The following is a 46,257-nucleotide window of genomic DNA, read 5'->3' as shown; positions in this document are numbered from 1 at the left end:
CCTCCCGCATCCACCCCATGACCGGCGGCCCTGGCGTGCCCACACCACAGGCGACCTTTCCGCACCGGCTGCGCCTGTCCTCTCCAGACGGCGCTTAGCGGAGGCCCCGGCCCACCCGTTCACTACGCCGCCCAGCAACACCGACCGACACCGCCCCGGACCAGAACCGCAAAACCCACCCCGCCCCGGCGCGCCACCCCCCACCCCGGCCACGCCCTGCGTCGATCCGTCCGCATCCACCCCCACGACGGGTGAGCCAGCCTGCCCCATGACAATGCGATGCCGACACGACAGCGCGATACCAGTGCAATGGCCAACGCCGCCGCCTGGTGAACACAGCGCATTCCCTTTCAGACCGCAACGCCAGAGCACGCCAACACCGCATGGAAGACGGCTCTTCCTGCTTCCCCTTCGAACCCTTTGCCCCCCTTCGCGCCACGCAGCAGTGGATTTCGCACCTTACGGAGAGGGGTGGTGGGGTGGCGCGACCCGGGGCGGGGCAGGCGGAGCCTGCCCCCATCACCTGCCTAGGGGTCGCAGAGGCTCCAAAGTCAAGGGTGGACGAAGTCCATCGCGAAGCGACGCCGAAGGCGCCCTTGACTTTGGAGGGGCGGCCCCGTACGCAAGCGCCACCCCACCACCCGAACACCCCTCTCGCCGATCTCCCGGGCACCCCTCTCGCCGATCTCCCGGACACCCATCTTGCAGATCTCCCGAACACCCCCGCCGCTCTCCCGAAGACCACCCAGACACCCTGATCTCCGATAAACCCACACCCTGAAGACCACCCCACACCCTGAAGACCACCCCACCGCCATTCCCTGCCGAATACGCCTACACGACCCCACCTAAATCGACCCCACCCCAATCGCCCCCACCCAATCGCCCCCGCCCCTCCCCCACCCTCACGCCGCTAAATATCAACATCACCTGGCGCGCAAAGCCGCCGCCCCCGGCAGCACTCAGAATCACAACCACGACCGACCGATCAGCCACAACCACCCAGCCGAGGATCACCCACCCGCCCGGCTAAGCAGGAAAGGCGTAGAGATGGTCGACTGGGCCGTGCTTGTTGCCGGTGTCGTCGGCGGGGGCCTCGTCCTTGGCCAGGACGCAGACGACCCGGGCCGCGGCGGCGGCGTTGGAGAGCGGGACGTCCTCGCCCGCGAAGTCCTTGACGGCGGCGGTCCAGCGGGGCGCGCCACTGGCCGCGTCCACGCTGGAGACGCGGCCGTTCGTCGTGAAGGTGAGGGCGCCGTCGGCCAGGGCGAGGGGACGGTTGCCGCCGGAGGCCCAGTGGGGGACGGGGACGGTCCAGGCCGCGTTGCCTGCGGCGATCGCGGACACACCGCCGGTTCCGGCGGCGTAGACGAAGGGGCCGACGGCACCACGCGCGTCAGGCCGCCGGCGGCCGTGCCGGACCAGCGGACCTTGCCGTCGCGTGCCAATACGGCCCACAGACCGCTCGGTGAGTGGACGTAGACGGCGCCGCCGTCGGAGGTAATCGAGCATTGCGCCTGGAAGAGTCCGGCGGCACCGGTGGATCCGCCGGTGCCGCCGGACACGTGCCAGCGGGTCCTGCCGGTCTTGACGTCGAGTCCTGCGAGGTCCATCCGGCCGTCGACCGCGCAGACGATGCCGTCGGCGATCGCGGGGCCGCCGGGGAAACCGGCGCCGTCTCCGCGGACGCGCCATCGTTCCTTGCCGGTGGCGGCGTCCAGGCAGTGAAGGTGGTCGGTGCTGGAGACGGCGACGTGGCCGCCGGACGCGGCGGGCGGGGAGAGCCATCCGCCGGGAGAGAAACTCCAGCGAAGCCTGCCGGTGCCGGGGTCGAGCGCCTGGAGGGTGCCTTTGCCGTCGGGCTCGTTGCGGACGGTGTAGAGGGTGTCCTCCATGACGAGCGGTGCGGTGCGCCCGTACATCGGGGACGCGTTGTAGTGGCCATACGGAGATTGCCACAGCTGGCGGCCCGCAACGTCGAACGTGTAGAGCCTGCCTTCGAAGGATGCGTAGAACGTCGTGGCGGATGCGGCCATCGAGTACGGGAACAGGTCGGCGTTCTCCGAGCCCGGAGTGATGTGTCCGCGCGGTGGTGAACGTGTGCTTCCACAGCGGTTTCCGGCCGGTCGTCTTGGTGCCGAGGTCCGGGCCCTGGCCGCAGCCGGAGGCGAGCGCGGCGGCGCCGCCAGAGCGAGGCCCCGCAGGACCGTGCGGCGCGGCACCGTTCCGTCCGTCATCTGTCTACCCGCCCTCGAACGACCGGCGAATGGTCGCGGATGCCGGTACAGGTTCGGTACAAGGCGCCGTGTTGCAGGATGGATGGCATGCGTGCGCGACCGATCACGCCCGAACGGGCGGTCGAGGAGGTGTGCGGCCGGATCGCGGGGGCACCGCGCGAGATGTGGCGGCGGGTGGCGGTGGACGGGGCGCCGGCGGCGGAGCCGTGGGTGCTCGCGGACGCGCTGGTGGGACCGTTGCGCGCGGCGGGACGTGACGTGGTGCGGGTGTCGGCGCGCGATTTCCTGCGGCCGGCGTCGCTGCGGTTCGAGTTCGGCCGCGAGGATCCGGACGTCTACTACGACCAGTGGCTCGACGTGGGCGGGCTCGTGCGGGAGGTGCTGGGGCCTCTGGAGCCGGGCGGGTCCGGGAAGGTGCTGCCGAGCCTGTGGGACAGCGAGCTCGACCGTGCCACACGCGCGCGGTACACGGCTGTGCAGCCCGGCGGTGTCGTGCTGCTGGACGGTGCGCTGCTGCTGGGCCGGAGCCTTCCGCTCGACATGGTCGTCCATCTGACGCTGTCGCCGGGCGCGCTGGCGCGCCGCACCCCGGACGAGGACGCTTGGACGCTGCCCGCGTTCGACCGTTACGAGCGCGAGGTGGAGCCGCTGCGGGCCGCCGACGTCGTCCTGAAGATGGACGACCCGCGCCACCCCGCGCTCGTGGAGTCCGTCTAGGCGCGCCATTCCTCGTTGTAGTCGGGGTGGTGGGCGTAGGCGAGCGCGATGAGGCGGAGGGTCTGTTCGCGGACGGCCTGGGCGGCCCGCTGTTCGGGGGTGGCCCGGCCCTGGGCGATGATCCAGGCGTGTTTCTCGTGGTCGTCGACGAGCTGCCGCCGGGCGGCGACCTCCTGGAGGGCGCGGGACGGGTCGTGGCGGGCGATGTGCTCGGCGTAGGCCTCGGTCTCCGCCGACGCGACGACGGCGGGCTCGCCGTCGGCGTCGAGGTGGACGGCGCCGGAGGGGCCGGCCGTCCAGGACGCGCCGGAGCAGGCGCGGGCGACCTGTTCGTCCTTGGCGAGGCGGGCGCGCAGAAACTCCACCAGATCCATGCGCCCATCCTGCCTCGCGGGGCCGACATCGGCGCCCGGATACACTCACGGCGGGGAGGATCCATGTCATTGACGACATCCCACGGCGAGCCGGGCACGGTACGGACCGGGCTGCGCGCGCGCCGTGAGGGAGGGCCGCTGCGGGTGGTCGAGAGCGAGCTCGTCGACTACGCCGAGGCGATCGAGACCATGGAGCGGATGGTGCGGGACCGGCAGGCCGGGACCGCCGACGACACGCTCTGGATCCTGTCGCATCCGCGCACGTACACGGTGGGGCGGCGGACGCCGCCGGAGGAGCGGCCCGACCCGGCGCTCGGCATCCCGGTGGTGGAGGTGCGGCGCGGCGGGAAGCTCACCTACCATTCGCCGGAGCAGATCGTCGGGTACCCCATCCTGAAGCTCGCCGATCCGCGGGACGTGGTGGGCCTGCTGCGCGACATCGAGGTCCTGCTGGTCGGGGTGCTCGGCGAGCTGGGCATCGAGGCGGAGCGGCGCGACACCCCGCCGGGCAGCCCGCTGCTGACGGGGGTGTGGACGGCGGAGGGCCGCAAGATCGTCTCGCTGGGGATGCACATCTCGCGGGGCGTCAGCGCGCACGGGTTCTCGATGGACGTCGACGCCGACCCGGCGCCGTGGACGTGGGCGGTGCCGTGCGGGATGCCGGACGTGGAGATGACGTCGGTGTGCCGGGAGCGGGAGCGGCGCGGGCTGGCGCCGGTCACGCAGGCGGAGGTGCGGCGGCTGATCGCGGACGCCTGGCGGCGCGAAGCCTGACCACGGCTTGAGCACGTGCTGAGCTGCGGGCCGAGGGCCCGAAGGGCGGGCCGTCGCCGGCCCGCCCCAGAGCGGGCTACGTGGCGGAGCAGTTGCCCTGGACGGGCTTTCCGGCGAAGCGGTCGGCGAGGAAGCCCATCATGTCCCCCTCGCTCTCGAGCAGGCCGGTCGCGTGCTCGGCGATCGGGTAGCTCTTGTAGGTGACGTTGGCGCCCCTGGCGCACCAGTCGTGGTCGAGGGTCTCGGCCTGCTTCGCCGGGATGATCTCGTCCAGCAGCGCCTGCCCCTGGAAGACGGGGACGCTCGGCGCGGTGGAGCCGAGCTTGTTCTCGTCCAGCCGGGCCCGCCACTGCGGGGTGTCCAGCGGGTTGCTCGTGGTGTAGTCGCCGATCTTCTTGAAGGCGGTCTGGAGCACCGTGAGCGGGCCGTCGACGCTGACCAGGCACATGTCCTTGGCCTTCGCGAGCAGCGCGCGCCCGTTGTCGTTGAGGTAGCCGTCGAGCTTCAACTCGGGGTAGGCGGCGTCGTAGCCGACGGCGGCCATGAACATCAGCGCGACGAACGGGCCGCCGTCGAGGCTCGCGGCGACGGCGCGCAGGTCGGCGGGGACGCCGCCGGCGGCGACGCCCTTGAGGTCGAGGTCCGGCGCGTAGGACGCCGCGAGCTCGGCGGCCCATCCGGCGGACGTCCCGCCCTGCGAGTAGCCCTTGATCGCGACGGGGGCGCCGGCGAGCCCGGCGTCCGGGAGGCGTTCGGCGGCGCGGGCCATGTTGAGCACGGCCATGCCCTGGGAGCGGCCGACCTCGTAGGTGTGCTGGCCGGGGGTGCCGAGGCCCTCCATGTCGGTGACGGCGACGGCCCAGCCCTGGTTGAGGGCGTCGATGACGAACAGTTCCTCGTAGTCGAGGCCCTGGGTGAGGGTGTAGGACGGGGCGCAGGAGTCGCCGAGCCCGCGCGTCCCGACGGCGTAGGAGATGAGCGGGCGCTTGCCGGTGCCCTTCCACGGCTTGTCCGGGACGAGGACGGTGCCGGACACGGCGGTCGGGGCGCCTGCGGCGGTCTGCGACCGGTACAGCACCTGCCAGGACTTCACTCCGCCGTAGGGCGAGTGCCCGATCGGGTCGACGGTGAACAGCGACGGGCGGGAGCGGATGACGTCGCCGGGCTGCCCGGCGGGCAGCGGCGACGGCGGCCGGTAGAACGGGTCCTGGCCGGGAGGCTGGGCGGGAGGCGCGGTGTCCTGCGGCGCGGCGGCGGCGGTCCCCTGCAGGGCGGCCGCCGTCATGGCGACGCCGAGGCAGGACGCCAGCACGGCGCGCACGGCCCGGCGAACACTGCTGTGCATGACGGTGAACCCTTCGTGTCGTCCCCCGTGCCGTCCGGGTGACGGCGAGCCGACCCTAGGGTAATTGGACACTTATTCCAATGCGCGCCGGGACGCATCCTCGGGCGCGCTCTTGTCAACCGCCCCACAAGACCAGCGCGGCCGACCGCGCCCCGGAGCCGGGACCAGCGCCGGAGCCGGTCCGCCCCGCGGCGCGGCCCGCGCGGTTCCCCCGTCCGCGCGGCGGCGCCGTCAGGACGTCTTGGCGCCGACCCCGCAGAGGAAGTAGCCGCCGGCGGCGCCGATCGTGCCGGTGCCGGGGTCGGGGCGCCATTCGTCCAGCCGGACCAGTCCGGGCTCCAGCAGCGTCCAGCCGTCGAAGAAGCGCAGCTGCTCCTCGCGGCTGCGGTGCGTCATGCCCGTGTTGGCGTTGCCGTAGACCTGGGTCGAGTTCTCCGTGACCGCGTCGTCGCCGGTGATGTGCGAGATCACGACGTGGCTGCCGGGCGGCAGCGCGTCGCGCAGCGCCGCGACGGACCCGTACGGGTCCTCCTCGTCGCTCAGGCAGTGCAGGACGGCCAGCAGCATCAGCCCGACCGGCTCGCCGAAGTCGATCGTCTCCCGCAGCACCGGGTCGGCGAGGATGCCCTCGACGTTCCGCAGGTCGTGCTCCAGGACGATCGTCCGGTCGTCGGTGGCGGTGAGGGCGCGCCCGTGCGCGACCACGACCGGGTCGACGTCGAGGTAGGCGACCCGCGCGTCCGGCACGAGCGCCCGGACGACCTCGTGGACGTTGCCCTGCGTCGGCAATCCCGTCCCGACGTCGAGGAACTGCCGGACGCCCGACGCGGCGAGGTGCCGGGCGGCGCGCCGCAGGAAGGCCCGGTTGTGCCGGGCGAGGACGGGGGTGAACGGCGCGCGGGCGAGGATCTGCTCGGCCGCCTCCCGGTCGGCCGCGTAGTTGTCCTTGCCGCCGAGGTAATAGTCGTACATGCGCGCCACGTTCGGCACATGCATGTCCATTTCGCGGGGCGCCCAGCCGTCGTCCACCTCGTGCCTCTCCTCCGGCTCCGGAGCGGGCCTTCAGCCTAGCCCGCCACCGTGAGCCGAATTCACGTTTTCTCGGACGACCTCGCACGACGCGGCCGGCCGTCCGGAAACGGCCGCCGGCGGGCACGCGGGCCGAGACGGCGGCGCCCGGCAGAGGCGCCCGGCGGCCGGTGCTCGCGGGGCGGGCGCCGACTCCCTAGAGTCGCCGGTGTGACGGAGACCGGGATCGCGGAACTGCAGGACGTCCTGTGGAAGGCCGCCGCGAAACTGCGCGGGTCCATGGACTCCTCCCAGTACCGGGATTTCGTGCTCGGGCTCGTCTTCCTCAAGTACGCCTCGTCGGCGTTCGCGTCCGTGCCGGAATCGGCCCGGTGGCCCGCCGTCGTCTCCGGTCCCGGGCCGATCGGCGCGCGGATCGACGCGGCGATGGCGGCGGTGATGCGGGCCGAGCCGTCGCTGGACGGCGCGCTCCCGCTGATCTTCGGCGGGGAGAACGTCGACCAGCGGCGCCTCGCGGACCTGGCGGCGGTCATCGGCGACGCCCCCTTCACCGGCCGGGACGGACGCGATGACAGCCCCGGCCAAGGCGGCGGAGACGGCGGGGCGGGTGCGCGGGATCTGCTGGGCGAGGTCTACGAGTACTTCCTGGAGACGTTCGCCCGCGCGGAGGGCCGCCGGGGCGGCGAGTTCTACACGCCGAAGAGCGTCGTGAAACTGCTGGTCGAGATGCTCGAACCGTACAAGGGGCGGGTGTACGACCCGTGCTGCGGTTCGGGCGGGATGTTCGTGCAGGCGGAGAAGTTCGTGCTGAGCCGGCGGGGCCGCAGCGGGGACATCGCGGTGCACGGGCAGGAGGCCAACGCCCGGACGTGGCGGCTGGCCCGGATGAACCTCGCCATTCACGGGATCGAAGGGGACCTGTCCGCCCGGCACGCCGACACCTTCTTCGAGGACGCGCATCCCGGCCTTCTCGCCGACCACGTGCTGGCCAATCCGCCGTTCAACATGTCGGACTGGTATCGCGATCCCGCGGACCCGCGGTGGCGGTTCGGCGTGCCGCCCGCGGGCAACGCCAATTTCGCGTGGATGCAGCACATCATCGCCAAACTCGGCCCGCGGGGCGGCGCCGGGGTGGTGATGGCGAACGGCTCGATGTCGTCGCGGCAGTCGGCCGAGAGCGGGATACGCGCCGCGATGGTCGAGGCCGACCTGGTCTCGTGCGTCGTCGCACTGCCGCCGCAGTTGTTCCGCACGACGCCGATCCCGGCGTGCCTCTGGTTCTTCTCCAAGGACAAGGGCCCCGACGGCGGCCGCGACGACCGGAGAGGGCAGGTGCTCTTCGTCGACGCCCGTTCCATGGGGACGCTGCTCGACCGCACCGAACGCGTCCTGACCGGCGACGACATCGCCAGGATCGCCGGGACGTACCATTCCTGGCGCGGCGGTCCGAGCGCACGCGGACCGTACGCGGACGAGCCCGGTTTCTGCCGTTCGGCGACGCTGGACGAGATCCGTGACCACGGTCACGTCCTCACTCCCGGGCGTTATTCCGGTGCGGCGGAAACGGCGGACGACGGGACCGAGCCGGTGCGGGACCGGGTCGAGCGGCTGGCCAAGGAACTGCTCGCCCGGCTGGACGAGTCCGCGCGGCTCGACGAGGTCGTCCGCGCGCGGCTGGGACGGCTGGACGGCTAGGAAGCTGAGGACGCTGAGAAATGGCCAGGCTCGGCGAGGTCGTCGCCTTCACGAACGGCAGGGCGCGACCGCCCGCCGGCCACCCGCCCTCCGGCACCGCGTCCGCCGGCCCCTCGTCCGCCGGCCCCTCGTCCGCTAGCGCTGCCTTTCCGATGTACGGGGCCAACGGCGTCATCGGCACCGCGGACGGGTTCAACGCCGAGCGGGACAGCACCATCGTCGGGCGCGTGGGCTCGTATTGCGGCATCGTCCATTACGCCCGCGAGCGGTGCTGGGTCACCGACAACGCCATCATCGCGACGGCGCGGGAGGGCGTGAATCCGCGCTACGTCTATTACCTCCTCAAGGGCCTGGGCCTGAACCACCACCGCATCGGATCCGGGCAGCCGCTCCTCACCCACGCCATTCTGAACGGGCTCGCGGTCAGGGACGTGCCGCGCGAGGGGCAGGACGCCGTCGCGGAGATCCTCGGGGCGCTCGACGACAAGATCGCCGCCAACGAGGGGATCGCCGCCGCCGCGGACGACCTGGTCAGGGCCCGGTACACCGAGCTCGCCGCGTCCGCGCCCGGCTCGGTCCGGCTGGACGAGCTCGGCCGCCCGGTCACGGTGAACGTCCCCGCGGCGGACATCCGGCCCGGCGAGAACTACATCGGGCTGGAGCACATCGCGAAACGGCACATGTGGCTCTCCGGATGGGCGGACGCGTCCGCCGTCCTGAGCGTGAAGAAGCGGTTCCGGGCGGGCGACGTGCTCTTCGCGAAACTGCGGCCCTATTTCCACAAGGTCGGCCTGGCGTTCGTGGACGGCGTCGCGTCGACCGACGTGCACGTCGTCCGCCCGGTGGACGGCCGCCACCGCGGCTGGCTGCTGGCGGCGCTGTCCAGCGACGAGGTGGTGGCGCACGCCTCGGCGCTCAGCGACGGCACCCGGATGCCGCGGGTGAAATGGGCCGACCTGGCCCGCCGCGAGGTGCCGTGGCCGGGCGAGCCCCGCGCCCGCGAGTTCGGCGCGTTCGCGGACGCGATCGCCGCACGGGTCGAGGCCGCCGCGGCCGAGAGCGCCGCGCTCGCCGCGCTGCGGGACGCGCTGCTCCCCGAACTGCTGACCGGAAGGATCGAGGCCACCCCATGACCGACGACCGCGGATACCTGCTGGACAACCGGCGCACCGAGGCCGGGACCCGGTTCGAGGCGATCTCCGAGCTGTGCGACCCGTGGACCTTCCGGCACCTCGACGAGCTGGGTGCCGGGCCGGGGATGCGGTGCTGGGAGGTCGGCGCGGGCGGGCCGTCCGTTCCCGCCTGGCTCGGCGCGCGCGCAGGCGAGCAAGGGCGGGTCCTGGCGACCGACATCGACGTGTCCTGGGCGCGTCCGGCGGCGGGCGGCCCGGTGGAGGTGCGCCGCCACGACCTCGTCGAGGACGCGCCGCCCGCCGAGACGTTCGACCTGGTGCACGCCCGGCTCGTCCTGGTCCACCTGGCCGACCGCGAGCGGGCGCTGCGGACGCTGGTCGACGCGCTGCGTCCGGGCGGCGCGCTGCTCATCGAGGACGCGGACCCGGCGCTTCAGCCGCTCGCCTGCCCCGACGAGCGCGGCCCCGAGGAGCGCCTCGCGAACAAGGTCCGCAACGGCTTCCGCGCGCTGCTCGCCGGGCGCGGCGCCGATCTCGCCTACGGCCGCACGCTGCCCCGGCTGCTGCGCGAGGCGGGGCTCGCCGACGTCCGCGCCGACGCCTTCTTCCCCGTCACGTCCCCGGCCTGCGGCGTCCTGGAGGCGGCGACGATCAGGCAGCTCCGCGACCAGCTCATCGCCGCGGGCCACGCCACCGCGGAGGAGATCGACCGGCTCCTCGACGCCGTGGACGCCGGGCGGCTCGACATCACCATCGCGCCGCTGATCTCCGCCTGGGGCCGCAAACCCTGACCCCGCGTCCGGGCACCGCGTCGCCGCGTCGGGATTCCCCGAAAAAGAGAAATCCTTTTGCGCGGAAATGGCGGAGTTCTCTAGCCTGGAGGCCGACAGCGTGTAGCTCAGCAGCAGAGCATCGGGCTTCAGACCCGAAGGGCGCGGGGGCGGAACCCGCCACGCTGGCTATGAACAAGGACGTACAGGCGAATCCCGGCTACGCCGCGGGACAGCTGTCGAAGGCCTTCGCGACCGCGCTGAACCACGAGAGCGAGGCGACGCGCGAGCGGGCGGAAAAGCGGCTGGAGCGCTGGCGCCGCGTCCTCTCCGGAATGGCGGACGGGTCCCTCTCCATCGGCTCCCGGACACCCGTCAAGGGACTTCCCGCATGGGTGACGCCCGAGGTCGTCAGGGGGCGGATTCGCCACCGGGACGGCCGCCGCGGGCGGCCCCCTCCTCCCCTGCGAGCAGGACGCGGCGCGCCGCGCCGGCATCGCGGGCGACCGGCGCTCGCTGTTCCTGCACCACCTGACCGACGAGGGCCTCGACGAGCTGTACGCGCTCCTGGACAGCGGCGAGTACGACGTCGTCCTTCCGGAAGAGGGCGCGCTCCTCACCGTCGCCTGGCTGCTGCGTGCGGGCGACCGCGCGGGCGCGCTGGACGTCCTCGACGCCATCGGCCCGTTCGCCGGCCGGCTCCGTTTCTCGCCGCGTCCCGGAATCCCGCTGGGCGACGCCTCGCTCGTGCACCGGCAGACCGTCGGCCAGGTCCGCGAGCGCATCGAGGCGAAGCCGAAGAACAAGGCCGTCGCCGCGATGAACGAAGCGCTCGTCGTGTGGAACCCGTTCGCGGACGAACTGCTGGAGCATTGGCTCGAGACCGTCGAGGACGGCCGCGTCTTCGCGGTGATGCCGCACGGCTGGGGCGAGCGCGGCGCCGAACTCCTGGCGCGGTACCGGCGGCTGGCACGGAACCACACCCTCTGCGGAAAGCACCGCAACCCCAAGGAGAACCTCGCCATTCTCCGGTCGTCCCTGGAGAGCCTTTTCGCGGGCAAGGGCGTGTCGCGGCTGCTGCAGCACGCCGTCGACTCGATGGTCGCCAAGCGCGGCGTCCCCGGTTCCCCGGAGCACGCGGCGCTCCGCGAGCGGCAGGCGGCCGACGGCGCGCGTCCGGCACACCACACGGTCGCGCAGATCGTGCTGGCGCGCCTCGCGGACGCCCGCCAGGACTCCGGGGTGCCGTCCATCGACCCGTTCGTGGCGCCCATCACGGAGGACGAGTCGCGCCGTACCGGCGTCGCGGCGGGCGCGGAACTGCCGGAGTGGCTGCGCGACATCGTCAAGCGCGCGCTCCGCGCACCGGTGCCGACGCTCATCGAGCGCGGGATCGTCCCGTCGGCGGAGGTGCTGGCGGAGCTCACTCCGCAGCTCGTGGGCGCCACCACCGCGTCCTCCTATCCGGACCCGGCGCTTCGCCGCCTGATGGCGGCGCAGTACACGGCGTTCCGCAACAGGCGCAGCCTGCTCCTGCTGAACCTGGAAAGCCAGGTGCGCTTGGAGGAGCTGCCCTGGGTGCGCGCCGTGCAGCGCTATCGCCGCGCGGACGGGACCGGTGAGCGCGAGGCGCGCGCCGTCCTCGTCCAGCTCGGTGAACTGGCGCTCCAGGGCTTCCCCGGGACCGTCCTGCCCAACCCGCTGCTCAGCGAGCTGGGTGCCCTCGCCAAGCGCGCGGGCCTGCGGGTGCCGTTCGTCGAGGAACTGGCGGCCGACATCTTCATGGGCACGTTCTCCACCAAGTACCTCCGGGCCGCGCAGATAGCGGCGGACGTGCTCGAAGGCACCCTGTACGAGCGCTACTACGGGATCGACTATGCGGCCGTACGCGCGATGCAGGGCGGACGGAACACGTCCGACGCCTTCGACACGCTGTGCCGGACCCGCGCGGGCGACCTCACGGGACGCTCGTGGGTCGCCGACAACGGCAAGGTCATCGAGCAGGCGCAGATCCTCACCACCCACAACCTCGCCGTGCTCGTCCATCCCATCGGGGTGAGCCCGTCGCCCGGCTGGGACGACCTGGCGCGCCGCGCGTTCGGCGTCGCCTGCCGCCTCGTCCGGCAGGTGCACGGCAACCCGCGTCCCCTGGGCACGGTCAAGGACGCCGCGTACGCGTGGCGGCAGGCGGTCTTCTTCCTCGCCCTGTGCGGGCTCAAGGAGCAGGTCTCCGCCATCGCGTGGATGCAGGACGAGCTGGACCGGCAGCCGCCGCACACCGCCGCCCGCCTCGACCCGGCCCTGGCGGGGCTCCGGCACGTCCTCGCGGGCGGCCGCCTCGACGACGGGACGGCCCCCGCCGCACGCCGCTTCACCGGCTGGGCGACGGGCCGCCACTGGCTGCTCAAGACCGGCTGACCTGCACTTTCACCGGTTCCTCTGGTTTGTCGGTGCCCGGTGCAAGGCTTTCACCGCCTGCCCGGTCCGGGCGGGGGAACCTTGCGCGGACCATGATCGTCCGCGCCGAGCGTGGACGCCGCCGTGGGAGTCTGCGGCGGCACCGGCGCCGTCCGCCGCTCCCGCCGCGTCCGGCCCGGTCGCGGACGTGCTCGCCGCGCACCCGGCGACCTGCGACGCCGCGGCCGCACTGCTCGGCCACCCGGTGGAGTGGGACGAGCCGGCCCCCACCGGCGCCGGTGGGGGCCATGGTGAGGTGCGCGGCCTCCTGGACCGCCATCCGCAGGCCGCCGAGGCGGTCGCCGGGCTGCTCACGCCGGTGGGCGCCGCGTCCTGCTGAGCCGACCGGCGGCGGGACGGGCACGGCGGCCCGTCCCGCCGCCGCGGGTCCTGACCCGGTCTCCGCACCGGCCGTGACGTGGCGGATCTTGGACGGACGGTGACGGCCCGCAGCGTGCCGCAGGGCCCTTGCACGCGCGCAAGCGACGGTGACTGACTCCTGCTCCGTGCGTAAGAATGTCTGTCGTGTGAGCCGCGTCATGGCGCTCGAAGGCCGTGGCCGCTCGCGCGCTCCACGTCCACAGCCGACTCCACACCAGGCCGAGAGCACATGTTCGCTTACAGCCCGACACGGAGACGTGAGACCGCCGCTGCCATGAACGCAACCGACGCGGGGACGCCCGCGCTTCTTCCGGCCCTCTCCCCCGCCCCCTCGCTGGAGCTCGGCAGCACCGCCGCCCGCAACGGCACGGCCGCCGGCCGGCTGCTCGGCGAGATCGACCTCGCCGCGACTCCCGCCGCCGTCCGGATCGCCCGCGGCTACGTCCGGGAGCTGGTCGGGCAGTACTTCGGCGTGAGCCGGGCCGAGCTCGCCGACCTCGAACTGCTGACCAGCGAGGCCATGACGGAGTCGGTCCTGCGCCCGCGGTCGCGCCGGGACGGCACCCTGACTGTGACCGTGGTGCACCTGGACCGGTTCGTCCGGGTGGAGATCACCGAGGGCGGCGTCCCGCCGGGGCCGCCCCGGCCGCCGGACGACCAGCTTCCCGGCGGCGGCCGGGGCCGGGTGCTGATGCAGGCGCTCGCCGCCGACCAGGGAGCCCACCGCAACCGCAACGGGACGACCACGACCTGGTTCGGGGTGCCCGTAGGGGAGCGGTGGAGGCGCCCATGATCCCGGGACCGGTGCCGAGCCTGAGCCGGTGGGAGGAGGAGTCCTCCACCGGCGGGCCGGTCGGCGCCGCGTCCGCCTTCCTGCGCGCCCCCAGCGTCGCCCGGATGTACGACTACTTCCTCGGCGGCAAGGACAACTACGCCGTCGACCGGGAGATGGCGGAACGGGCCCTGGACCGGGCACCGGTCGTCGCGCGGCTCGCCCAGGTGAACAGGGGCTTCCTGGAGCACGCCGCCGCGCGGCTCGCCGAGTCCGGGCTGCGCCAGTTCGTGGACGTGGGCTGCGGCCTGCCGGCGCGGCGCAACGTCGGCGACATCGTCCGCCGCGTCGACCCGTCCTGCCGGATCGCCTACATCGACAACGACCCGCTCGTCCTCGTGCACGCGCGGGCGCTGCTGGCGGGCGAGCGCGGCACCGGCGCGTTCGGCGGGGACGTCCGGGTCCCGGCGGCGCTGCTCGGCCATCCGGGGCTGCGGCGGCTGATCGACTTCGGCCGGCCGGTCGCGCTGCTGCTCCTCGGCGTGCTGGACTTCGTGACGGACGCCGAGGATCCGCGCGGGATCGTCCGGACGCTGCTCGGCGGCCTGCCCGCCGGCAGCCACATGGTCATCACGCACACCGAGCGGACGCCGCAGCTGGAGTCGCTGGCGGAGACGGCCCGCCGCGCCGGGCTGGCGTTCACGCCGCGGGACCGCGCGGAGATCGCGGAGATCTGCGCGCCGCTGGAGCCGGCCGGCCCGTACCCGGCGGCGCTGCCGCTCGCGGACACCGCCGACCTGGACGGTCCGCTGCCGCTCGCCGGCTTCGTCGGGCGCAAGCCGGGCTGACCTCCGCGATGCTCTCCACCCTCGATCACAAGGCGGCCGCATATCCCCGCGAACCGGTCCCGCCGCCGCGCGTTTCGCTACGATCGGAGCGTCGGCGACCGGCGGCTCTGGGGCGAGTGATGACAGCGGACGGCGAGCCGAGGTCCCTCTCGGAGATCACCCGGGACATGGGCCTGAACATGTCGGACGTGGCCGCGTTCTCGGGGCTCGACGAGAGCACGGTCTTCCGGCTCTGGGACAACGCGGAATGGCTCGACCGGGTCAGCGGGCGGTCCCTGCAGAGCCTGATGGCGTCCATTCCGGGAATCGCGGAGTACTCCCGGGCGCACGCGATCCGCAAACGGCTGGACGGGCTCGTCTCCGACCTCGGCGCGGAGGGCCTGGCCGTCGATCTGGACGCGCTCGACGGGTCCCCCGTCCCGCAGCAGCTGCTGCTGAACGCGCTGGAGGCGGGGCTGCGGATCGTCCGAGGCGAGGCGAACCAGCGGACGTCGTCGTTCATCGCGCGGTTCTGGGGCCGGGAGCCCGACACGGCGCTGGAGGCGCTCTATTCCACCGAGCGCGGGCACGGCCTGTTGATCGACCCCGCCAAGCTCTTCGAGTCGTCGGTCGAGCTCGCGCCCAGGCTGAACCGCAAGACCTACTCCTTCCATTCGATCCTCGCTCTGAACATCCTCACCCACCAGGTCAGCAAGGTGACCGGTGAGATGGAGGCCGACCTCGGGTTCGAGGTGCCGGGCCGGCAGACCGCGTTCATGATGCGCGGCGTGGTGATGGGCTCGCTGATCAGTTCGAACGACCTCGACCTGGCCGAGCGGTACCGCAGGGAACTGGACGCGACGCCGGTGTACGCGGCGCTGGAGGAATGGTCGTTCCCGACCTATATGAGGGACGGCCGGATCAGCTCCGACTTCACCCTGCCCAGTTCCCTTTCGCTGCGGAACACGGCGAACGAGGTGCTGCGGGAGATCGCCGACTACAACGACGCCTACGTGTACTACCTGGCGTCGACGTACATTCCGCTGGCACTGAGACGCGACCCGGCCTTCGGCGGGCGGCTCGCCGAGCTGACGCGGGCACTGGAACTGCGCGGCGCCGACTGCGAGGACCGGAGGATCAGAGAGACGTGCAACACCCTGGTGCGGCGGCTGAAAGAGCTGCCATAGCGGGTGCTGCGTTCTCGGGGGTGCCGCGCGGCGCATGAGCCGCGCATTGCAGGTCGTTGAGGTGAAAGGCCCGCGAGCGGGCCGGGGAATGGGGAGCCGGTGGAAGAGACGGCGGAAGCCATCGCAAATCTCACCAGGGAGCGGTGGGAGGCCAACGCGGACTACTGGGTGAAGGTGATCAGGGAGGGCCGCGACCGGTACCGCACCGAGCTCACCGACGCCGCCATGCTGGACGCGATCGGGCCGTGCAAGGGGCTGCGGGTGCTGGACGCCGGCTGCGGGGAGGGCTACATCGCGCGGACGCTGGCCGCCGAGGGCGCCGACGTCGTCGGCGTGGACGCCTGCCAGGGGTTGATCGACGCGGCCCGGGACGTGGCCGGCACGGCGGTGCCGGCGACCGGGATCGGGGGCTCGCTGTCGTTCACCCGGGCCAGCGTCGACGCGCTGCCCGTGGAGGACGACGGGTTCGACCTGGTCGTCTGCAACCACCTGTTCAGCCATCTGCAGGACCCGTCGCGCGCGATCGCGGAGTTCGGCCGGGTGCTGAAGAGCGGCGGGCGGCTGGTGTCGCTGACCCTGCACCCGTGCTTCTACGTGGAGAACTCCGAGCACGGCGCGAGGCAGAGCGTGCCGGCCGCGCAGTACTTCGCGTCCCGCGGGGTCGACCAGCGGTTCCTGGTGGACGGGCTGGAGTCGCCGTCGATGATCACATCGTGGCTCCGTCCGCTGGAGTTCTACTCTGGAACGCTCCGAGACAACGGGTTCGTGATCGCCGACCTCCGCGAGCCGCATCCGACCCCGGAGCAGCTGCGCGACGACCCGTGGTGGCGCGAGGGCTTCCCGACGGCCCTGTTCATGCTCTTGATCGCCGAACGCCGCTGACCTCCCCTGTTGCGCTGCGGCGGGTCGTCGTCAGGGGGCGCTCGTGACGTCAACACGCCGCAGCTCAACGTGAGGTGGGGGGCGGGGGCGGCGCATAGGGTCGGGACATGGAATCCGGTGAGGGCGGGGTGCCGGCGGCGCTCGCGGGGCATCCCGACAGGCTCCGGTGGAACGCCAAGTACGAGAGCGCGCCCGAGCCGTCGTTCGCGCCGCACCCGCTGGCCGTGCGGGCGCTGGCCGAGGCGCCTCCGGACGGGCCCGTCCTGGACCTGGCGTGCGGGACGGCCGGGTCGGCGCTGCTCGCCGCCGAGGAGGGACGGCGCGTCACGGCGGTGGACGTCTCCGAGGTGGCGCTCGACCGGCTCGGCGCGGAGGCGCGCCGCCGCGGCCTGGACGGGCTGATCACGCTCGTCCAGGACGATCTCGGGGCGTTCCGGCCCGCGCCGGCGACGTACGCGCTCGTCCTGTGCACGGGCTTCTGGGACCGCGCCGTGTTCCTGCGGGCCGCCGGGGCCGTCGTCCCGGGCGGGCTGCTGGCCTGGGAGGCGTTCACGGCGGAGGCCCGGCGGGTCCGCGACGCGCTGCCGGCCGAGTGGTGCCTCGGCGACTGCGAGCCCGCTTCCCTGCTGGACGGGGGCTTCGCGGTCCTGGAGCAGGACGACCTGCCGGACGGCCAGAAGCGGCGTTTGCTCGCCCGCGGTCCCGCGGCAGTATCCTGACGAGTCCCTGTGTCCTGCGGAGACCGTCCTCATGGGCGGGCCCCCGGGCAGGAACGCTCTTCCACGGCGAGTGACCGGTAGATTGCAGGTCGGCCTCCTTTGCGCGGTTTTCACGCTGTTCTTAGGCCGGTGCTGGAAGGGTGGTCACTTTCGTGATGTCGTCGACCCCGGAGCGAGTGAGGAACCATGGCCGAGGATGACAAGCCGGCGGTCAAGGCGAAGATCCCTAACGCCAAGAACATCCGCAGCCCGGAGTTCACCCCGCACGGGATCAGCGCCGGGCGCGGCAGCGGGCTGAACCGGCCGTCCGCGCTGACCGCGGCCCAGGCCCGCAAGCGGCGGATCGCGACGATCGCCGGCATCGTGGTGGCCGTGCTCGCCATCGCGGGCGGCGTCACCTACTACGTGACGCGGCCCGGGCCGAAGATCGAGGTGTCCGGCAAGTTCGGGGCCGAGTCGAAGGTGAAGATCCCGACGAAGCTCGCGCCGAACAAGTCGCTGAAGACCCGGACGCTGATCAAGGGCAGCGGCCCGGCGATCGCCGACGGCGACACGATGTTCGTGCAGTACTCCTTCTACCAGTGGGCGAAGCAGACCGACTCCGACGACTCCAAGAAGAAGAGCACGAGCAAGAAGATCGGCTCTTCCTACGAGCAGCAGACGCAGGGGTCGGGCGGGCCGCAGGCGCTCACCGTCGGCAAGAGCGGCGTCAAGGGCCTCGACAAGGGCCTGCTCGGCAAGACGGGCGGCAGCCGGGTCCTGGTGGAGGTCCCGCCGTCGATGGGCTTCGGCGACCAGGGCTCGCAGCTCGGCCTCGGCAAGAACGACTCGGTCGTCTTCGTCGTGGACGTCGCGGCCGTCGTGAAGAAGAACGCCGGCCCGCAGGGCGCCCCGCAGAAGCTGGACGACAAGAAGCTGCCGAAGGTCGAGGACCAGGGCGCCGGCAAGGCCCCGAAGGTGACGGTCCCGAAGGTGGACGCGCCGTCCAAGCTGCAGGTCAAGACGCTCGTCCAGGGCACCGGCCCGGCGCTGGCCAAGGGCGACGACGCGGTCGTCAACTACCAGGGGCAGATCTGGAAGGACGGCAAGGTCTTCGACTCCAGCTGGAAGAACGGCCAGCCGGCGATGTTCCCGATCGGCACCGGCGGCACCGTTCCCGGCTTCGACAAGGGCCTGACCGGCGCGAAGGTCGGCAGCCGGGTGCTGCTGGTCCTGCCGCCGGCCGAGGGCTACGGCAAGAACGGCAACGCGCAGGCCGGGATCAAGGGCACCGACACCCTGGTGTTCGTGGTGGACATCCTCGCCAAGGTGCAGAAGTGAGCGCCCGCGCCGCGTGACGGCGCGCAGGCGGAGACGAGCGGCGGGCGCCCCCGGTGGGGGTCCCCGCCGCTCGCGTTGGCGGGGGCGAGGGTTCCCGGGGGGCGTGCGAGATCCGTCACGACAACCCCGAGGGCGCTTTGACCGTCCTCTTATCGGGAAGCCAAGGATGTGCATTGGGCGGCCCATCGCATGGATCCCCTCAGGTATCGTCGGTAACGCAATAATCACGGGGGGCTTGTGAGCAGCACGGAAAAAGGTCAGGAAGAGGGCGCACCGGGCACTGCGGACGATCTCCGCGAGGACGGTGCGAAGGCCGCTCCGGCGGGCGGATCAGACGATTCCGCGCCGCGCCCGGAGTCGGCGGGCGCGCCCGCCGATGTCGACGGCCAGGCCCGTGACCAGGAACGGGACGGGGCGGCCGGGCGCGCGGCGCAGGCCCCCGCGGCCCGGACGGCGACGCTCACCGTGGACTCCGGAGAAACCACCCCAGACCTGAAAAACTCCCCGAACACCGACATATCTCAGAATCGCGACAAGGAGCCCGCAGAGGGCCCTGTGGAGAGCGCCGGGGAGAGCCCTGCGGAGAGCGCGGCGCCCGCCGCGACCGCGCAATCCCCCGCCGCCGGGCCGGGCGCTCCGGCCACCGAAAAGGGCACGTCCCCCGATAACGACCGCCCCGGGCGGGACGATCCGGACGGCTCCGGAAGCGCTGGTGTGAGCGGCTCCCCGGCCGGAGATACCAAGACCATGTCGGCTGCGTCGTCGAGGCAAGGAGGCCCGCCGGGGCGCGGCCCCGGCGGCGGTTCGGGCGGCGGCGGTGGCGGCAAGGGACCGAAGAAGCCGCGCAGCCGTCGCGTCCGCTACCTGCGGCGCATCCTGTTCACGCTGCTCGGCATCCTCGGGTTCCTCGTCGCGGCGTTCGCGATCGCCTACATCTTCACGCCGGTCCCCTCGCCGCAGCAGCAGGCGCTCGCGCAGGGGCCCGCCTTCTACTACTCCGACGGCAAGACCCTGATCGCCAAGACCGGCATGAACCGGGACGCGGTGAAGTTCGACCAGATCCCGAAGAGCACCCGCGACGCGGTCATCGCGGCCGAGAACCGCAGCTTCTACCAGGACCCGGGCGTGTCGATCCAGGGCACCGCGCGGGCGTTCTGGTCCACCGCGACCGGCGAGCAGCTGCAGGGCGGCTCCACCATCACCCAGCAGATGGTCCGCAACTACTACGGCGGCATCGGCAAGGAGCGCTCGGTCACCCGCAAGCTCAAGGAGATCATGGTCTCCTTGAAGGTGGGCCGGGAGAAGTCCAAGGACTGGATCCTCGAGCAGTACCTCAACACCATCTACTTCGGCCGCGACGCCTACGGTGTGCAGGCCGCCGCGCACGCCTACTACAACAAGGACGTCAAGGACCTCACGCCCGCCGAGTCGGCGTACCTGGCGGCCGCGATCCAGCAGCCGAGCAACTTCGCCGACCCGACCGGCCAGCACCGCGTCTACGCCGAGCAGCGCTGGCACGCCGTGGTGAACAACATGGTCCGGGACGGGGCGCTGTCCCCCGCCGACGCCGCGTCGATGACGTTCCCGGCACCCGGCAAGGAGAAGATCACCGACGTCCTCAAGGGCCAGAAGGGCTACATGGTCAACCTGGCCAAGAAGGAGCTGGAGGAGCGGCGCGGCTACACCGAGGACGAGATCAACCGCAGCGGCCTGAAGATCACCACGACGTTCGACAAGCGGCTGATGGACGCGGCGAAGCAGGCCGTGGAGAACAACGTCCCGGCCGGGACGAGCAAGAAGATCCGGACCGGGCTGGTGTCGGTCGACCCGAACACCGGGCAGGTGCTGGCCTTCTACGGCGGCCGCGACTACCTGACGGAGGCGGCGAGCAGCGCGTTCTACGACACCGCGCAGGCCGGGTCGGGCTTCAAGCCGATCGCGCTGGCCGCCGCGCTGGAGGACGGCAAGAGCCTGTCCGACACCTATGACGGCAGCTCCCCGCAGTACTTCGGCGGCCACTCCATCAAGAACGACAGCGGCGAGAGCTTCGGGAACATCAACCTCGTCACCGCGACCGAGCACTCGGTCAACACCGCCTACGTCAACCTCGGCCAGGACATCGGCAACGACAAGATCGCCGCGATGGCCGAGAAGCTCGGCATCTCGGCGTCGCAGATGACGCCGGACCAGCGCGCCGCGGCGTCGTTCCCGCTCGGCATCGTGTCGCTGCACCCGGTGCAGCAGGCCGGGGTGTACGCGACGTTCGCCGACGAGGGCGTGTACCGGCAGCCGTACGTGGTGAAGTCGGTGACCGACAACGAGGGCCAGGCCCGCAAGTTCTCCGAGAAGGGCGAGCGGGCGTTCGGCACCCAGGTCGCGCGGGACGCCACGTACGCGATGCAGCAGGTCGTCCAGGGCGGCACCGGCACCGGCGCGCAGCTGCCCGACGGCCGCGACGTCGCCGGCAAGACCGGCACCACCGACGAGGGCCGGGCGATCTGGTTCAACGGGTTCGTCCCGCAGATGGCGACGAGCGTGGCGATGTTCCGCGAGGACAACAAGGCGCTGAACATCCCCGGGTACGGCTCCTACGGCGGGCAGCTGCCCACCCAGATCTGGCGCTCGTACATGACCGACGCGGTCGACATCAAGGGCTACGACCCGAAGACGTTCGGGTCGCCGTCGGAGACGCCGGGCAGCGGCTGGGGCGTCCCGTCGCCGGGCGGCGGCGCGCCGAGCACCGAGGGGCCGCGCACCGACGGCCCGACGCACCGTCCCTCCGGCGGGACGGGCGGGCCGCGCCAGCCGAAGCCGCCGACGGACCTGCCGACCATCATCCCGACGCTGCCCGGCGGCGGTGACGGCGGCGGGAACGGCGGTGGAGGCACCGACGGCGGCGGCAACGGCGGCGGCACCGACGGCGGTGGAGGGAACGACGGCGGCGGCGGTACCGGCGACGGCACCGGCGGCCAGATGTTCAACTGAGCGCGAGGGGCCCGGCGGTCGCACCGCCGGGCCTCTGCGCGTCCGCCCCACCCCGTGCCGCTAGGCGCATGCCTTTCCGATACGGGCCGGTGTGTCGTTCATCACGGCGCTGAGCTGCGAGGCGTCCCCGGTGCCGACGGTCGTGGCCGCCGCGCGCAGCCGCTGCGACTCGGCCCGCAGCGCCTTCTTCAGCGCCCCGTCGTCGGCCTCCTTCGCCAGCGCGTCGAGGCGGGTCGCGAGCCGCTGCGTCGCCTGGCCCCACTGCGCGGGCTCCGCCGCCGGCACGCTCCTGACCTGGGTGATGTACTGCTGGAACGCCTTCTTGGTGTCGCTGCAGACCTGGCCGGAGTTGCCCCCCAGCGCCCCGCACGCGCCCAGCAGGCCGGACACGCCGAGCATCACCACGCCCCCGGCAAGCGCCCGAACCACCCGGTACCGCATCGCACCCTCCCCCTTGATCTGCCACAGGCTCCGCATATACTTCCGCACTAGGTCATGAGCGCCAGCGCCAAGCCCCGGCTCGCTGGCCGGCAACCCTTCGTCCGCGATGGGGTGCCCCGGGTGAGGACCTGGCCGGACGCGGCACCGCGTTCCGGCAAGCGCGGATCCCGCAGGCACGGCCCCGGGGTCCCTGACCCCGGAAGGAACCGGCATGCCCGCCACGCTCGCCTCCGCACCGTCCCTCGCCCCGCTCACGCCTGCTGAGACGCCGGGCACCGCACGGGAAGTTCGCGCCTTCCCGCGCGTCGTCGGCGCGGACGCGCCCGTCCCGCTGAACGACGGCCGCCACGTCCCCTACGCCAACCTCGACTACGCCGCCAGCGCGCCTTGTCTGGAGGCGGTGCACGAGGCCGTCACCCGTGCGCTGCCCTACTACAGCAGCGTGCATCGCGGCGCCGGCTACGCCTCGCAGGTCACGACGGAGGCGTACGAGAGCGCGCGCGAGACCGTCCGCGAGTTCCTCGGCGCGTGGCGCCGCGCCGCCGTCGTGTTCACCCGCAACACCACCGACGCGATGAACCTGCTCGCGCACGCCGTCCCGTCCGGGACGAGCGTCGTCGTGTTCGACTCCGAGCACCACGCGTCGCTGCTCCCGTGGAAGCGGCCCGTGCGGCTCCCCGTCCCCGCCACGCCCGCCGAGGCGATCGGCGCCGCCGACCGCGCGCTCGCCGCGACCCCGGTCGGCGCGCGGCTGCTCGTCGTCACCGCCGCGTCCAACGTCACCGGCGAGCTGTGGCCGATCCGCGAGCTGGCGCAGGTCGCCCGCCGGCACGGCGCCCGCATCGCGGTGGACGCCGCGCAGCTCGTCCCGCACCGCCCGCTCGACATGACCGCGCTCGGCCTGGACTACGTCGCGTTCTCCGGCCACAAGCTGTACGCACCGTTCGGCGCGGGCGTGCTCGCCGGGCGCGCCGACTGGCTGCGCGCAGCCGACCCGTACCTCAAGGGCGGCGGCGCCAGCGCGTCCGTCGCCGGCGCGGTCCGGTGGGCGCCGGCGGCGGAGCAGCGGCACGAGGCCGGCACCCCCAACGTCCTCGGCGTCATCGCGCTCGCCGCCGCCTGCGAGGCCCTCACCGCCGCCGGCTGGGACGCGCTCGCCGCCCGCGAGGAGCGGCTCCTCGCCCGGCTGCGCGCCGGGCTCGCCGCGCTCCCCCACGTCCGCGAGCTCACCCTGTGGGGCGACCGGTCGCCGCGCGTGGGAATCGTGTCTTTCACCGTGACCGGCTGGAACGCGCGCGACGTGGCGCTTACGCTGTCCGGTGAGCACGGCATCGGCGTGCGGGACGGCAAGTTCTGCGCGCACCCGCTCGTCCGGCACCTGCTGGGCGGGGACGACTCCGCCGGCTGCGGCGGCGAGGGGGCGGCCGTCCGCGCGAGCATCGGGATCGGGACCACCGAGGAGCACATCGACCGGCTGTGCACCGCGCTGGCGCGACTGGCACCGCGCTGACCTGCGGACTCGCCGGCGAGCACAGACGTTTATGGCCTTTGGTCCTGTTCGCCCCTGTAGCGTAGGCAGTCGCGCTACTTCCCGCCGGATCTCCCACCGGGACCCGGCGGGTCGGGGATGAGCACGGACGAAACAGGGGGTGGCGGCGGTGGCCGACGCGTGGCGACCCACGTCGGACTTGGAACGCCGACTGGAGGAGAGCGTACGGGCCGGAGACCAGGAGGGCTACTTCCGCATCCTCGCGGGCAGCGAGCTCGTGGTGCCCGTCCCGGACGACGCCGTCGACGGGGTGCTCGCCGGGCGGTCGGGGCCCGCCTGGCCGACCCGCGAGGAGGACGGCCGCGTCCACGTCCTCGCCTACACCTCCGCCGCCGCGATGCGCGCGTGCCTCGGCCCGTCCTGGCGGCACTTCATGACGCTGCGCTTCGGCGACCTCGCCGAGACCTGGCCCGACGCCCGCTGGTGGCTGGCCGTCGACGCGCCCGGCCACCCGGGCGGCGTCCCGCTGCCGATCGAGGCGCGGATGCCCGCCTGGTTCGTCCGGCAGGTCGCCGACGGCGACGGCCGCCCGCCGCAGGTCGGCCGCCCCGACCTCGCGTCCGCCGCCCCGGCACCCGCACCCGCATCTACGCCTGCCCCGGCGGCACCGCCGGCGCCGGAGCCGCCCGCCCCCGTGGCGGAGCCCGCACCGGAACCGGCTCCCGAACCCGCTCCCGAGCCCGCGGCGCCACCCGCTCCGGCTCAGGCCGCAGCGCCGCCGGCCCCCTCGGCCCCGTCGCCGCCGGCCCCGTCATCGCCGCCGTCGGACGAGTCGCCGTGGGAGGAGCTGCAGGGCCAGCACCGCGAGCTGCCCCGCGAGGCGCCCCGCGAACCGGCCCGGCCCGAGTTCCACCCCGCCAACGACGTCGAACGCGAACTGCTGCGCGCCGCTGCGAACAACGACCACGACCTGTTCCTGCAGACGATGGCGGACACCGAGATCCTGCTGCCCGTCCCGGACGACACCGACTACACGCTCCGCCCCGGCCGCCCCGGCTTCCCGTGGCGGACCCGCGAGATCGACGGCAGCACCGTCGTCCCCGTCTTCACCTCCCCCGAGCGCCTCATCGAGGCCGCCCACGCCGCCGGGACCGGCACCGAGTACATCAAGCTGCCGTTCACCGTCGCGCTGCGCTACTGGCCCGACCACGGCTGGCTCCTCGCCATCAACTCCGGCTCCCCCGCCGGCGGCACCGTCATGGCCGCCCAGCTCCCCGGCCTCGCCACCTGGGCCGACCAGCGCGCCGCCGCCCGGATGACCGACCGGTTCGAGCCGCAGAACGACATCGAGCAGCGCCTCTTCGACGCCGCCCGCCGCCGCGACACCGACACCTTCTTCAAGGTGCTCCTCGGCGCGCAGGTCCTCGTCCCCGCCGACCCCGACACCCCGTGGGGCATCGCGCCCGACGACCCGGCGTTCCCGTGGCGGCCCGTCACCGTCCACGGCCGCACGTCCGTGCAGCTGTTCACGTCCCTCAAGTGGATGAACGAGGCGATCGGCTCGTCCCGCTTCGTGATGCCGAGCCTGCTGGACGTCGTGTCCGCCTGGCCCGACCCCGAGTGGACGCTCGTCCTCAACCCCGGCACCCCGATCGACGCCACGATGCCCGGCGAGCAGGTCCGCGCGCTCAGCGGGCCGCCGCGCACCGCGCCCGAGAAGGCCGCCACCCCGCCGTCGGCCGCGACTCCTCCTCCCCCGGAGAACCCCGCCGTTCCCGTCGCACCGGCCGTCCCGTCCACGGACGCGTCCCCGGTGCCCGACGGCGCGCCGAGCGAACCGGCCGGCACCGGCACCGGCCCGCAGCAGCGGCCCGGCTACGTCCCGTCCGACCCCGGCGCGGCGGCGATCCCGACCGGCGAGGCGGCCCAGCCGTCCGGTAGCCACGCCGCCCCGAGCGCGCCTGCCGAGCCTGAGCAGCCCGCCTTTCCCGCTGCCGATCCCGCCGTCCCCGGGCCGCCGGACCAGGCTCCAGCGGCACCTTCGGACACGACCGGCGGTCACCCGACCGCCGTCCCGCCCCTGCCGGCGGAGCAGCCCGCCTTCGGCGCTCCAGAGCCCGCCCCGGGAGCCGACCCGCGCCACGACACGGGCCCGCAACCCCAGGTCACCGCGCCGAACCACGAGCCCTCGGCACCCTCGGCCACCTCCGGCGGATTCCCGACCACCGGCCCCACACCGCCGACGGAATCGCCGGGCTTCAACGCGGCGGACCCCGCCCCCGCACCGGAAAACGACCCGCACCACACCAGGCCACAGCCCCAGGTCAGCGCACCCAACCACGAACCCACAGCGCCCTCGACCACCTCCGGCGGATACCCCACCACCGGCCCCACACCGCCGACCGAACAGCCCGGTTTCAACGCGCCGGGAGACGGCCCGCACCAGACCGGTCCCCAGCCTCAGGTCAGCGCAGCGGACCACGAGCCGGCGGCACCGTCCACCACCTCCGGCGGGCACCCCACGGTCGTGCCGCCGCAGCCGCAGGTCGGCGTTCCGGGGGGCGGTGAACCGGTGGCGCCGCCGGTTCCGTCCGGTGGGAGAGAAGACGTGCCCGCTTACGGGCCGCAGCCGCCTGCCGCAGAGCCGTCCTATGGCGCGTACAACACGGCCCTGCCCGGAGACACCGGTCCGCGGCACCTCCCCACCACGGAAGCGCCGGCAGAGCCCGAGCCGTCAGTGCCGGACGCGGCGGGCGGTTACGCGCCCGAAGCCAACGCGTCCACCGTGACCGGCGGCCACGCGATCGTCGGCCTGGGTCCGGCGAGCGACTCGCCCGCCCCGGAGTCGACCGCCGCGACGGAACCGCCGGGCGACCCGCAGGCGCCGGAGCGGCGGCTGCGGCCGGTCGGCGCCCCCGAGCCAGAGTTCGAGCCCGGCAACCGCATCGACCAGGAGCTCTACGAGGCGGCCCTCGGCGGCGACTCCGACGCGTTCCTCCGCGTCCTGCTGAACGCGAACGTCCTCGTGCCCATCCCGGCGGACGCCCCGCTCGAAGTGACGCCGGTGCAGCGCGAGTTCCGGTGGGACGCGGCGCTGCGCGACGGCACCGCCGTCCGGGTGTTCACCTCCCTCGTCCGGCTTCGGGAGGTCCTGCCGGAGTCCCGGTTCGTCTACGCCGACTTCCGCGAGCTGATCGGCGCGTGGCCCCGCGACGACTGGGCGCTGCTGCTCAACCCGGGCACGCGGATCGGCGCGTCCCTGCGCGGCGACCAGGTGCGGGCGCTGAGCGAGTGGGCCCTGCGCGTCGGCCTCGTCCAGGCGCGCCCGGCCGCCCCGGCCGCGCCGCCCGCCCCGCGGGAACCCGCCGCGGACATGACCGTGCAGGACGTCGTCACGGCGGCCCCGGCGCGGACCGAGGACCTCGACGACCGCGTGTCCCAGCCGACGATCATGCAGAAGGTCGTCCCGCACGGGCACGTCGGCTGGTACCTGGAGCAGGGCTACGACCGCGTCGGCGGGTTCGTCCACCCGACGGGCGACGTCGCGGAACTCCAGACGCCCGTCCAGCTGTACGAGGCGCTGGGGCTCCTCTATGAGGACACGCCGTTCTCGCCCGCGGACGAGGGCGTGTACGTCATCCGGTGGCCCGCGTACTGCCCCGACCTGTACCGGATCCCGTTCGGCGGGCGCGACGCGGAGGAGATGGCCTCCTGGGGCGACGCGGGCTGGGTGATCGAGCGGCCCCCGTTCGTCGGCGGCGGGTTCGCGCCCGGCAGCGCGGGCTCCATCCGCGAGTACAAGGTGGACAGCGTCCGGCTCCCGTACGGCGCCGAGATGTACTACCTGGGCATGGATCGTTCGGAGAGGTTCGTCGCGATGTACGACCCCGACCGGCTCGCGTGGCTGCGGCCCGACGCGTCCACCGGTTCCGACGGGCGCGACGGCCGGGCGGGAGCGGCGCAGTGATCAGGGACGGCTACGTGGCGCGCTGGCTCGGCCGCGACTTCGAGGCGGCGCCGGGCGCCGACGGCGAGGTCCGGCTCTACACGCCGGGGCCGACGGACGGGTTCGAGGAGCTGCGCCCCGGCCGGTTCCGGCGGATCGTGCCGGCGTCGGAGGTCGAGGAGCTCCGGTACGTCCGGACGACGTGCCGGTGGCGCGGGGAGCGGTTCGTCATCGTCGGCGAGCACGAGACGTGGCTGCGCGTCGAATATGTCGGCGGCCGCGCCCCGGTGGCCGAATCGCTCGGCCTCGAACGCATTGACCAGGGCGTTTGGCAGGCGTGGGCGCCCGCCACGGAGATAGAGGACGTCCGAGAGGAAGTCATGTGAACGTCCCCGGGGTTGCTTTGGCCCGTTCATCCGTGTTCGCATGAGTCCTGGGACGATCTCCCGGGTACAGCGGGCACAGGCGCTCAAAGGCGATGCGACGGAGGTGCTGGGGCGGTGTACTGCCGACCGGCGGTGAAACCGATCTTTGTTGGGCTCGGGGCGGCGGCCGTCCTCGCCGCCGGAGGCGCGTCCGCCTCCGCCGATGACACCACGTCGCCGGCCCCTTCCGACTCGGCCTCCGCATCACCCAGTCCGGCGCCGAAGCTCACGGTCGTGGCGTCGGTCGAGAGCCCGGCGAACGCGGGAACGAACGCCCTCGTCACGACGCGGGCGTCCACGACCACGGGCACCGCCGAGGCCGTCCATGTGGTCTCCGTCACCCTGAGCACGTCGAACAAGGCCGCGAAGGCGTCGTTCACCGAAGGGTGCCGGCCCCCGTCGACGGTCAAGCTCTGCGACTTCGGCAACGTGGGCACCGACCCGAAGACGGTCACGACCTCCGTCTTCGTCCCCAAGAGCCTGCCCAAGTCCATGATCGTCACCGTCACCGTCACCGTGGCGGGGACCGCCGACGGCAAGGACCTGACCGGCAGCGACACGGCGGCGGTCACCTACCGCCCGCTGAAGACGTCGGCGCCGCCGACCACGTCGAAGCCGACGAAGTCGCCGTCCAAGTCGCCTTCGCCGTCCAAGAGCGCGACGCCGTCGGCGTCGGCGTCCGGCGGCGGGCACGGCTCCTCGTCCGGCGGCGGCAGCGGCAGCGGATCGTCGGGCGGCACGAGCGGGACGACCGGGGGCAGCGGGACGACGTCCGGTAGCGGTTACGTGCCGCCGGAGCCGAACTCGTCGTTCCAGGCGAAGAACCCGCAGGTGGCGCTGCCGCCGATCGCGGCGCCGAGCCCGTCGATCGCGCCGAACATCGTGTCGGTGACGCCGGAGAGCAGGCTGCGCGGGAACAAGGCCCCCGTCGCGCAGGACCTCACCTTCGAGCGGGTCGCGAGCACGCAGGTCGCGTGGCTGGCGGCGCTGATGGTGGCGATCGCGGTGCTGCTCACGCAGCTGCGGCTCGGCAAGCGGCGCGCCCCCGCCGGCGCCGCCGCGGCCGCCATGCGCCGCGCGAAGGGCATGCACCGCCGGACGCGCCGCGGCATGTTCGGCAAGTGAGCGACGCAGTCATCCCGGCAAGCCATTGTCATGGTGCGCGCCACCGGCTTTAGCGTGCCGTTTTTCAACCGCTCTTCCGTGTTTTGGCGGCATTGGCCTGGCCTGTTTCGACGGCGCCCTGACCTGTCGCGCGGTCCGCTGAGCGGCGCAGCAGACCGGCACATCCCTTCAGCAGTTTCAGCAGCAGCAGGAAGATGGCGCCGCCCGCCCCGAAGTAGACGAGCGCGCACAGGACAGCCCATATGAAGGAAGGCCGTGACGTCCCTTTCTTGACTATTTCGTAGGACGTTCCGGCCTTCCCGCGCACTTCGCGGATCTCGAACGTGACCTTGCCGTGCACCGGCCGCCAGGTCTTGAGCCGGGGCCGGTGGACGAAGGAGGGCTCGTACGGCGCTCCGTCCTTCTCGAGCGCACATCCGTACTGCGCCCAGCCGGTGATGGCGTCGCGGTGGCAGGACGTCACCGTGGCGGTGTCCACGGTCAGGGTCTTGCCGCCGTTGCGGACGAACGACAACGGCGCGAGCAGGAACTCGACGGCCAGAAGGAAAGACGAGATCAGCAGGGTCGCGGTGGCCCAGCGAGGCGGACGTTCCAGGCGCAGAGCGAGGTCGCGGCGCTTCCTCGCCCGGCGGGATCGCTCGGTCTTTCGTCCCACGGAAGCGACTCCTTGTGGCGGCGCGGCGAAGGACGATATCAGGCGCGGCCGGCTCTGCGGCAGGACCGCAGGTCACGTCATGCGCGGCCGAGGGCGTGGCAGGCGATGGCGGCGGCCGCGGTGACGTTGAGGGAGTCGACGCCGGCGGTGAGGGCGCCGGGGCTCATCGGGATGCAGACGCGCTCGTCGGCCTCGTCGAGCCAGTGGGACGTCAGGCCGTCGCCTTCGGACCCGAGGAGCAGGGCGGCGCGGTCGCCCAGCGGGGCCTTGTCCAGCGGGGTGGCGGCCTGGTCGGGGGTCAGGGCCAGGAGCGTGAAGCCGGCGGCGCGCAGTAGGCCCAGGTCATCGTGCCGGTTGCCCATCCGGGCGTAGGGGATCGCGAAGACCGCGCCCATGGACACCTTCACCGCGCGCCGGTAGAGGGGGTCGGCGCAGCGGGGCGACAGGACGATCGCGTCGATGCCGAGGGCGGCGGCGCACCTGAAGATCGAGCCGACGTTCGCGTGGTCGACGAGGTCCTCGAGGACGAGGATGCGGCGGGCGTCCTTCACGACGGCGCCGAGGGGCGGGAGCGGGAGGCGTTCGAGGGAGGCGAGGGCGCCGCGGTGGACGGGGAAGCCGGTGACGCCTTCGAGGGTGGCGTCGTCGGCCACGTAGACCGGCGCGTCGACGCTGTCAAGGACGTCCGCGAGGGGGCCGGTCCAGCGGTCCGCCATCAGCAGGGAGCGGACGGGGTGGCCGGCGGCGATCGCGCGGCGGATCACCTTCTCCCCCTCGGCGAGGAACAGTCCGTGCTCGGCCTCGAGGCTTTTGCGCAGGTTGACGTCCCGGAGCCGGGTGTAGTCGGCCAGCCGCGGGTCGGCCGGGGAGGTGACGGTGACGAAGCTGGCCATGCCTCGATTGTGCCGGAGGGAGCGCGGTGCCCGGGCCGCGGCAAGGGGGCGGGGCGGCCGGTTCCGGCCGCGCGCGACGCTTCCGGTTTGCGGCAGGATCACGCTCGGTCCCGGCGTCCGCGCGGGCCCGGTCCACCCATGATCGCGGCCCCGGCGCCGCCCCGTGCCGCCCCGAACGCGGGGCGTGACGGTGGGGAGGCAATGCCAGGATCGTCCGGACATACGCTGATGACCTGCGTCATCATCGATTTTGAGTTCTTTGTAACCTCTAGTTCGTACTACTACAGTGCCGTGGAACATCGGCGGGTTTCTGGTGAATCGAGGGCAGCCATGAGCGGACGTCATCGCAATGACTTCCCTGAGGGGGACGGGGGCGGTCACGACCCGTCCACGCCCGTGTTCGGACCCGCGAACGACGGGTCCTCCGACTGGTTCGGCACCAGGGACTCCCAGAGCCGCCCGCTGACCCAGGAGCCGCAGGCCGGACCGCCGGGCGCGCCCGCGGCCCCGCCCCCCGCCCCGCCGCAGGCGTCCGGACCGGGCGAGACGCCCGAATGGTTCACGCCCCGCCGCTCGGCCGAGGAGCCGGTCTACGGCGCCGGCGGCTTCACCGGCGCGTCCGACGCCGGCGGATACGGGCTCGGGCGGTCCGGCGGGTACGGCGCGCAGGACCCGATGGCGGCGCCCACGCCGCAGGAGCCGCCGCCCGGCCGGTCCTCGTCCCCGCTGGCCGGGACGGGCTACAGCGAGTACGACGCGATCCGCAGCTCGGACGAGACGCCGGCCGGGTTCTTCGGCGGCGGGTCCGCGGGGTCGGGCGGATCCGGCGGCTACGGCGGCGGATCGGGCGGCGGCGGCGGGTCCGGCGGATCCGGAGGGTATGGCGGCGGCACCGGCGGCTACGAGTACGGCAAGCGCAAGCGGAAGCGGAGCAAGGCCGCGCTGATCGGGCCGATGGCCGGTGCGGTGGGCCTGGCGCTGCTGCTCGGCGTCGGCGTGTACGCGTTCGCCGAGAGCGGCGGCGGCTGCTCCGGCGACGACGCGCTGAGCCTGTCGGTCGCGGCGGCGCCCGACATCCAGCCGGTGGTCGTGAAGGCGGCGGGCCGGTTCAACGACGCCAAGCACAAGGTCGGCGGCAAGTGCGTACGGGCCGACGTGAAGAAGGCCGACCCGGCGTCGGTGGCGACGCTGCTGTCCGGCCAGGGCGTCGCGGACTCGGCGAACGAGCGGCCGGACGTGTGGATCCCCGACTCCTCACTGTGGACGGCGCTCGCCCGGGGCGAGGGCGGCGACAAGAACCTGGAGTCGGCGAAGACCTCGCTCGCGAGCAGCCCGATCGTGGTGGGCCTGCCGAAGTCGCTGGCCGTCCAGCTGAAGAAGCAGGGCGTCACGGCCAGCCCGTCCTGGGACAACCTGCTGAAGGCCGCGGGCGGTGTCGCGGGCGGCGCGGTGACCAAGAACCAGATGATCCCGGCCGGCTCGGTCCGGATGGTGGTCCCGGACCCGACCAAGAACGCCGCCGGCATGGGGTCGTTGATGATCACCAGCATGCTGCTGGCGAACGACCCCAACAAGGACTCCATCTTCACCGGCATCGTCAGGACCGTCCGGGAGAACCTCGTTCCGTCAACCACGGAGGAGTTCGCCCACTTCAGCAAGGACCGCACCGGCAAGCAGCCGATCTCCCTGTCGTCGGAGCAGGCGCTGTGGAGCTACAACCAGACCAAGCCGGCCCAGCCCGCGGTGGCGCTGTACCCGACCGAGGGCACGCTGTCGATGGACTACCCGTACACCGTCACCGCGCAGAACGGCGATGAGCAGAAGGCCGCGCAGCTGCTCGAGAAGGCGATGACCACCGACGCGACCCGCAACGACCTGCGGCAGCTCGGATTCCGGACGTCCGACGGCAAGGCGCCCACCGGCTTCGGCGCGGCGGCCGGGGTCAGCCCGGCGCGCCCGCGGCAGCTCCCGTCGCCGAAGAGCGGCGACGTCGCGCAGGTCATGCAGGCGTGGTCGAAGCTGACGCTCGGGCTGCGGATGCTCACGCTGATCGACGTGTCCGGCTCGATGGCCGAGCAGGTCGCCCCGCACACCAACCGGCTGCAGGCGATCGCGCAGGTGTCGCAGGGCGGCCTGGCGATGATGTCGAACGACACCGAGCTCGGCCAGTGGCTGTTCTCCACGAACATGAACGGCAAGACGCCGTACAAGCAGACGGTGCCGATCGGCGCGCTCGGCGACCGCATCGGGTCCACCACGCGGCGCGGGCTGGTGCTGTCCTGGCTCAACCAGATGAAGCCGAAGCCGACCGGCGACACCGGGCTCTACCGGACGATGCTGGACGCCTACAAGCTGATGAACAAGACCTACAAGCCGGAGTTCGGCAACTCGATCCTGCTGCTCACCGACGGCCAGAACGACGACCCGGACGGGCCGACGCTCGACCAGACCCTGGCGGAGCTGAGGCGGCTGAAGGATCCGAACAAGCCGATCCAGGTCAACATGATCGGCTTCGGCAAGGGCGTCGACCGGGGCGAGCTGGAGAAGATCGCCGCGGCGACCAACGGGAACGTCCAGGTCGCGATGACGCCGCAGGAGATCTCCAAGATCTTCCTGAAGATGCTGTCGCGGCGCATCACGTCGTAGCGCTCCGACCGCGCCCGGTAGTTCCGTGATTTTCTTGGATTCGGCGTCAACCGGGCGCGGGGGTCGATCGTCATTTCATGTGGAGGCCCGACGGGGAGCGGGGCCGTCGGGCCTCCGACCTCTTCTCCTCCCCGGCCCGCGACGGGGAGCCGCCCGGAGCGCGGGCCGGGAGAGCGGACCGCTCCCCTGACTTCCCTGAGCCCGTCCGCGACGCCGCGGACGAGGACCGCCCCAGAGGCAGCACCCTGATCCCGCGGGAGGACCCTGTGTCCGGTTGGCCCACCCTCGACCGCGCGGACGACGAACGTCTCGCGCGGGAGCTGGCGGCCGGCGATCCCGGCGCCCTCATCCAGGTCATGGATCGCTACGCGGCCCGCCTGTACGACTACTGCCACGCGCTGCTGCGCGACCAGGAGCCCGCGGCGAGCGCCCTCCACGACGCCCTCGTCGCCGCGTACGCGCAGGTGCCGGTGCTGCGCGAGCCCGAAAGGTTCCGCGGCTGGCTGTACGCGCTCGCCCGCAACGAGTGCATGCGGCGGCTGCGCGACCCCGACCGCCCCACCGAACGCCACGAGGCGCCCGAGGTCGGGGACGGCTTCCTGGACGGCGAGGAGCTCACCCGGCGGCTGGAGGCGCGGCGGCTGGTGCACGGCGCGCTGGCGGGGCTGCGCGGCCGCGAGCGGGAGGCCCTCGACCTCATGCTGCGGCACGGCCTGGACGCGGCGGACATCGGCGCCGTCCTCGGCCTGGACGCGCAGGAGGCCACCGACCTGACCGGCACCGCCCTGGCCCGCCTCGACGACGCGCTCGCCGCCGCGCACATCGCGCACTCCGGGCGCGACGACTGCCCGGCGGTCGCCGACCTCGCCCCCGACGGCGACTGGCCGCTGCCGCCGCCCGCCGTCCGCCGGCTCGTCCACCACATCCAGGGGTGCCCGGTCTGCTCCGAGCGGCGCGAGCGGAACGTGTCGGCGGCGCGGCTGCTGAACGTCCTGCCGGTCGCGATGATGCCGACCGACCTGCGCGGGCACGTCATGGCGACCGCGACGGACGCGGCGCTCGCCGCCGACATGGCGGCCATCGCGCACCGGGCCGGGCCGTTCGACGCGTGGGGCTGGCCCGAGCACCCCGGGGAGGCGCACGCGGAGCAGCGGCGCCGCGGCACGCCGCGCGCCCTGTGGCCCGCGCTCGCCGCCGCCGCGGCGGTCGTGCTGATCGTCGTGGGGGCCTTCTTCCTGATGCCGGGCGGGTCGCCGGGGAACACGAGCGCGCAGTCCGCGCCGTCGGGCTCGTCGTCGGCACCGGACCCGTCGGAGTCCACGACGTCGCTGGACCCCACGAAGTCGCCGACGCCGTCGGCGACCAGCACGTCCCCGACGCCGACGCCCACGCGCACCTCGGCCACGCCCACGCCGACGCGCACCCACACGCGGGCGTCCCACTCCAGCAAGCCCGCCCCCACCCACAGCAAGCCCACCAAGGGCACCCTGTCGGTGGGCGGGTGCAGTATCTCCACGACCACCACGAGCAACTGTTCCATCAGGGTGCAGGCCGTCGGCGGTCCGGTCACATGGTCGGTGATCGGTGCCTCCGGCGTCTCCGCGAGCGGTGGCGGCAGCCTCGCCGCGGGCGGCGTCGGGACGGCGACGGTCACGGGCGCCTGCGACCCGAACGGCGGGAGCGGCACCGTCCGGTTCTCGCCCAACGGCGTGGCCACGGTCACCCTGACCTGCGCACCGCAGGACGGCGGGAACAGCTCGTCCCAGCAGTGAGACCCAGATCACATTCGCTTGCGTAGTCGCTGTTCCGGAAGGCGATACGGCCACGCCGCGTACCGTCACGGTCACAAAATTCGGACCAACGGGAGAAATTCCATCAAGTTGGTGGCAAGATCGGGCAACCAGAGCGCGCCTGTAGGCGTCCAGACGCCGGCGCTCACCGGGGGCACGATCGACGACACTGATTCGACTGGAGGGTTCCGTGGCCGGTGAGCCGGGGTCCGCGCGCAACGACGACCTGAGGCTGGCGGAGTCGCTGCGGGCCGGGGACGTCATCGCGCTGACCGAGGTGTACGACGCCTACGCTCCATTCCTCTTCGACTACTGCCACGGCCTGCTGCGCGACCGCGTCGAGGCGGCCGGGGCCCTGCGCAACTGCGTGATCTCGGCCCGCGAGCACGTCGGGCGGCTCGGCGAGCCGGACCGGCTGCGCGGCTGGCTGTACGCGATCGCCCGCAAGGAGTGCATGCGGCGCCGCGAGAGCCCGAACCGGCACCTCGGGCAGGAGGCGCCGGAGGCGGAGGACGACCTGTCCGCCGAGCAGCTGGCCCGCCGCGAGGAGCGGCGGCTGCTCGCGCACAGCGCGCTCGCCGCGCTCAACGGCCGCCAGCGCGAGGCGATCGACCTGTCCGTCCGGCACGAGCTGGACGAGGTGGACCTGTCCGGCGTGTTCGGCATCCCGCTGGAGGAGACCCTCGAGCTCGTGGAGCGGTCGCGGACCGGGCTGGACGCCGCGATCCGCGCCGCGCTGATCGCGCAGAACCACTGGAAGGACTGCCCGAGCGTCTCGGCGCTGACGGAGTCGTGGCCGCTGGCGCCGCAGACGGCGGCGTCGCTGGTCCGGCACGTGGCGAGCTGCCCGGTGTGCGCGGAGCTGGAGACGCCGCCGCTGCCCGCGGACCGGCTGCTGTCGGTGCTGCCGATCGCGGCGATCCCCGCCGACCTGCGGCTGGACGTGCTGACGGCGGCGACGGCCGAGGACCGGGCCGGCAACCGCCGCGCTATCGCGGCGTGGACGGAGCCGTTCGACGAGTACGGCTGGCCGCTGCCCTACGACGCGACGCCGGCGCGGGCGAAGGACCGCGGCACCGGCGGCCGGCGGCGCGGCCCGATCATCGGTGCGGCCGCGGCCGCCGTGGCCGCCGTCGTGGTGCTGGCCGGGGCGATGACGGCGTTCGGCGGCGAGGGCGAGCCGGACGCGGCGGGCACGCCGTCGTCGGCGTCGACCGGCGCCGGCGCCGGCGGTTCCGGCGACCCGAGCGTCCCTGCCGAGCCGATGCCGAGCGACCCGTCCCCGACGGTGTCGACCACGTCGCCGTCACCGTCGAAGTCCCCGTCGGAGTCGCCGTCCGCGTCGAAGTCCTCGTCGACGTCGGCGACGACCAAGCCGCCGTCCCAGCCCACCACGCAGGCGCCGCCCCCGCCGCCCCGGACGGGCCATCTGGCGGTCAGCGGATGCGACATGCACGTGAGCGATTCCTGCACGGTCACCGTCCGGGCCGTCGGCGGCCCGGTGAACTGGCGCGTCACGGGGACCTCCGGCGAGCTGAGCGCGCACGGGTCCGGGCACCTGGCGGCCGGCCAGAGCGCCGGCGTGTCGGTGTCGCGGACGAACGGCCTGTGCTGGGGCTCGAGGAACGGGTCCGTCTCGTTCGCCCCGGGCGGGTCCGCGTCCGTCGGGTACTGCTGACGCGGCCCGCCCGGGAGGGTCACCAGGGGGAGCCGGCGTCGAGGACGGCGTGGGCTCGGCCGAGCAGGAGCGGGACGGCGGCGCCGATCTGGTCGAAGCCCTCGCCGACGGTCGCGTTCTGCAGGAAGCGGGCGTGGATGCCCTCCAGGATGACGGCGAGCTTGAAGCACGCGAACGCGACGTAGAAGTCGAGGTCGGCGAGGTCGAAGCCGGTCAGCTCGGCGTAGCGCTCGGTGAACTCGCGACGGCTGAAGAACCCCGGCGCGGCCGTGATCGTAGCGCCGACGGGGAGCTGCTCGGCGTCGCCGGGCTCGGCCCAGTAGACGAGGGTGAGGCCGAGGTCGGACAGCGGGTCGCCGAGCGTCGACATCTCCCAGTCCACGACGGCGGCGATCTCGGGGCGCGGCTCCAGCCGGGCCAGCGCGTTGTCGAGCCGGAAGTCGCCGTGGACGAGACGGGCCGGGGCGTCGGCGGGGAGCCGCTCGGCGAGCCGCGCCACGAGCCGGTCGTACTCGGGCAGGTCGTGGGTGTTGCCGGTGGCCTTGATCGCGTCCTGTGAGCCGTCCCACTGCTTGCCCCAGCGCTTGAGCTGCCGGGCCATGTAGCCGGTGGGGCGGCCGAAGTCCTCCAGCCCGGCGGCCTTCACGTCCACGGTGTGGATGGCGGCGAGCGCGCCGGCGAGCGCCTCGCTGAGGCCGCGCGCCTGCTCCGGGGTGAGGTCGTCGGCGTCCTCGCGGGTGCGCAGCACGCGGCCGTCGACGTAGTCCATGAGGTAGAAGCGGGCGCCGATGACGTCCTCGTCGTCGCAGAACGCGAGGGTGCGCGGGACGGGCACGGAGCCGGCGTCGCCGAGCGCGGACAGCACCCGGTACTCGCGGCCCATGTCGTGGGCGGTCGGCAGGACGTGCCCGAGCGGCGGCCTCCGCAGCACGATCCGCCGCCCGCCGGCGAGGGTGAGCCCGTAGGTGAGGTTGGAGCGGCCGCCCGCGATCAGGTCGATCGCGCTGATGCGGCCGGCGCCGGGCAGTTCGCGGGCCAGCCAGTCCGCGAGGCGGGGGACGTCGATGCCGGGCACCCCGGCCGGAAGGTCAGCGTCAACGGTCATGACCCACCATTAGAACGCGGCTCGGTCCGGGCCGTGCAGCCGACCCCCGGAGTGCGGCCCGCAGCATCCCCCGGACGGGCCGGATGATGCGCTCGGTAACCCCTCGGCCACATCCGGACACCGGCCGAAGCCGGTAAACCGTACCCCCATCACGGTGGTGACCTGCGACGATGATGTCCGAAATGCCGTTAAACCTCCGAGGCGCTGAAACTTGCGGAGAAAACGGGTTTGCTCGGGTGGATTCGGAAGACGCCATGGGTACGCCTCTGCATCGACTGCCGCGAAGAGTGGGCTTCGTCGTGGTCGCACGCGCCTGCCGTTGTTCCCAGCCCGTGGCGGCAAGCTGGACTCATGGGTCCCGCTGGGCTAAGAGAAGAGGACTAGACCATTCGGGGCTAGACCGCCCGATTGGGGGGACGCAACCGTGGCAGACGCATGGCTGCCGGGAGCCGGCCGCATGCCGGCACGACACGACGGTGGAGCGCTACGGGGAGGTGCGCCCCGTGCCGTATGGCTGTCCGGTGAGTGCGATCCCCGCAGCGTCTCGGCGCGGTCGGCGGCCGCCGACCTGCTGAAGGAGGAACGGCCGCCGCACCTGGTCTGGCACCCCGGCTCCGGGGACGTCGTCCAGCTCGTGCCCGCCACCCGGGCGGCGCTCCTGCTCGGCCTGCCGGCCGGCCGCGAGGGCCGCGCCTGCGTGCAGATCATGGTGGTCGGCCAGTCGCGGGTACCGTTCACCAGCTCGCTGCTCCTCGGCGTCGAGGCGATCGTCGCGTGGCTGGAGACCTGGGGCGTCGCCCGCCGCTGGCCCGCCGGCCCCCCGCTGCCGTCGCCGCAGTCGTACCACGCGCTGCGGTCCCGCCGGGACTGGGCGCGCGGCGGCCACTTCGGCGCCTCGCAGGTGCCGATGGCCGAACGCCCCGACCCCGGCGGCATCGACATCCGCCGCATCACCGGCCCCGAGACCCCGGTCGCGCCGATCCCGGCGCCCCGCGCGCCGATCCCCGAGCCGCCCGGCGCGCCGCTGCTGCGGGCGCGCCCGCCCCGGACCCACGACCCCGTCCGGGCGGACGCGGCCGACGCGCCCGCACGCCCGGCGAGGACGGCGCCGCTGCCCGCCCCCCAGTCGACCCCCGACCATCCGCCGCCGCAGGGCGAACCGGTGCCGGTCGGTTCGCCGGCGCTGTCGAACTAGCTCCCGGCACGGTCTCCAGCGGATCCGGCGCCCGGCTCAGAGCGGGGCGCCGGACGCGTCCCGCCCGGATTCCGCCGCGTCCCCGGATACCGGCGCGTCCCCGGATACCGGCGCGGGCCGTGCCGCGCACGCCAGCTCGCGGACGATCGCGCATCCGGCCCGCAGCTCAGCGGGGCTGCCCGCCGAGCCGTAGCCGACGACGAGCCCGCTGAACGAGCGCGGCCCCGCGTGGTGGCGCTCCAGCGGGTCCACCAGGACGCCGCGGTCCGCCGCGTCCCGCGCGACCCGCTCCGCGACCGCGTGCGGCAGGTCCACGACGAGGTGCAGCCCGGCCGTGTCGCCGCGCAGCCGCAGCCCGTCCAGCGCCCGCACCACGACCTCGCGGCGCCGCGCGTACTCCCCGCGCATCCGCCGGACGTGCCGGTCCAGGTCGCCGCGTTCGAGGAACAGCCGGAGCGCGTGCTGCGGGACGACCGCCGTCCGGTCGTTCAGCTCCTCGCGCCGCAGCGCGATCGCCGCCACCAGGTCGGGACGCCCCACGAGCCAGCCGACGCCCATGTCCGCGGTGAGGATCTTCGCCGACGTGCCGAGGTAGACGACCACGTCCGGGTCCAGCCCGTACAGGGCGGGCAGCGGCGCGACGTCGTAGCGGAACTCGCCGTCGTAGTCGTCCTCGGCGATCAGCGCGCCGGTCCGCCGCGCCCACGCCAGCAGCGCCTGCCGCCGCGGAACCGGCAGCACCCCGCCCATCGGGTACTGGTGGGACGGCGTCGTGTACACCAGGCGTAGATCGTCCGGGAGGCCGTCGACGATCAGGCCGTGCTCGTCCACCGGGCACGAGACGATCTCGGCGCCGCGCCCCTCCAGCACCGAGCGCGCGCGCCGGTACCCCGGCTCCTCCACGCCGACCCGGTCGCCCGGCCGCAGCACCGTCGCGGCCAGCAGGTCCAGGCCGTTCGTCGCGCCGCGCGTGATCAGCAGGCCGTCGACCGGGCAGGCCACGCCGCGGCTGCGCCGGATGTACTCGGCCAGCACCACCCGCAACTCCGGCACCCCGTGCGGCTCCTGCCGCTGCTGCGGCGGCATGCCCGCCGCGAGCCGCCACGCCCGCCGCCACGCCGGGGTGTCCAGCGCGCCGACCCACGCCATTCCCGGCCGCAGGTCGACCTCGCCGGGCCGGGCGGGCCTGCGGGTCCGCCCGGCCAGGCCGCGCGGCGGCTCCCGGCCCGGCGCCGGATCGGCCGCGACGCCGTCCGTCACGTACGTCCCGGACCCGTGCCGGCCCTCCAGCCAGCCCTCCGCGTACAGCTGCTCGTACGCCTCCGTCACCACCGTCCGGCTGACGCCCAGCAGCGCGGCCAGCGCCCGGCTCGCGGGCAGCCGCTCCCCCGCGGCCAGCCGCCCCTCCCGCATCGCGGCCCGCAACTGCCCGACGAGCTGGGCGTTCATCGGCTCGGCCGCGGCGCGGTCGATGGTGAGCGGCAGATCGATCGACAAAGTGGTCTCCGGCTTTCCGTTCCAAGTGGCTCTACTGACCAGGCCACTCACGTCCTAGCGTAAACGGACATGAAGCCGCTTTCCGCCACGCCCCGCACCAGCCTCGGCCGCTACCCGGAACGCTCCACGCCCGACCGGGCCGTCCTCTACGAGATCCTCGACGCCGGCCTGATATGCCACCTCGGCGTGGTCGTGAACGGCACGCCCCGCGCCGTCCCCACCTGCTACGGCCGCCTGGGCGACACCCTCTACGTGCACGGCTCCACCGGCGCGTCCAGCATGATGACGGCGCCGTCCCAGGAGGTCTGCGTGACCGTCACCCACCTCGACGGCCTCGTCCTCGCCCGCTCGCTCTTCCACCACTCGATCAACTACCGCAGCGCCATGGTCTACGGCGTCCCGTCCCCGGTGACCGGCGACGACGAGAAGCGCGCCGCGCTCCGCGTCATCACCGAGCAGCTCGCCCCCGGCCAGTGGGACGCCGCCCGGCAGCCCACCCGCAAGGAGCTCGCCGGCGTCGCCGTCCTCGCGCTCCCGCTCGACGAGGCGTCGGTCAAGGTCCGCCAGGGCCCGCCCGGCGACGAGGACGAGGACTACGCCCTGCCGGTCTGGGCCGGCGTCCTGCCCGTCCGGCAGGCGTTCGGCGCCCCCGTCCCCGACCCGGCCCTCGCCCCGGGCATTTCCGTCCCCGCGCACATCGCCGCCCGGTAACTCGATGCCCCGCGCAGTCGTCCATGGTCGTAGGGTGAACCCCATGAACGAGCGGCTCGTGTGGATCGACTGCGAAATGACGGGACTCGACCTGCGCGCCGACGCGCTCATCGAGATAGCCGCTCTGGTCACCGACAGCGAGCTGAACATCCTGGACGAGGGCGTCGACGTGATCATCAAGCCGCCGCCGGAGTCCGTCGCGCAGATGACCAAGGTCGTCCGCGACATGCACACCACGTCCGGCCTGCTGGAGGAGCTCCCGGGCGGCATCACGCTGACCGAGGCCGAGGAGATCGTGCTGAACTACGTGCGGTCCCACGTCAAGGACGCCAAGAAGGCCCCGCTCTGCGGCAACTCCATCGCCACCGACCGGTCCTTCCTGGCCCGCGACATGCCCGCCCTGGACTCCCACCTGCACTACCGCATGGTGGACGTCTCCTCCATCAAGGAGCTGGCCCGCCGCTGGTACCCGCGCGTCTACTTCGCCAGCCCGGAGAAGAAGGGCGGGCACCGCGCCCTCGCCGACATCACCGAGAGCATCCAGGAGCTGCGCTACTACCGCGCCGCCGTGTTCGTCCCGCAGCCCGGCCCCGACTCCGAGACGGCCCGCGCGCTCGCCGCGGACATCTCGGCCGGCTGACGCCCGCCGCGGCTGACCCACTCCCCGGGAGCCGCTACACTACTGGGAGCCGGAAGCGATTCCGGCCACGGTGGGTGTAGCTCAGCTGGCAGAGCACTTGGTTGTGGTCCAAGATGTCGGGGGTTCAAGTCCCCTCACTCACCCCAGGCGAGAGAAGCCCTGGCCGTCGTGACGGCCAGGGCTTCTTCCTTTCCCCCCACGCAAGGAGATCGCCATGTCCTACGCCCCGTCGGTCCGCACGGACGTCCCGCCGCCCGCCGAACTCTGGGCCCGCGGCGTCGTCAAGGCCATGCTCGCCCCCTACCTCGACGACTGCGCCGGAAGGCTCCACGTCGACGGCGGTGGCCTGCGCACCGAGGACATCGGGAACGGCTACTGGGCACTGAGGTGGGTCGAAGGCGGCCGGGCCGTGCTGTACGGCTACGACAACGACTACCCGGACACGCACATCCAGGACCTGCCCGCCGACCTGCTCGCCGGCGGCCCGGCCTGGCTGCCCTGGGAGTGGCTCCAGGGCCTCCTGGTGAAGGAGGGCTGGTCGGTGGCGTTCCTGCGCTGGTGGGACGGCTCCTGGGCCGGTGCCCCGATCCCCGAGGACGTCGACGACGGCCTGCCGATCATCCTCGCCGACGACGCCGTGAGCCTGGACGGGATCATCGGCGAGGACGGCTCCCCCTCGGCGGAGGCCCACGGAAACCTGATGCGCGCGGTGACCGAGGGCACCGTGGACCGGGCCGCCGTCGAGGCGCTGCTCGCCTCACTAGACCTGCACGGAAGCGACGCCGGCGAGGCGCTGGACGTCGCCGCCCGCGCGGGCGTCACGCGGGACGCCGTCCTGCCCGAACTGCCCGCCGGCCAGGGCGAACCGTCCGGCCGCCGCGTCCCGGTCGTCAACGACGACCACCTGCCGGCGGTGACGGCGATGGCGGCACGCGAAGGCGTCCGGATCGGCGAGCCCACCGACGAGGCGCCCCTCGCGACCGTGCCACCCCGGTTCTGCTTCAACGGCCCCGAGACGGCCCCCGCGCCCTGATTCCGGGGTCCCGATCCCGGCGGACCGGGGCATTCGCCTGCACGGCGCGCGTGCTCGTTCGTTGGCTCAGGATGATCGGACGGTTATGCTCCGTCCTTATAAACGCCAACGACACCCCAAGGGCGACGGATGAGTGTCGATGAGACCGCCCCACTGCGCGTGCTTGTGGTGGACGGCGACGCCCACGTGCGGGCGGATGTGATCTCCCTGCTCGACGGCAGCAGCGAGCTGCAGGTCGTGGCCGAGACCCACGACGCGGCGGCGGCCGTGCCGCTGGCGGAGCGGCTGCGGCCCGACATCGTGCTGCTGGACGCCGGCGCCGCGCACCACGCGACCCCGCTCAGCCGCTCGTCCCGGGTGTTCGTACTGGCCTCCCCCGACGACGGCCCCGCCGTCGAGACGGCGATCCGCGGCGGCGCCTGCGGGCACCTCGTGCCCGGCGCGTTCACCGTCCACGACCTCATCCGCAGCGTCCGCGACGCCAACCGGGTCTCGCTGGGCCTGTCGGCGCGCGAGGCCGAGGTGATGGACCTGATCGCCACCGGCCGCTCCAACGGCGAGATCGCCCGGCAGCTGTTCCTCAGCGAGAAGACGGTGAAGAACCACGTCAACCGCATCTACGGCAAGCTCGGCGTCAGCTCCCGCGCCACCGCGATCGCGCTGTGGCGGGGCATCGTGAGCGTCCTGCCGGGCAGGGAGTAACCGATTCGCACTGGTCCGCGGGTCCTGCTACTGTTCTTCCTGTCGCCAGGGACACCGGCCAAGGCCGGAGGCCCTCAAGACAAGCGCCGTTAGCTCAATTGGCAGAGCAGCGGACTCTTAATCCGCGGGTTCGGGGTTCAAGTCCCTGACGGCGCACGCGCTGGCCCTCCATGGTCGCGAGCAAGGCTCGCACCCGGAGGGCCTTTCCATTTCCCGGGCCTCGGGAAACCCGGTGAGGTGCGCCGGGACGGCACCTCGGGCGCGACGCGTTCAGCGGGCGCCGCCGCCGGCGACCGACCCCAGCCAGAGCAGGTCACGGGCGCGCGTCATGGCGACGAAAAGCTGCCGGCGGGCCAGTTCGGCCCGCTCCCGAGCCGCCGCGTCCGCGGTGCCCCCGTCCGCAGCGGTGAGGGCGGCGTCGTGGTGCGGCAGGAAGACGTGCTTGAACTCCAGCCCCTTGGCCCGGCGGTAGGTTCCGAGCTTCACCGCCTCGACCGGCCGCCCGTCGTAGCTCTCCAGCCGCACCACCGGAATGCCCGCGCGGGTCAGGAGCCGGTCGTAGCGGCCGATCTCCCGGCGCGACGGGCACAGCACCACCGCGCCCGCCCACGGCCCGGAGCCGTCCGGCTCCTCGTCCGCCAGCGCCCGGAGCGCCTCGACCAGCCCGCGGTCGTGCTCCTCCTCGTCCCCGGCCTCCACCCGGACGACCCGCCCCTCGTGGTAGGTCAGGTCGACGGCTCGGCGGCCGTTCGGGCTCGAGCCGTCCAGATCGTCGAAGGGGTCGCCGGACACCAGGTCCATCGCCGCCTCGAGGATCGCCGCCGCGTTCCGGTAGTTGGTGCGCAGGACCGCGCCCCGGCCCTTGACCGCGATGCCGGCGTCGGCGAGCCGGAACCCGCCCGGATACACCGCCTGCTGCCCGTCGCCGATCAGCAGCAGCCCGTTCGGGCCGTCGCCCGCCAGCGCGTGCAGCAGCTTCACACCGACGAGCGTGAGGTCCTGCACCTCGTCCACGATGACGGCCGAGTACGGCGGATCGGCGGGCCGCTCCTTCAGCTCCGCCAGGGCCGCCAGCAGGACGTCGTTGAAGTCGCAGACGCCGCGCTCCTCGCGCAGCAGCTCGTACTCCTCGTAAAGGAGCCAGGCGGCCTCCCGGTGTACGGGCTGGAGCGCGGTCCGGCGGCCGTGCCGGGCCACCGTCCGGTACTCCTCCAGGGAGGTCAGCCCGCGCCCCTTGATGACGTGGTCGATCTCCTCGCGCCAGTACCCCGGCATCGGGTCGATCTCGGCGAGGGCGCTGTCGCGGCCGATGGTCAGCCAGGCGCGCGAGAAGGCGTCGTCCGCGCGGGCCGCGTTGAGCGGCACCTCGGCGCCGCGCTCGGCGAGGAACGCCGTCGCCCAGCCGTGCAGGCTGGAGAACTCGACGCGGTCGGCGAACACGCCGGCCATCCGCTCGAAGAGCCGCCGCTGCACGCGCGGCAGGTTGTTGACGAAGGTGACGTAGAGGACGCGGTCGCGGCCGCGCCCGGCGAGATGGGCCGCCCGGTGCAGCCCGACGACGGTCTTGCCCGTCCCGGCCGGACCGCTGATGCGCGCGGGTCCGTTCCAGTCGCGGCGGGCGATCGCCACCTGGTCCGGGTGCAGGAACGTCATCCATCGCTCGATGGGCGCGTGCAGGAGCGACTCCAGGGCGGCCTTCTCGACCTCTTCGGTCGCGAACAGGGCCGCGCCGTCGTCCTCGAGACCGGGGCCGCCGCCGGTGCCGCCCTCCTTGAGCGCGGCGGGCTCGTAGGCGGGGAACGCCTCCGCCAGGTGCGCGGCGACGACCCCCACCAGCGCGGGCGTCAGCCGCTTCGGCTCGGCGACCAGCGCGTGGACGAGGTCGGGATGGCCGAGCAGCCGGACCCGCCCCACCCGCGTGTCGAGGCGGTGCCCGGCGAACGCCATGACCGGGACCAGCGCGACCGGCGACAGCCCCAGCGCCGCGACCTCCTCCTCGGCGGTCCGCGTCATCCCCAGCAGCTTGCGGATCTCCTCGTCCCGGGGCACGCCCCCGGCGGCCAGCCGCCCGTCGCTGACGACCGGGCGGTCATGCCAGCGCTTCACGTCGATGACGAACACGCCGGCGGGACCGATGAGGATCATGTCGATGTTCGCCGCCCGCGTCCCCGGCCAGCGGCGGTCCACGAGCAGCCGCCAGCCGACCGCCGTCAGCCCGACGAGCGTGGCGGCGACCGCCCGCTCGGCCTCGGCGGCGGCCTGCCAGCGTCCGGCCAGCCGGTAGGCCTCCCGGGAGCGCCGGGCCAGTTCGAGCGCCTGCTCGCGGGCGCGCCGTCCCCGTTCCCCGGCCGAACCGCCTGCCGCCATCGCCCCGCCTTCGCTCGGCATCCGGATCCCGCCAAGAAGTTACGCTCTTCCCCGATCAGCGGCAATTGTCGCCCGACGCCACCCGAGGCGCCGCCCCCTCCGGACGCGACGAACCCCGCTCTCGTCCGGGGACGGGAGCGGGGTTCGCGAGTTGGGGGATGCCGGGGGGAGCCGGGGGCGTCTGGTTAGGGATCCGCCCTGGCGGGGTCGGGTCATCCGAGGGGCTTGGGGGCGCCCTTGGTGCCGGCGCCGTGGCCCCAGGACAGGACCTGGTACTTGACGCCCTTGAGGTGGCCGGCGGAGGTGCCGGTGTCG

37 protein-coding genes, 2 tRNA genes and 1 riboswitch are annotated in these 46,257 nt (G+C 73.3%); of the genes, 28 read left to right on the top strand and 11 right to left on the bottom strand.

What is annotated here, in order from left to right; translation table 11 throughout:
• Nucleotides 1-1,029 precede the first annotated feature (1,029 nt).
• The gene (locus tag amrb99_RS51925) at nt 1,030-1,347 is read right to left on the bottom strand and encodes a hypothetical protein (protein ID WP_241756400.1); all 318 of its coding nucleotides are present in this window, start codon (nt 1,345-1,347) and stop codon (nt 1,030-1,032) included.
• A gap of 977 nt (nt 1,348-2,324) precedes the next feature.
• Here amrb99_RS51925 and amrb99_RS40565 point away from each other — a divergent pair.
• Nucleotides 2,325-2,954 carry a uridine kinase gene (locus amrb99_RS40565; protein ID WP_190866582.1) on the top strand — a complete coding sequence of 210 codons (630 nt, stop codon included), beginning with the start codon at nt 2,325-2,327 and terminating at the stop codon, nt 2,952-2,954.
• Here amrb99_RS40565 and amrb99_RS40560 read toward each other — a convergent pair.
• Nucleotides 2,951-3,328: a DUF6221 family protein gene (locus tag amrb99_RS40560; protein ID WP_190866580.1), complete on the bottom strand. Its 378-nt coding sequence runs from the start codon at nt 3,326-3,328 to the stop codon at nt 2,951-2,953. The two genes, amrb99_RS40565 and amrb99_RS40560, sit on opposite strands and share 4 nt — an antisense overlap.
• A 63-nt stretch (nt 3,329-3,391) precedes the next feature.
• On the opposite strand from amrb99_RS40560, the gene lipB reads away from it, so the two are divergent.
• Entirely contained in the window at nt 3,392-4,102 is a 711-nt protein-coding gene (gene lipB / locus amrb99_RS40555) for a lipoyl(octanoyl) transferase LipB (protein ID WP_190866578.1), read from the top strand.
• Between the two features lie 76 nt (nt 4,103-4,178).
• Here lipB and amrb99_RS40550 read toward each other — a convergent pair whose 3' ends face one another.
• Nucleotides 4,179-5,447: a lipase family protein gene (locus amrb99_RS40550; RefSeq protein WP_241756399.1), complete on the bottom strand. Its 1,269-nt coding sequence runs from the start codon at nt 5,445-5,447 to the stop codon at nt 4,179-4,181.
• Between the two features lie 231 nt (nt 5,448-5,678).
• Nucleotides 5,679-6,476: an SAM-dependent methyltransferase gene (locus tag amrb99_RS40545; RefSeq protein ID WP_347257063.1), complete on the bottom strand. Its 798-nt coding sequence runs from the start codon at nt 6,474-6,476 to the stop codon at nt 5,679-5,681.
• 210 nt (nt 6,477-6,686) lie between these two features.
• Between amrb99_RS40545 and amrb99_RS40540 the strand changes: the two genes are divergently transcribed.
• The 3 genes from amrb99_RS40540 to amrb99_RS40530 all read left to right on the top strand — a co-directional run bounded on the left by amrb99_RS40540 (nt 6,687) and on the right by amrb99_RS40530 (nt 10,095).
• Nucleotides 6,687-8,171: an N-6 DNA methylase gene (locus tag amrb99_RS40540; RefSeq protein WP_347257062.1), complete on the top strand. Its 1,485-nt coding sequence runs from the start codon at nt 6,687-6,689 to the stop codon at nt 8,169-8,171.
• Between the two features lie 152 nt (nt 8,172-8,323).
• The gene (locus amrb99_RS40535; RefSeq protein ID WP_206700292.1) at nt 8,324-9,304 is read left to right on the top strand and encodes a restriction endonuclease subunit S; all 981 of its coding nucleotides are present in this window, start codon (nt 8,324-8,326) and stop codon (nt 9,302-9,304) included.
• Entirely contained in the window at nt 9,301-10,095 is a 795-nt protein-coding gene (locus tag amrb99_RS40530) for a methyltransferase domain-containing protein (protein ID WP_190866574.1), read from the top strand. The genes amrb99_RS40535 and amrb99_RS40530 overlap by 4 nt, the downstream gene beginning before the upstream one ends.
• A 390-nt stretch (nt 10,096-10,485) precedes the next feature.
• Here the strand turns inward: amrb99_RS40530 and amrb99_RS51920 are convergent, their stop codons facing one another.
• Nucleotides 10,486-10,827 (bottom strand): hypothetical protein, encoded by a 342-nt coding sequence (locus amrb99_RS51920; protein ID WP_241756397.1) that lies wholly within the window; start codon nt 10,825-10,827, stop codon nt 10,486-10,488.
• Between amrb99_RS51920 and amrb99_RS40525 the strand changes: the two genes are divergently transcribed.
• The 9 genes from amrb99_RS40525 (at nt 10,822) to amrb99_RS40485 (ending at nt 21,604) form a co-directional block, all read left to right on the top strand.
• Complete coding sequence (locus amrb99_RS40525; protein ID WP_241756396.1) at nt 10,822-12,492, top strand: transcriptional regulator; 1,671 nt, start codon at nt 10,822-10,824, stop codon at nt 12,490-12,492. The genes amrb99_RS51920 and amrb99_RS40525 overlap by 6 nt on opposite strands.
• A gap of 187 nt (nt 12,493-12,679) precedes the next feature.
• A complete protein-coding gene (locus tag amrb99_RS40520; RefSeq protein ID WP_190866572.1) occupies nt 12,680-12,871 on the top strand; it encodes a hypothetical protein in 192 nt (63 codons plus the stop codon).
• Nucleotides 12,872-13,186: 315 nt separating this feature from the next.
• Nucleotides 13,187-13,705 (top strand): ATP-binding protein, encoded by a 519-nt coding sequence (locus amrb99_RS40515; RefSeq protein WP_190866570.1) that lies wholly within the window; start codon nt 13,187-13,189, stop codon nt 13,703-13,705.
• On the top strand, nt 13,702-14,532 hold the full coding sequence (locus amrb99_RS40510) for an SAM-dependent methyltransferase (RefSeq protein WP_190866568.1): 831 nt from the start codon (nt 13,702-13,704) through the stop codon (nt 14,530-14,532). Before amrb99_RS40515 ends, amrb99_RS40510 begins: the two co-directional genes overlap by 4 nt.
• Before the next feature lie 119 nt (nt 14,533-14,651).
• Nucleotides 14,652-15,698, top strand: a complete 1,047-nt coding sequence (locus tag amrb99_RS40505) for a hypothetical protein (protein ID WP_190866566.1) — start codon at nt 14,652-14,654, stop codon at nt 15,696-15,698.
• Nucleotides 15,699-15,797: 99 nt separating this feature from the next.
• Nucleotides 15,798-16,580, top strand: coding sequence for a class I SAM-dependent methyltransferase (locus amrb99_RS40500; protein ID WP_190866564.1), 783 nt, complete (start codon nt 15,798-15,800; stop codon nt 16,578-16,580).
• A 107-nt stretch (nt 16,581-16,687) separates the two neighbouring features.
• A complete protein-coding gene (locus tag amrb99_RS40495) occupies nt 16,688-17,299 on the top strand; it encodes a class I SAM-dependent methyltransferase (protein WP_190866561.1) in 612 nt (203 codons plus the stop codon).
• A 186-nt stretch (nt 17,300-17,485) separates the two neighbouring features.
• Nucleotides 17,486-18,619, top strand: coding sequence for an FKBP-type peptidyl-prolyl cis-trans isomerase (locus tag amrb99_RS40490; RefSeq protein ID WP_190866559.1), 1,134 nt, complete (start codon nt 17,486-17,488; stop codon nt 18,617-18,619).
• A gap of 747 nt (nt 18,620-19,366) precedes the next feature.
• Nucleotides 19,367-21,604, top strand: coding sequence for a transglycosylase domain-containing protein (locus amrb99_RS40485; RefSeq protein WP_190866556.1), 2,238 nt, complete (start codon nt 19,367-19,369; stop codon nt 21,602-21,604).
• Nucleotides 21,605-21,664: 60 nt separating this feature from the next.
• On the opposite strand, the gene amrb99_RS40480 is transcribed toward amrb99_RS40485, so the two are convergent.
• Complete coding sequence (locus tag amrb99_RS40480) at nt 21,665-22,045, bottom strand: hypothetical protein (protein WP_190866554.1); 381 nt, start codon at nt 22,043-22,045, stop codon at nt 21,665-21,667.
• A gap of 50 nt (nt 22,046-22,095) precedes the next feature.
• A riboswitch (SAM riboswitch) is annotated at nt 22,096-22,212 on the top strand.
• Between the two features lie 44 nt (nt 22,213-22,256).
• On the opposite strand from amrb99_RS40480, the gene amrb99_RS40475 reads away from it, so the two are divergent.
• The 4 genes from amrb99_RS40475 (at nt 22,257) to amrb99_RS40460 (ending at nt 29,030) form a co-directional block, all read left to right on the top strand.
• The gene (locus tag amrb99_RS40475) at nt 22,257-23,555 is read left to right on the top strand and encodes an aminotransferase class V-fold PLP-dependent enzyme (RefSeq protein WP_190866552.1); all 1,299 of its coding nucleotides are present in this window, start codon (nt 22,257-22,259) and stop codon (nt 23,553-23,555) included.
• Nucleotides 23,556-23,733: 178 nt separating this feature from the next.
• Nucleotides 23,734-27,501, top strand: a complete 3,768-nt coding sequence (locus amrb99_RS40470) for an SseB family protein (protein WP_190866550.1) — start codon at nt 23,734-23,736, stop codon at nt 27,499-27,501.
• Nucleotides 27,498-27,866, top strand: coding sequence for a hypothetical protein (locus tag amrb99_RS40465; protein ID WP_190866548.1), 369 nt, complete (start codon nt 27,498-27,500; stop codon nt 27,864-27,866). The genes amrb99_RS40470 and amrb99_RS40465 overlap by 4 nt, the downstream gene beginning before the upstream one ends.
• 273 nt (nt 27,867-28,139) lie before the next feature.
• Nucleotides 28,140-29,030, top strand: a complete 891-nt coding sequence (locus tag amrb99_RS40460; RefSeq protein ID WP_190866546.1) for a hypothetical protein — start codon at nt 28,140-28,142, stop codon at nt 29,028-29,030.
• A gap of 64 nt (nt 29,031-29,094) precedes the next feature.
• Here the strand turns inward: amrb99_RS40460 and amrb99_RS40455 are convergent, their stop codons facing one another.
• Both amrb99_RS40455 and amrb99_RS40450 read right to left on the bottom strand, forming a co-directional pair.
• Entirely contained in the window at nt 29,095-29,685 is a 591-nt protein-coding gene (locus amrb99_RS40455) for a hypothetical protein (protein WP_190866544.1), read from the bottom strand.
• A gap of 77 nt (nt 29,686-29,762) precedes the next feature.
• A complete protein-coding gene (locus amrb99_RS40450; RefSeq protein WP_190866541.1) occupies nt 29,763-30,578 on the bottom strand; it encodes an RNA methyltransferase in 816 nt (271 codons plus the stop codon).
• A gap of 330 nt (nt 30,579-30,908) precedes the next feature.
• Here amrb99_RS40450 and amrb99_RS40445 point away from each other — a divergent pair, with 330 nt between their 5' ends.
• The 3 genes from amrb99_RS40445 (at nt 30,909) to amrb99_RS40435 (ending at nt 36,692) form a co-directional block, all read left to right on the top strand.
• Nucleotides 30,909-33,224: a substrate-binding domain-containing protein gene (locus amrb99_RS40445; RefSeq protein ID WP_190866539.1), complete on the top strand. Its 2,316-nt coding sequence runs from the start codon at nt 30,909-30,911 to the stop codon at nt 33,222-33,224.
• A gap of 266 nt (nt 33,225-33,490) precedes the next feature.
• Nucleotides 33,491-34,996: a sigma-70 family RNA polymerase sigma factor gene (locus amrb99_RS40440; RefSeq protein WP_190866536.1), complete on the top strand. Its 1,506-nt coding sequence runs from the start codon at nt 33,491-33,493 to the stop codon at nt 34,994-34,996.
• A gap of 208 nt (nt 34,997-35,204) precedes the next feature.
• Nucleotides 35,205-36,692 carry a sigma-70 family RNA polymerase sigma factor gene (locus amrb99_RS40435; protein WP_190866533.1) on the top strand — a complete coding sequence of 496 codons (1,488 nt, stop codon included), beginning with the start codon at nt 35,205-35,207 and terminating at the stop codon, nt 36,690-36,692.
• Nucleotides 36,693-36,711: 19 nt separating this feature from the next.
• Here the strand turns inward: amrb99_RS40435 and amrb99_RS40430 are convergent, their stop codons facing one another.
• Nucleotides 36,712-37,797: a phosphotransferase family protein gene (locus amrb99_RS40430; protein ID WP_190866531.1), complete on the bottom strand. Its 1,086-nt coding sequence runs from the start codon at nt 37,795-37,797 to the stop codon at nt 36,712-36,714.
• 457 nt (nt 37,798-38,254) lie between these two features.
• Between amrb99_RS40430 and amrb99_RS40425 the strand changes: the two genes are divergently transcribed.
• Complete coding sequence (locus tag amrb99_RS40425) at nt 38,255-38,992, top strand: hypothetical protein (protein ID WP_241756395.1); 738 nt, start codon at nt 38,255-38,257, stop codon at nt 38,990-38,992.
• Nucleotides 38,993-39,028: 36 nt separating this feature from the next.
• Here the strand turns inward: amrb99_RS40425 and amrb99_RS40420 are convergent, their stop codons facing one another.
• Complete coding sequence (locus tag amrb99_RS40420; RefSeq protein ID WP_347257061.1) at nt 39,029-40,489, bottom strand: PLP-dependent aminotransferase family protein; 1,461 nt, start codon at nt 40,487-40,489, stop codon at nt 39,029-39,031.
• Between the two features lie 69 nt (nt 40,490-40,558).
• Between amrb99_RS40420 and amrb99_RS40415 the strand changes: the two genes are divergently transcribed.
• From amrb99_RS40415 to amrb99_RS40390, 6 genes are all read left to right on the top strand, one after another.
• The gene (locus amrb99_RS40415; protein WP_190866529.1) at nt 40,559-41,200 is read left to right on the top strand and encodes a pyridoxamine 5'-phosphate oxidase family protein; all 642 of its coding nucleotides are present in this window, start codon (nt 40,559-40,561) and stop codon (nt 41,198-41,200) included.
• Between the two features lie 43 nt (nt 41,201-41,243).
• Entirely contained in the window at nt 41,244-41,840 is a 597-nt protein-coding gene (gene orn / locus amrb99_RS40410; RefSeq protein WP_190866527.1) for an oligoribonuclease, read from the top strand.
• Between the two features lie 70 nt (nt 41,841-41,910).
• Nucleotides 41,911-41,986: transfer RNA gene (locus amrb99_RS40405), tRNA-His, on the top strand.
• Between the two features lie 68 nt (nt 41,987-42,054).
• On the top strand, nt 42,055-42,873 hold the full coding sequence (locus tag amrb99_RS40400) for a hypothetical protein (RefSeq protein ID WP_190866524.1): 819 nt from the start codon (nt 42,055-42,057) through the stop codon (nt 42,871-42,873).
• A 129-nt stretch (nt 42,874-43,002) separates the two neighbouring features.
• Nucleotides 43,003-43,575 (top strand): response regulator transcription factor, encoded by a 573-nt coding sequence (locus amrb99_RS40395; protein WP_190866522.1) that lies wholly within the window; start codon nt 43,003-43,005, stop codon nt 43,573-43,575.
• An 83-nt stretch (nt 43,576-43,658) separates the two neighbouring features.
• Nucleotides 43,659-43,731, top strand: a tRNA-Lys gene (locus amrb99_RS40390).
• Nucleotides 43,732-43,845: 114 nt separating this feature from the next.
• Here amrb99_RS40390 and amrb99_RS40385 read toward each other — a convergent pair.
• Nucleotides 43,846-45,942, bottom strand: coding sequence for a UvrD-helicase domain-containing protein (locus amrb99_RS40385; RefSeq protein ID WP_190866520.1), 2,097 nt, complete (start codon nt 45,940-45,942; stop codon nt 43,846-43,848).
• Nucleotides 45,943-46,257: the final 315 nt, after the last annotated feature.

Source organism: Actinomadura sp. RB99 (assembly GCF_014706005.1).
Lineage (GTDB): Bacteria > Actinomycetota > Actinomycetes > Streptosporangiales > Streptosporangiaceae > Spirillospora.
This window is presented reverse-complemented; position numbering and strand designations above follow the sequence as displayed.

Excerpts from the sequence above, each read along its gene's own strand:
- amrb99_RS40565 (WP_190866582.1), top strand. The coding sequence starts at position 2,325 with ATGCGTGCGCGACCGATCACGCCCGAACGGGCGGTCGAGGAGGTGTGC.
- amrb99_RS40560 (WP_190866580.1), bottom strand. The coding sequence starts at position 3,328 with ATGGATCTGGTGGAGTTTCTGCGCGCCCGCCTCGCCAAGGACGAACAG.
- lipB (WP_190866578.1), top strand. The coding sequence starts at position 3,392 with ATGTCATTGACGACATCCCACGGCGAGCCGGGCACGGTACGGACCGGG.
- amrb99_RS40550 (WP_241756399.1), bottom strand. The coding sequence starts at position 5,447 with ATGCACAGCAGTGTTCGCCGGGCCGTGCGCGCCGTGCTGGCGTCCTGC.
- amrb99_RS40535 (WP_206700292.1), top strand. The coding sequence starts at position 8,324 with ATGTACGGGGCCAACGGCGTCATCGGCACCGCGGACGGGTTCAACGCC.
- amrb99_RS40530 (WP_190866574.1), top strand. The coding sequence starts at position 9,301 with ATGACCGACGACCGCGGATACCTGCTGGACAACCGGCGCACCGAGGCC.
- amrb99_RS40515 (WP_190866570.1), top strand. The coding sequence starts at position 13,187 with ATGAACGCAACCGACGCGGGGACGCCCGCGCTTCTTCCGGCCCTCTCC.
- amrb99_RS40510 (WP_190866568.1), top strand. The coding sequence starts at position 13,702 with ATGATCCCGGGACCGGTGCCGAGCCTGAGCCGGTGGGAGGAGGAGTCC.
- amrb99_RS40505 (WP_190866566.1), top strand. The coding sequence starts at position 14,652 with ATGACAGCGGACGGCGAGCCGAGGTCCCTCTCGGAGATCACCCGGGAC.
- amrb99_RS40495 (WP_190866561.1), top strand. The coding sequence starts at position 16,688 with ATGGAATCCGGTGAGGGCGGGGTGCCGGCGGCGCTCGCGGGGCATCCC.
- amrb99_RS40490 (WP_190866559.1), top strand. The coding sequence starts at position 17,486 with ATGGCCGAGGATGACAAGCCGGCGGTCAAGGCGAAGATCCCTAACGCC.
- amrb99_RS40485 (WP_190866556.1), top strand. The coding sequence starts at position 19,367 with ATGTCGGCTGCGTCGTCGAGGCAAGGAGGCCCGCCGGGGCGCGGCCCC.
- amrb99_RS40480 (WP_190866554.1), bottom strand. The coding sequence starts at position 22,045 with ATGCGGTACCGGGTGGTTCGGGCGCTTGCCGGGGGCGTGGTGATGCTC.
- amrb99_RS40475 (WP_190866552.1), top strand. The coding sequence starts at position 22,257 with ATGCCCGCCACGCTCGCCTCCGCACCGTCCCTCGCCCCGCTCACGCCT.
- amrb99_RS40450 (WP_190866541.1), bottom strand. The coding sequence starts at position 30,578 with ATGGCCAGCTTCGTCACCGTCACCTCCCCGGCCGACCCGCGGCTGGCC.
- amrb99_RS40445 (WP_190866539.1), top strand. The coding sequence starts at position 30,909 with ATGAGCGGACGTCATCGCAATGACTTCCCTGAGGGGGACGGGGGCGGT.
- amrb99_RS40430 (WP_190866531.1), bottom strand. The coding sequence starts at position 37,797 with ATGACCGTTGACGCTGACCTTCCGGCCGGGGTGCCCGGCATCGACGTC.
- amrb99_RS40425 (WP_241756395.1), top strand. The coding sequence starts at position 38,255 with ATGCCGGCACGACACGACGGTGGAGCGCTACGGGGAGGTGCGCCCCGT.
- amrb99_RS40415 (WP_190866529.1), top strand. The coding sequence starts at position 40,559 with ATGAAGCCGCTTTCCGCCACGCCCCGCACCAGCCTCGGCCGCTACCCG.
- orn (WP_190866527.1), top strand. The coding sequence starts at position 41,244 with ATGAACGAGCGGCTCGTGTGGATCGACTGCGAAATGACGGGACTCGAC.
- amrb99_RS40400 (WP_190866524.1), top strand. The coding sequence starts at position 42,055 with ATGTCCTACGCCCCGTCGGTCCGCACGGACGTCCCGCCGCCCGCCGAA.
- amrb99_RS40395 (WP_190866522.1), top strand. The coding sequence starts at position 43,003 with ATGAGTGTCGATGAGACCGCCCCACTGCGCGTGCTTGTGGTGGACGGC.
- amrb99_RS40385 (WP_190866520.1), bottom strand. The coding sequence starts at position 45,942 with ATGGCGGCAGGCGGTTCGGCCGGGGAACGGGGACGGCGCGCCCGCGAG.